The organism is Streptomyces sp. NPDC001816 (assembly GCF_042892235.1).
Taxonomy (GTDB): Bacteria; Actinomycetota; Actinomycetes; order Streptomycetales; family Streptomycetaceae; genus Streptomyces.
Genome location: NZ_JBIATY010000014.1, coordinates 221,773 through 276,546, shown reverse-complemented (window position 1 = coordinate 276,546; position 54,774 = coordinate 221,773). Strand labels below are relative to the sequence as shown.

General features: G+C 71.0%; 58 protein-coding genes, 3 pseudogenes and 1 riboswitch (2 of these 62 cut by a window edge). Of the genes and pseudogenes, 38 read left to right on the top strand and 23 right to left on the bottom strand.

The annotated features are described in order from the left end of the window. The 10 genes from ACFYZZ_RS38150 to ACFYZZ_RS38105 all read left to right on the top strand — a co-directional run. A protein-coding gene (locus ACFYZZ_RS38150; protein WP_389186422.1) for a CDP-alcohol phosphatidyltransferase family protein crosses the window boundary here: on the top strand, positions 1–220 show its end. It extends 389 nt beyond the left edge of the window; only the last 220 of its 609 coding nucleotides appear in the window; its start codon lies off the left edge, out of view; it ends in the stop codon at positions 218–220. A gap of 113 nt (positions 221–333) precedes the next feature. Next, positions 334–2,829, top strand: a complete 2,496-nt coding sequence (locus tag ACFYZZ_RS38145; protein ID WP_389186419.1) for a sugar phosphate nucleotidyltransferase — start codon at positions 334–336, stop codon at positions 2,827–2,829. Positions 2,830–2,948: 119 nt separating this feature from the next. Continuing rightward, positions 2,949–3,878, top strand: coding sequence for a DUF881 domain-containing protein (locus ACFYZZ_RS38140; RefSeq protein WP_389186416.1), 930 nt, complete (start codon positions 2,949–2,951; stop codon positions 3,876–3,878). Then, positions 3,875–4,207: a small basic family protein gene (locus ACFYZZ_RS38135; RefSeq protein ID WP_003988855.1), complete on the top strand. Its 333-nt coding sequence runs from the start codon at positions 3,875–3,877 to the stop codon at positions 4,205–4,207. Before ACFYZZ_RS38140 ends, ACFYZZ_RS38135 begins: the two co-directional genes overlap by 4 nt. 5 nt (positions 4,208–4,212) lie before the next feature. Then, entirely contained in the window at positions 4,213–5,049 is an 837-nt protein-coding gene (locus ACFYZZ_RS38130; RefSeq protein ID WP_389186413.1) for a DUF881 domain-containing protein, read from the top strand. A gap of 190 nt (positions 5,050–5,239) precedes the next feature. Beyond that, positions 5,240–6,070 (top strand): FHA domain-containing protein, encoded by an 831-nt coding sequence (locus ACFYZZ_RS38125; protein ID WP_389186410.1) that lies wholly within the window; start codon positions 5,240–5,242, stop codon positions 6,068–6,070. A gap of 38 nt (positions 6,071–6,108) precedes the next feature. Further along, a complete protein-coding gene (locus ACFYZZ_RS38120) occupies positions 6,109–6,846 on the top strand; it encodes a MerR family transcriptional regulator (RefSeq protein ID WP_389186407.1) in 738 nt (245 codons plus the stop codon). A gap of 83 nt (positions 6,847–6,929) precedes the next feature. Continuing rightward, entirely contained in the window at positions 6,930–7,403 is a 474-nt protein-coding gene (locus ACFYZZ_RS38115) for a bifunctional nuclease family protein (RefSeq protein ID WP_026253112.1), read from the top strand. A 205-nt stretch (positions 7,404–7,608) separates the two neighbouring features. Beyond that, positions 7,609–8,286, top strand: coding sequence for a MerR family transcriptional regulator (locus ACFYZZ_RS38110; RefSeq protein ID WP_389186404.1), 678 nt, complete (start codon positions 7,609–7,611; stop codon positions 8,284–8,286). Between the two features lie 52 nt (positions 8,287–8,338). After that, complete coding sequence (locus ACFYZZ_RS38105; RefSeq protein WP_389186401.1) at positions 8,339–9,796, top strand: DNA polymerase IV; 1,458 nt, start codon at positions 8,339–8,341, stop codon at positions 9,794–9,796. Here ACFYZZ_RS38105 and ACFYZZ_RS38100 read toward each other — a convergent pair. Then, complete coding sequence (locus ACFYZZ_RS38100; protein WP_389186398.1) at positions 9,718–10,089, bottom strand: PRC-barrel domain-containing protein; 372 nt, start codon at positions 10,087–10,089, stop codon at positions 9,718–9,720. The genes ACFYZZ_RS38105 and ACFYZZ_RS38100 overlap by 79 nt on opposite strands. Before the next feature lie 119 nt (positions 10,090–10,208). After that, positions 10,209–10,303: riboswitch (glycine riboswitch) on the top strand. Positions 10,304–10,475: 172 nt separating this feature from the next. On the opposite strand from ACFYZZ_RS38100, the gene gcvP reads away from it, so the two are divergent. Beyond that, on the top strand, positions 10,476–13,361 hold the full coding sequence (gcvP, locus tag ACFYZZ_RS38095) for an aminomethyl-transferring glycine dehydrogenase (RefSeq protein WP_389186396.1): 2,886 nt from the start codon (positions 10,476–10,478) through the stop codon (positions 13,359–13,361). A 51-nt stretch (positions 13,362–13,412) separates the two neighbouring features. Here the strand turns inward: gcvP and ACFYZZ_RS38090 are convergent, their stop codons facing one another. Genes ACFYZZ_RS38090 through modA form a run of 4 tightly spaced genes read right to left on the bottom strand, consistent with a single transcriptional unit; the run spans position 13,413 to position 16,692 of the window. Beyond that, positions 13,413–13,832 (bottom strand): molybdopterin-binding protein, encoded by a 420-nt coding sequence (locus ACFYZZ_RS38090; protein ID WP_389186393.1) that lies wholly within the window; start codon positions 13,830–13,832, stop codon positions 13,413–13,415. A gap of 28 nt (positions 13,833–13,860) precedes the next feature. Continuing rightward, complete coding sequence (locus ACFYZZ_RS38085; protein ID WP_389186455.1) at positions 13,861–14,949, bottom strand: ABC transporter ATP-binding protein; 1,089 nt, start codon at positions 14,947–14,949, stop codon at positions 13,861–13,863. Positions 14,950–15,001: 52 nt separating this feature from the next. After that, positions 15,002–15,868 carry a molybdate ABC transporter permease subunit gene (gene modB / locus ACFYZZ_RS38080; RefSeq protein ID WP_389186390.1) on the bottom strand — a complete coding sequence of 289 codons (867 nt, stop codon included), beginning with the start codon at positions 15,866–15,868 and terminating at the stop codon, positions 15,002–15,004. Next, positions 15,865–16,692, bottom strand: a complete 828-nt coding sequence (gene modA, locus ACFYZZ_RS38075; RefSeq protein ID WP_389186387.1) for a molybdate ABC transporter substrate-binding protein — start codon at positions 16,690–16,692, stop codon at positions 15,865–15,867. Before modA ends, modB begins: the two co-directional genes overlap by 4 nt. Before the next feature lie 205 nt (positions 16,693–16,897). Between modA and ACFYZZ_RS38070 the strand changes: the two genes are divergently transcribed. After that, positions 16,898–17,386, top strand: a complete 489-nt coding sequence (locus tag ACFYZZ_RS38070) for a molybdopterin-dependent oxidoreductase (RefSeq protein ID WP_389186384.1) — start codon at positions 16,898–16,900, stop codon at positions 17,384–17,386. Here the strand turns inward: ACFYZZ_RS38070 and ACFYZZ_RS38065 are convergent. Beyond that, positions 17,301–17,834: pseudogene (locus tag ACFYZZ_RS38065) on the bottom strand (molybdopterin cofactor-binding domain-containing protein); the annotation flags it as partial. The gene ACFYZZ_RS38070 and the pseudogene ACFYZZ_RS38065 sit on opposite strands and share 86 nt — an antisense overlap. A gap of 61 nt (positions 17,835–17,895) precedes the next feature. Here ACFYZZ_RS38065 and ACFYZZ_RS38060 point away from each other — a divergent pair. After that, positions 17,896–18,135 (top strand): hypothetical protein, encoded by a 240-nt coding sequence (locus ACFYZZ_RS38060; RefSeq protein ID WP_389186380.1) that lies wholly within the window; start codon positions 17,896–17,898, stop codon positions 18,133–18,135. Beyond that, a complete protein-coding gene (locus tag ACFYZZ_RS38055; protein ID WP_389186377.1) occupies positions 18,122–18,427 on the top strand; it encodes a PucR family transcriptional regulator in 306 nt (101 codons plus the stop codon). The genes ACFYZZ_RS38060 and ACFYZZ_RS38055 overlap by 14 nt, the downstream gene beginning before the upstream one ends. Before the next feature lie 7 nt (positions 18,428–18,434). On the opposite strand, the gene ACFYZZ_RS38050 is transcribed toward ACFYZZ_RS38055, so the two are convergent. Beyond that, positions 18,435–18,830: a molybdopterin-binding protein gene (locus ACFYZZ_RS38050; protein ID WP_389186375.1), complete on the bottom strand. Its 396-nt coding sequence runs from the start codon at positions 18,828–18,830 to the stop codon at positions 18,435–18,437. Positions 18,831–18,958: 128 nt separating this feature from the next. Between ACFYZZ_RS38050 and ACFYZZ_RS38045 the strand changes: the two genes are divergently transcribed. Further along, entirely contained in the window at positions 18,959–19,555 is a 597-nt protein-coding gene (locus ACFYZZ_RS38045; protein ID WP_389186373.1) for a DUF1707 domain-containing protein, read from the top strand. Positions 19,556–19,647: 92 nt separating this feature from the next. Here the strand turns inward: ACFYZZ_RS38045 and ACFYZZ_RS38040 are convergent, their stop codons facing one another. The 3 genes from ACFYZZ_RS38040 to ACFYZZ_RS38030 all read right to left on the bottom strand — a co-directional run bounded on the left by ACFYZZ_RS38040 (position 19,648) and on the right by ACFYZZ_RS38030 (position 23,142). Next, positions 19,648–21,597: an amino acid transporter gene (locus tag ACFYZZ_RS38040; RefSeq protein ID WP_389186371.1), complete on the bottom strand. Its 1,950-nt coding sequence runs from the start codon at positions 21,595–21,597 to the stop codon at positions 19,648–19,650. 340 nt (positions 21,598–21,937) lie between these two features. Further along, positions 21,938–22,495: a hypothetical protein gene (locus ACFYZZ_RS38035; RefSeq protein WP_389186369.1), complete on the bottom strand. Its 558-nt coding sequence runs from the start codon at positions 22,493–22,495 to the stop codon at positions 21,938–21,940. Positions 22,496–22,611: 116 nt separating this feature from the next. Continuing rightward, a complete protein-coding gene (locus ACFYZZ_RS38030; RefSeq protein ID WP_389186366.1) occupies positions 22,612–23,142 on the bottom strand; it encodes a universal stress protein in 531 nt (176 codons plus the stop codon). 368 nt (positions 23,143–23,510) lie between these two features. Between ACFYZZ_RS38030 and ACFYZZ_RS38025 the strand changes: the two are divergent. From ACFYZZ_RS38025 to ACFYZZ_RS38005, 5 genes and pseudogenes are all read left to right on the top strand, one after another. Beyond that, positions 23,511–24,023, top strand: a pseudogene (locus tag ACFYZZ_RS38025) (diaminopimelate decarboxylase family protein); the annotation flags it as partial. Positions 24,024–24,223: 200 nt separating this feature from the next. Then, a pseudogene (locus ACFYZZ_RS38020) lies at positions 24,224–25,680 on the top strand (glycoside hydrolase family 43 protein). Between the two features lie 208 nt (positions 25,681–25,888). Then, positions 25,889–27,184: an extracellular solute-binding protein gene (locus ACFYZZ_RS38015; protein WP_389186364.1), complete on the top strand. Its 1,296-nt coding sequence runs from the start codon at positions 25,889–25,891 to the stop codon at positions 27,182–27,184. A 6-nt stretch (positions 27,185–27,190) separates the two neighbouring features. Further along, positions 27,191–28,186 carry a carbohydrate ABC transporter permease gene (locus ACFYZZ_RS38010; RefSeq protein ID WP_389186361.1) on the top strand — a complete coding sequence of 332 codons (996 nt, stop codon included), beginning with the start codon at positions 27,191–27,193 and terminating at the stop codon, positions 28,184–28,186. 35 nt (positions 28,187–28,221) lie between these two features. After that, on the top strand, positions 28,222–29,010 hold the full coding sequence (locus tag ACFYZZ_RS38005) for a carbohydrate ABC transporter permease (RefSeq protein WP_389186452.1): 789 nt from the start codon (positions 28,222–28,224) through the stop codon (positions 29,008–29,010). A 250-nt stretch (positions 29,011–29,260) separates the two neighbouring features. Here the strand turns inward: ACFYZZ_RS38005 and ACFYZZ_RS38000 are convergent, their stop codons facing one another. Together ACFYZZ_RS38000 and ACFYZZ_RS37995 are read right to left on the bottom strand one after the other, a co-directional pair. Beyond that, positions 29,261–29,467, bottom strand: coding sequence for a DUF5999 family protein (locus ACFYZZ_RS38000; RefSeq protein WP_041665012.1), 207 nt, complete (start codon positions 29,465–29,467; stop codon positions 29,261–29,263). Positions 29,468–29,832: 365 nt separating this feature from the next. Continuing rightward, positions 29,833–30,417, bottom strand: a complete 585-nt coding sequence (locus ACFYZZ_RS37995; RefSeq protein ID WP_389186358.1) for a hypothetical protein — start codon at positions 30,415–30,417, stop codon at positions 29,833–29,835. A 569-nt stretch (positions 30,418–30,986) separates the two neighbouring features. Here ACFYZZ_RS37995 and ACFYZZ_RS37990 point away from each other — a divergent pair. After that, the gene (locus ACFYZZ_RS37990) at positions 30,987–32,504 is read left to right on the top strand and encodes a glutamate--cysteine ligase (RefSeq protein WP_389186356.1); all 1,518 of its coding nucleotides are present in this window, start codon (positions 30,987–30,989) and stop codon (positions 32,502–32,504) included. Between the two features lie 95 nt (positions 32,505–32,599). Beyond that, entirely contained in the window at positions 32,600–33,400 is an 801-nt protein-coding gene (locus ACFYZZ_RS37985) for a CPBP family intramembrane glutamic endopeptidase (protein WP_389186449.1), read from the top strand. On the opposite strand, the gene ACFYZZ_RS37980 is transcribed toward ACFYZZ_RS37985, so the two are convergent. Both ACFYZZ_RS37980 and ACFYZZ_RS37975 read right to left on the bottom strand, forming a co-directional pair. After that, entirely contained in the window at positions 33,397–34,212 is an 816-nt protein-coding gene (locus ACFYZZ_RS37980; RefSeq protein ID WP_389186354.1) for a PhzF family phenazine biosynthesis protein, read from the bottom strand. The genes ACFYZZ_RS37985 and ACFYZZ_RS37980 overlap by 4 nt on opposite strands. 44 nt (positions 34,213–34,256) lie before the next feature. Continuing rightward, positions 34,257–34,718, bottom strand: coding sequence for a hypothetical protein (locus ACFYZZ_RS37975; protein ID WP_389186351.1), 462 nt, complete (start codon positions 34,716–34,718; stop codon positions 34,257–34,259). A gap of 93 nt (positions 34,719–34,811) precedes the next feature. Between ACFYZZ_RS37975 and ACFYZZ_RS37970 the strand changes: the two genes are divergently transcribed. Next, positions 34,812–35,177 (top strand): MerR family transcriptional regulator, encoded by a 366-nt coding sequence (locus tag ACFYZZ_RS37970; RefSeq protein ID WP_386579681.1) that lies wholly within the window; start codon positions 34,812–34,814, stop codon positions 35,175–35,177. A gap of 134 nt (positions 35,178–35,311) precedes the next feature. Continuing rightward, complete coding sequence (locus tag ACFYZZ_RS37965) at positions 35,312–35,923, top strand: PadR family transcriptional regulator (RefSeq protein ID WP_389186446.1); 612 nt, start codon at positions 35,312–35,314, stop codon at positions 35,921–35,923. Positions 35,924–36,014: 91 nt separating this feature from the next. Here ACFYZZ_RS37965 and ACFYZZ_RS37960 read toward each other — a convergent pair whose 3' ends face one another. Beyond that, on the bottom strand, positions 36,015–36,443 hold the full coding sequence (locus ACFYZZ_RS37960) for an SRPBCC family protein (RefSeq protein WP_101417065.1): 429 nt from the start codon (positions 36,441–36,443) through the stop codon (positions 36,015–36,017). Positions 36,444–36,679: 236 nt separating this feature from the next. Here ACFYZZ_RS37960 and ACFYZZ_RS37955 point away from each other — a divergent pair, with 236 nt between their 5' ends. Further along, positions 36,680–37,234 carry a Clp protease N-terminal domain-containing protein gene (locus ACFYZZ_RS37955; RefSeq protein WP_389186348.1) on the top strand — a complete coding sequence of 185 codons (555 nt, stop codon included), beginning with the start codon at positions 36,680–36,682 and terminating at the stop codon, positions 37,232–37,234. Between the two features lie 121 nt (positions 37,235–37,355). Then, positions 37,356–38,360 (top strand): DMT family transporter, encoded by a 1,005-nt coding sequence (locus ACFYZZ_RS37950; protein ID WP_389186345.1) that lies wholly within the window; start codon positions 37,356–37,358, stop codon positions 38,358–38,360. Positions 38,361–38,491: 131 nt separating this feature from the next. Here the strand turns inward: ACFYZZ_RS37950 and ACFYZZ_RS37945 are convergent, their stop codons facing one another. Further along, positions 38,492–39,175, bottom strand: coding sequence for a pyridoxamine 5'-phosphate oxidase family protein (locus ACFYZZ_RS37945; protein ID WP_389186443.1), 684 nt, complete (start codon positions 39,173–39,175; stop codon positions 38,492–38,494). A 35-nt stretch (positions 39,176–39,210) separates the two neighbouring features. On the opposite strand from ACFYZZ_RS37945, the gene ACFYZZ_RS37940 reads away from it, so the two are divergent. Further along, positions 39,211–40,542, top strand: coding sequence for an aminotransferase class I/II-fold pyridoxal phosphate-dependent enzyme (locus tag ACFYZZ_RS37940; RefSeq protein ID WP_389186343.1), 1,332 nt, complete (start codon positions 39,211–39,213; stop codon positions 40,540–40,542). A 46-nt stretch (positions 40,543–40,588) separates the two neighbouring features. Here ACFYZZ_RS37940 and ACFYZZ_RS37935 read toward each other — a convergent pair whose 3' ends face one another. Further along, a complete protein-coding gene (locus ACFYZZ_RS37935) occupies positions 40,589–41,518 on the bottom strand; it encodes a DMT family transporter (RefSeq protein WP_389186340.1) in 930 nt (309 codons plus the stop codon). Positions 41,519–41,592: 74 nt separating this feature from the next. Between ACFYZZ_RS37935 and ACFYZZ_RS37930 the strand changes: the two genes are divergently transcribed. Continuing rightward, on the top strand, positions 41,593–42,495 hold the full coding sequence (locus ACFYZZ_RS37930) for a LysR family transcriptional regulator (protein ID WP_389186337.1): 903 nt from the start codon (positions 41,593–41,595) through the stop codon (positions 42,493–42,495). Between the two features lie 3 nt (positions 42,496–42,498). On the opposite strand, the gene ACFYZZ_RS37925 is transcribed toward ACFYZZ_RS37930, so the two are convergent. After that, the gene (locus tag ACFYZZ_RS37925) at positions 42,499–42,966 is read right to left on the bottom strand and encodes a pyridoxamine 5'-phosphate oxidase family protein (RefSeq protein WP_389186334.1); all 468 of its coding nucleotides are present in this window, start codon (positions 42,964–42,966) and stop codon (positions 42,499–42,501) included. 149 nt (positions 42,967–43,115) lie between these two features. On the opposite strand from ACFYZZ_RS37925, the gene ACFYZZ_RS37920 reads away from it, so the two are divergent. Then, the gene (locus ACFYZZ_RS37920; RefSeq protein WP_389186331.1) at positions 43,116–43,760 is read left to right on the top strand and encodes a cysteine hydrolase; all 645 of its coding nucleotides are present in this window, start codon (positions 43,116–43,118) and stop codon (positions 43,758–43,760) included. 6 nt (positions 43,761–43,766) lie between these two features. Here the strand turns inward: ACFYZZ_RS37920 and ACFYZZ_RS37915 are convergent, their stop codons facing one another. After that, complete coding sequence (locus tag ACFYZZ_RS37915; RefSeq protein WP_389186329.1) at positions 43,767–44,270, bottom strand: Rieske (2Fe-2S) protein; 504 nt, start codon at positions 44,268–44,270, stop codon at positions 43,767–43,769. Between the two features lie 174 nt (positions 44,271–44,444). On the opposite strand from ACFYZZ_RS37915, the gene ACFYZZ_RS37910 reads away from it, so the two are divergent. The 7 genes from ACFYZZ_RS37910 to ACFYZZ_RS37880 all read left to right on the top strand — a co-directional run bounded on the left by ACFYZZ_RS37910 (position 44,445) and on the right by ACFYZZ_RS37880 (position 50,555). Continuing rightward, positions 44,445–45,209, top strand: a complete 765-nt coding sequence (locus ACFYZZ_RS37910) for a HipA family kinase (protein ID WP_389186326.1) — start codon at positions 44,445–44,447, stop codon at positions 45,207–45,209. Next, a complete protein-coding gene (locus ACFYZZ_RS37905; RefSeq protein WP_389186323.1) occupies positions 45,206–45,655 on the top strand; it encodes a DUF3037 domain-containing protein in 450 nt (149 codons plus the stop codon). The genes ACFYZZ_RS37910 and ACFYZZ_RS37905 overlap by 4 nt, the downstream gene beginning before the upstream one ends. A 145-nt stretch (positions 45,656–45,800) precedes the next feature. Further along, positions 45,801–46,562, top strand: coding sequence for a 3-oxoacyl-ACP reductase FabG (fabG, locus tag ACFYZZ_RS37900; protein ID WP_386579702.1), 762 nt, complete (start codon positions 45,801–45,803; stop codon positions 46,560–46,562). Between the two features lie 28 nt (positions 46,563–46,590). Beyond that, positions 46,591–47,355 (top strand): SDR family oxidoreductase, encoded by a 765-nt coding sequence (locus ACFYZZ_RS37895; protein WP_389186320.1) that lies wholly within the window; start codon positions 46,591–46,593, stop codon positions 47,353–47,355. 201 nt (positions 47,356–47,556) lie between these two features. Beyond that, entirely contained in the window at positions 47,557–49,134 is a 1,578-nt protein-coding gene (locus ACFYZZ_RS37890) for an ABC transporter substrate-binding protein (RefSeq protein ID WP_389186317.1), read from the top strand. A gap of 82 nt (positions 49,135–49,216) precedes the next feature. Then, complete coding sequence (gene ung, locus ACFYZZ_RS37885) at positions 49,217–49,900, top strand: uracil-DNA glycosylase (RefSeq protein WP_389186315.1); 684 nt, start codon at positions 49,217–49,219, stop codon at positions 49,898–49,900. Positions 49,901–50,033: 133 nt separating this feature from the next. Then, positions 50,034–50,555: a hypothetical protein gene (locus ACFYZZ_RS37880; RefSeq protein ID WP_389186440.1), complete on the top strand. Its 522-nt coding sequence runs from the start codon at positions 50,034–50,036 to the stop codon at positions 50,553–50,555. A 27-nt stretch (positions 50,556–50,582) separates the two neighbouring features. Here the strand turns inward: ACFYZZ_RS37880 and ACFYZZ_RS37875 are convergent, their stop codons facing one another. From ACFYZZ_RS37875 to ACFYZZ_RS37865, 3 genes are all read right to left on the bottom strand, one after another. Continuing rightward, positions 50,583–51,056 carry a hypothetical protein gene (locus ACFYZZ_RS37875; RefSeq protein WP_389186312.1) on the bottom strand — a complete coding sequence of 158 codons (474 nt, stop codon included), beginning with the start codon at positions 51,054–51,056 and terminating at the stop codon, positions 50,583–50,585. Positions 51,057–51,172: 116 nt separating this feature from the next. Further along, entirely contained in the window at positions 51,173–51,685 is a 513-nt protein-coding gene (locus ACFYZZ_RS37870) for a DinB family protein (protein WP_389186309.1), read from the bottom strand. Positions 51,686–51,728: 43 nt separating this feature from the next. Continuing rightward, on the bottom strand, positions 51,729–52,319 hold the full coding sequence (locus ACFYZZ_RS37865; RefSeq protein WP_389186307.1) for a TetR/AcrR family transcriptional regulator: 591 nt from the start codon (positions 52,317–52,319) through the stop codon (positions 51,729–51,731). 74 nt (positions 52,320–52,393) lie between these two features. On the opposite strand from ACFYZZ_RS37865, the gene ACFYZZ_RS37860 reads away from it, so the two are divergent. After that, positions 52,394–53,569, top strand: coding sequence for an FAD-dependent monooxygenase (locus tag ACFYZZ_RS37860; RefSeq protein ID WP_389186304.1), 1,176 nt, complete (start codon positions 52,394–52,396; stop codon positions 53,567–53,569). Positions 53,570–53,579: 10 nt separating this feature from the next. Further along, positions 53,580–54,491, top strand: a complete 912-nt coding sequence (locus ACFYZZ_RS37855; protein ID WP_389186301.1) for a Gfo/Idh/MocA family protein — start codon at positions 53,580–53,582, stop codon at positions 54,489–54,491. On the opposite strand, the gene lnt is transcribed toward ACFYZZ_RS37855, so the two are convergent. After that, on the bottom strand, positions 54,409–54,774 hold the 3' portion of the coding sequence (gene lnt / locus ACFYZZ_RS37850; protein ID WP_389186299.1) for an apolipoprotein N-acyltransferase. 1,200 nt of this gene lie beyond the right edge of the window; only the last 366 of its 1,566 coding nucleotides appear in the window; its start codon lies off the right edge, out of view — the gene reads right to left on this strand; its stop codon occupies positions 54,409–54,411. The genes ACFYZZ_RS37855 and lnt overlap by 83 nt on opposite strands.

Sequence of the window (54,774 nt, the reverse complement as noted above, 5' to 3'; positions counted from 1 at the left end):
GCCGCCGCAGGTGAACTTCCTCGGGAAGGCAGCCACGTTCAACCTGATGTATGCCTTCCCGCTCCTGCTCCTCAGTGACGGAAACGGATGGATCGCGTCACTCGCTGCTGTTTTCGGATGGGCGTTCGCAGGATGGGGTACAACGCTCTATTGGTGGGCAGGAGTGCTCTACGTGGTACAAGTCCGCCGCCTGGTCCGCGCGGACGCCACGGCCGATTGAGCTCGTTGATTGTCCAGACATACTGGCCCGATGGCCCGCTGCGGAAAACTGCGGGACAATCTGGACGGGTGAAGTCGGCTAGACCGTCGTCTCTCTAGGAGGACGCTTCCGACATGAAGGCCGTCGTGATGGCCGGTGGCGAAGGCACTCGCCTTCGCCCTATGACCTCCAGCATGCCCAAGCCGCTCCTGCCTGTGGCGAACCGTCCGATCATGGAGCACGTGCTACGGCTGCTCAAAAGGCATGGGCTCAACGAGACCGTTGTCACCGTTCAGTTCCTGGCATCGCTCGTCAAGAACTACTTCGGCGACGGCGAGGAGCTCGGAATGGAGCTCACATATGCCAATGAGGAGAAGCCACTCGGTACCGCCGGAAGCGTCAAGAACGCCGAAGAGGCGTTGAAGGACGATGCTTTCCTCGTCATCTCCGGCGATGCTCTGACGGACTTCGATCTCACCGATCTGATCAATTTCCACAAGGAGAAGGGTGCGCTGGTCACGGTCTGTCTGACCCGGGTGCCCAATCCGCTGGAGTTCGGTATCACCATCGTCGACGAGGAAGGCAAGGTCGAGCGTTTCCTCGAGAAGCCGACCTGGGGGCAGGTCTTCTCCGACACGGTGAACACGGGCATCTACGTGATGGAGCCCGAGGTGTTCGACTACGTCGAGCCCGATGTGCCCGTCGACTGGTCCGGCGATGTCTTCCCGCAGCTGATGAAGGAAGGCAAGCCGATCTACGGCTATGTCGCCGAGGGCTACTGGGAGGACGTCGGAACGCACGAGAGCTACGTCAAGGCCCAGGCCGACGTCCTCGAGGGCAAGGTCAACGTCGACATCGACGGATTCGAGATATCGCCCGGCGTCTGGGTGGCGGAGGGCGCCGAGGTGCACCCCGATGCCGTGCTCCGCGGGCCGCTCTACATCGGCGACTACGCCAAGGTGGAGGCCGGCGCCGAAATCCGCGAGCACACCGTCGTCGGCTCCAATGTCGTCGTCAAGAGCGGTGCCTTCCTGCACCGGGCCGTGGTGCACGACAACGTGTACGTCGGTCAGCACAGCAATCTGCGTGGCTGTGTCGTCGGCAAGAACACCGACATCATGCGGGCGGCCCGGATCGAGGACGGCGCGGTCATCGGTGACGAGTGCCTGATCGGTGAGGAATCGATCGTCCAGGGCAATGTGCGGGTCTACCCGTTCAAGACCATCGAGGCGGGCGCCTTCGTCAACACCTCGGTGATCTGGGAGTCGAGGGGGCAGGCGCAACTCTTCGGTGCCCGCGGTGTGTCCGGAATCCTGAACGTGGAGATCACACCGGAGCTGGCCGTACGGCTGGCGGGTGCTTATGCGACCACGTTGAAGAAGGGTTCCACGGTCACCACGGCCCGTGACCACTCCCGAGGCGCCCGTGCCCTCAAGCGGGCGGTGATCTCCGCGCTCCAGGCCAGCGCCATCGACGTACGGGACCTGGAGAACGTGCCGCTTCCCGTGGCCCGGCAGCAGACCGCGCGGGGCAGTGCCGGCGGCATCATGATCCGGACCTCGCCGGGTGTGCCGGACTCCGTCGACATCATGTTCTTCGACGGGCAGGGCGCGGATCTGTCGCAGGGCGGGCAGCGCAAGCTCGACCGGGTGTTCGCGCGACAGGAGTACCGCCGGGCGTTCCCCGGTGAGATCGGTGACCTGTACTTCCCGTCGAGCGTCTTCGACTCCTACACCGGTTCGCTGCTGCGCAACGTGGACACAACCGGGATCGCGGAATCGGGCCTGAAGGTGGTCGTGGACGCCTCCAACGGCAGCGCCGGCCTGGTCCTGCCCAGCCTGCTCGGCAAGCTCGGTGTGGACTCGCTGACCATCAACCCGGGTCTCGACGAGTCCAGGCCCACGGAGACCGGCGACATGCGCCGGAGCGGGCTGGTGCGCCTCGGTGAGATCGTGGCGTCCTCCGGGGCCGCGTTCGGTGTCCGGTTCGACCCCGTCGGCGAGCGGCTGTCGCTCGTGGACGAGAAGGGCCGGATCATCGAGGACGACCGGGCGCTGCTCGTGATGCTGGACCTGGTGGCCGCGGAGCGGCGCAGCGGACGTGTGGCGCTGCCGGTGACCACGACCCGCATCGCCGAGCAGGTGGCCGCCTACCACGGCACGCAGGTCGAGTGGACGACCACCTCTCCCGACGACCTCACGCGCGTGGGAGGCGAAGAGGGCACGATCTTCGGCGGTGACGGCAAGGGCGGGTTCATCGTCCCCGAGTTCAGCAGCGTCTACGACGGCACGGCTGCCTTCGTACGGCTGATCGGGCTGGTGGCGCGCACGCAGCTCACGCTGAGCCAGATCGACGCGCGGATTCCGCGGGCGCACGTCCTCAAGCGGGACCTCGCGACCCCGTGGGCCGTCAAGGGTCTGGTGATGCGGCGTGTCGTCGAGGCGGCCGGTGATCGCTTTGTCGACACGACGGACGGTGTGCGGGTCGTGGAGACCGACGGACGCTGGGTGATGGTGCTGCCCGACCCCGCCGAGGCCGTCACCCATCTGTGGGCCGAGGGCCCCGACGACGCCTCGGCACAGGCCCTGCTGGACGAGTGGTCCGCCGTGGTGGACAGCGCCGGGCGGTAAACGGGCAGCTCCGGGCGGCAAAAGCCACAGCACACGCGCGTGCCGGACAAGTGTCCCCAAGGGGGCCTGTCCGGCACGCCGGTGGGGCCATTCGGAGGTACTGCGCGCGACATGCGACGATGTGCGGCATGCCGCAGCAACCCCCCGTTCGGAGCAGCCCCCCGCAGCCGCGGCGTCCGGACGCTTCCATGTCGTTGATCACCAACGTCATGGACCACAGCCTCGACGACGGGTACGCCGAGGCCGCCGCCCGGAAGAGGTCCCAGGGCATCGAAGGCGGGCTGCCGAAGACCCTCAGGGCGAAGCTGGGCCTGGCGGCCGGGCTGGTGCTCGCGGCGCTGGTCGTGACCGTCGGAGCGGCCCAGGCGCGCGTGGCGGCGCCCGTGGTGGCCAAGGAGCGCCAGGAGCTGATCGACCGCATCGACCGCGAGACCGCGGCCGCGGACAGCCTGGAAGGCGATGTCGACAAGCTGCGCGACGACGTCGGCGCGCGCCAGCGGGCGGCGCTGAAGCAGAGCGGCGGCGATTCCGGGGCGGACCTGGCGGGCATCCTGTCGGGCGCCACCGCGGTGCACGGCCCCGGGGTGAAGCTCGTGGTCGACGACGCCAAGGAGGCCAGCACCGGCGGCGACGGCACCAATCCGCGCGAGACCTCCGGATTCTCCGACACCGGGCGGCTGCGCGACCGGGACATGCAGCGGGTGGTCAACGGGCTGTGGGCCTCGGGGGCCGAAGCCGTCTCGATCAACGGACAGCGGCTGACGGCCCTGTCCGCGATCAGGGCCGCGGGTGACGCGATACTGGTCGACAACAGGCCGCTGGTGCCGCCGTACACGGTGCTGGCGGTGGGGAACGGGGAGCAGCTGAGCACCGGGTTCCAGAACGGCGCGGACGGGCTGTATCTGCATGCCCTGGAGCAGAACTTCGGCATCCGCGCCACCATCTCCACGCAGGGTGACGTCCGGTTGCCCGCAGCACCGAGTGTGATCGTACGCACAGCACAGCCAAACTCCGAGAAGACTGCGAAGACTGAGAAGGGCACATCGTGATCGCCGTACTGGGCCTCGTCGTGGGAGTCGTGGCCGGCCTGTTGGTCCGGCCTGAGGTTCCGGCGGTCGTCGAGCCTTATCTGCCGATCGCCGTCGTGGCGGCGCTGGACGCCGTGTTCGGTGGTCTGCGGGCCATGCTGGACGGCATCTTCGACGACAAGGTCTTCGTGGTGTCGTTCCTGTCGAACGTGGTCGTGGCCGCGCTGATCGTGTTCCTGGGGGACAAGTTGGGCGTGGGCGCCCAGCTGTCCACGGGTGTCGTGGTCGTTCTCGGTATCCGGATCTTCTCGAACGCCGCGGCGATCCGACGGCACGTCTTCCGGGCGTGAGACAGATGAGCAACCAGGAAGAGCAGCCGGAGAACAGGCTGCGCAAGGAACTGCCCGACGAGGTGCCGGCCCCTGCGGCCGAGCCCGAGCAGGCGCCCGCCGAGAGCGCCGAGCCGCAGCTCACCGGGCGCCAGCGGCTGGTCAAGGGGCTGTGGCCGCCGCGGGTCACCCGGGCCCAACTCATCGTCGCGCTGCTGCTGTTCGGCCTCGGTTTCGGCCTGGCGGTGCAGGTGGCGTCGAACAGCGACAGCGACAGCGCGCTGCGCGGCGCCCGTCAGGAAGATCTTGTTCGCATTCTTGATGAACTGGATGACCGTACTCAGCGTCTTGAGGACGAGAAGCAGGGACTCGAGAAGCAGCGCCAGGAGCTGCAGAGCAGTTCCGACCAGGCCACGGAGGCGCGCCGGCAGACCGCCGAGAAGGAGAGACAACTCGGCATCCTGGCGGGCACCGTGGCTGCGCAGGGTCCCGGCATCACCATGACGATCGAGGACACGAAGGGGACGGTCAAGGCGGACATGCTGCTCGATGCGATCCAGGAGTTGCGCGCGGCCGGCGCTGAGGCGATCCAGGTCAATGGAGTACGGGTGGTCGCGAGCAGCTACTTCACCGACTCCGACAAGACTGTGAGTGTCGACGGGAACAAGATCAATGCTCCCTATCGTTTCAAGGTCATCGGCAAGCCGCAGGATCTCGAGCCGGCGCTGAACATTCCTGGAGGCGTGGTGCAGACGCTGGAGAAGGAGCAGGCCACGGCGACCGTCGAGCGGTCGAACAAGATCGTCGTGGACGCCTTGCGACAGGCGAAGCAGCCTGACTACGCTCGGTCGTCCTCCCAGTGAACCGGTGGTGCATGGGGGACGTCCGGCAGGGGCATGAGGTTGCGGGGGGTCGGCGCACCGAAGAGGTGGTGCGTGGTGGAAACTGTCTGGCGGATACGGACGTTGTGAGGGTGTCCGGGTCGGCCGGTGTAGGCAATCAGGGTTCGTCCTGCCCCACGGGCGGGTCTGTTTCGGTCAAGGGGAATCGCCCGTGAAGTTGTTTGCGAAGTTGTTCGGCAAGAGCGCGCGAGCGGGTAGCGACAACGCGACCGCTCGTCATCGCGCACAGCCTGACGCAGAGGGCCAGCGCCCACTGTTCCGTGACCAGGTCGCTGGTCCGGGCGGTGACATTTCCGGAGGTCAGGGCGCGGCGTCTGTTGACCCTGCCCAGTCCGGCGGCATAGGTTTCGGGCAACCGTCAACCTCAAGTGCGGGTGGAGGGTTTGCCTCCGACCCGTATGCGTCCAACGCCCCCGCGGGGCTGCCGCGGCAGGAGGATCCGTCCATGTCGGTCCTGGTCTGTACGAGGTGCGGTAACCGCAACGCGGAGAACGCGCGCTTCTGTTCCAACTGCGGTGCGCCGCTGCGGCCCGGTGTGGCGCCGGAGCGCGCGTCCGAGACCACGTCCACGATCTCCATCTCCGGTCTCGAGGCCTACGACGCCGAGGCGACCGGTCAGACGGCCATGCCGATGCTCTCGCCCGAGGCGCAGGCCGCGGTCGACGCGCTGCCGATGGGCTCGGCGCTGCTGGTGGTGCGCCGGGGCCCGAACTCGGGCAGCCGCTTCCTGCTGGACAGCGACCTGACCACGGCCGGCCGTCACCCGCAGAGCGACATCTTCCTGGACGACGTGACGGTCTCCCGACGGCACGTGGAGTTCCGGCGCTCCCCGGACGGCTCGTTCACGGTGGCCGACGTGGGCAGTCTGAACGGCACGTACGTCAACCGCGAGCGGATCGACCAGGTCGCTCTGTCGAACGGTGACGAGGTGCAGATCGGCAAGTACCGGCTGGTCTTCTACGCGAGCCGGCAGGGCATCTGACCCCCCGGACTCCGTCCGGGGGACCCCAGGGAAGGTCCATGCTTCAAACACCGAGCGGCGGTGCCCGAAGCGGTACCGCCGCCGCGGGCAGTGGGCTGATGAGTATCGGCGCGGTGCTGAACGCGCTGCGTGACGAGTTTCCCGAGGTCACCATCTCCAAGATCCGCTTCCTGGAGGCGGAGGGCCTCGTCGAGCCGCAGCGGACCCCTTCGGGGTACCGGAAGTTCAGTGCCGCTGACGTCGAGCGCCTCGCTCATGTCCTGAGGATGCAGCGGGACCACTATCTGCCGCTCAAAGTGATCCGCGAGCACCTGGACGCCATGGAGCGCGGCGAGGCCGTCCAGTTGCCCCTGGTGGGGCGCCAGCGCACCGGTGAGGACGTACTGGAGCCGCTCGAACGGCCCACGGTCGCCCGGATCGGGCGGGCCGCGCTGCTGGCGGCCGCCGACATCGCCGAGGGCGACCTCGAGGAGTGGGAGTCGTACGGGCTCATCGCACCCCTGGAGGACGGGGCGTACGACTCCGAGGCCGTCACCGTCGCCTCGCTGGTCGCCGAGCTGGGCCGGTTCGGGATCGAGCCGCGCCACCTTCGGGTGATGAAGGCCGCCGCCGACCGCGAGGCGGGGCTCGTGGACCAGGTGGTGGCCCCTCTCAAGCGCCACCGCAACCCGCAGACCAGGGCGCATGCCGAGGCCCGGGCGAAGGAGCTGGCGGCGCTCACGGTGAAGCTGCACGCCGCGTTGGTGCAGATCGCTCTGGGCGTCCGGCTGCCCTGAGCGGCGAGGTTCCGGGGGCCGGATCGGGCACCTGTTCCCGGCCCGACTACCCAAACGTCCCGGGCACGGCCTAGGGTTGCTGTGTGAACGAGCTCGATGTCGTAGGTGTCCGGGTGGAAATGCCCTCCAACCAACCGATCGTGCTCCTGCGCGAAGTGGGGGGCGACCGTTACCTCCCCATCTGGATCGGGCCGGGGGAGGCGACGGCGATCGCCTTCGCCCAACAGGGCATGGCCCCCGCGCGACCGCTGACCCACGACCTGTTCAAGGACGTGCTGGAGGCCGTCGGCCAGGAGCTGACCGAAGTACGCATCACGGATCTGCGTGAGGGCGTCTTCTACGCGGAGCTGGTCTTCGCCAGCGGGGTCGAGGTGAGCGCCCGTCCTTCGGACGCCATAGCGCTCGCACTGCGCACCGGAACGCCGATCTACGGCAGTGACACGGTGCTGGACGACGCGGGCATCGCGATCCCGGACGAGCAGGAGGACGAGGTGGAGAAGTTCCGCGAGTTCCTCGACCAGATCTCGCCCGAGGACTTCGGCACCAGCAGCCAGTGAGGCAGGGGTGCGGTGGCAATTGCCGCCGGCCATTGAGAGCGTCCTACGGCTCCCGGCCGGAGCATTCGGCTAGCCTTTCCCCGCGGTGGGGCACGGGAAACCACTCCTAGGGTGATTATCACTCGGCGTGCCGAGTGTGGCGATCGTTGACGCACCCCTGGTGACTGCCTACCGTCGAGAAGGCAGGTCAAGGACGGAGGTCGGCGTGAGAGCCAGCGGCGACGGTACGGCTGGGGGTGCCCCCGGACGACTCGGGGAGAGCGGTCCGTACCCTCCCCCGAGTTCTCAGCTGCGTTCGGACCGGGGGTACCCCCAGCCCAGCGCGGTCGACCACGCCTCACGGCGACCGACGGTGGTGCCCGACGGCGGAGGGGCGGCGTCCATGGCGTCCGAAGAGATCGGCTATCGCGGGCCCACCGCCTGCGCGGCCGCCGGAATCACCTATCGGCAGCTCGACTACTGGGCCCGCACCGGCCTCGTCGAGCCGAGTGTGCGGGCCGCGTACGGCTCGGGTACGCAGCGTCTGTACAGCTTCCGGGACGTCGTCGTCCTGAAGATCGTCAAGCGATTCCTGGACACCGGTGTCTCGCTGCAGAACATCCGTACGGCCGTCCAGCACCTCCGGGAACGCGGTTTCCGCGATCTGGAGCGCATGACGCTCATGAGCGACGGCGCCACGGTCTACGAGTGCACCTCGCCCGACGAGGTCCACGCCCTGCTCCAGGGCGGTCAGGGCATCTTCGGCATCGCCGTCGGCGTGGTCTGGCGGGACGTGGAAAGCGCGCTCTCCCAGCTGCACGGCGAGCGCATCGACACCGGGGAGACCCTGGTCGGGCACAACCCGGCGGACGAGCTGGCGAGGCGCCGCAACCGGGCGGTCTGACAGCGGCCCCTCGGGGCCCGCGTTGTCAGTGGCGTGGTGCAGCATCGGAGATGTGAGAAACGCGCCCACGATCCTGCATCTCGACATGGATGCCTTCTTCGCCTCGGTGGAGCAGGCATCCAAGCCGAGCCTGCGCGGGAAGGCCGTCGTCGTGGGCGGACTCGGACCGCGCGGGGTGGTGGCGACCGCGTCGTACGAGGCCCGGGTCTTCGGGGTCCACTCGGCGATGCCGATGGCCCAGGCGCGCAGGCTGGCGCCGAACGCCGCGTACCTCGTGCCGCGCTTCGCCCTGTACAAGTCGGTCAGCGAGCAGGTGATGGCGTTGCTGCGGGCGCTGTCGCCGCTGGTGGAGCCGCTGAGCCTGGACGAGGCGTTCGTCGATCTGGAGGCCGCGGGAGCGGCCTGGGACGAGGCGTCGGCGCGGCTGGCGGGGGCGAAGCTGCGCGCGGACATCCGGACGGTCACGGGGCTGACCGGGTCGGTGGGGCTGGCCGCCTCCAAGATGCTCGCGAAGATCGCCTCGGAGCAGGCCAAGCCCGACGGACTCGTGCTGATCGAGCCAGGGACCGAGCGGGCGCTGCTGGGCCCCATGTCGGTGCGGACGCTGCCCGGGGTCGGGCCGGCGACCGGGGACCATCTGCGGCGGGCCGGGATCACCACCGTCGAGGAGCTGGCCGAGGCGGGGGAGGACGAACTCGTACGGCTGGTCGGCAAGGCGCACGGGCACGCGCTGTACGCCATGGCGCTGGCGCACGACGACCGGCCCGTGGTGGCCGAGCGCGAGACCAAGTCGGTGTCGGTCGAGGACACCTATGACGTGGACATCCATGACCGGCTGCGGGTCGGGATCGAGGTGCAGCGGCTCGCCGACCGGTGCGTGGGGCGGCTGCGCGGGGCCGGGCTGTCCGGGCGGACCATCGTGCTGAAGGTGCGGCGGTACGACTTCTCGACCCTGACCCGCTCCGAGACGCTCCGTGGGCCCACCGACGATCCGGCGGTGATCCGCGAGGCGGCCGCGCGGCTGCTGGAGTCCGTGGACACCACGGGCGGGGTACGGCTGCTGGGCGTGGGCGTCTCGGGGCTCGCCGACTACACCCAGGAGGATCTGTTCGCGCAAGCCGCGGCGGGCGAGCGGGACGCCGCCGCGGCCGTGGAGACGTCGGAGGAGGTCGTGCCCGACGCCGTGGAGGAGCGCCCGGAGCCCGCCGAGCGGCAGTGGCGGGCCGGGTACGACGTGCGGCACGCCGAGTACGGGCACGGCTGGGTGCAGGGCAGTGGCCTCGGGCGGGTCACGGTGCGCTTCGAGACACCGCAGTCCGAGCCGGGGCGGGTCCGTACGTTCTTTGTCGACGATCCCGCGCTGGAGTCGGCCGAGCCGTTGCCGTTGGTCGTGGAAACCGACGTGGCTCACCGGCCCGTCCCGGCCGAGGATCAGACTTCCTCCGTGCCCGCCAGCTTGCCGAAGTCGTGGTCCGGTACCGAAGGAGGTGCGGCCGCGTCGAGGCCGTAGTGGTGGTAGAGCTGGAGTTCCTGTTCGGGGGAGAGGTGGCGGCCCACGCCGAAGTCGGGGGCGTCCTTGATGAGCGCGCGGTCGAAGGGGACCCGAAGGGCGCCCTCCACCAGTTCGCTGGGCTCCAGGGGGACGAAGGCGTCCCGGGAGAACAGACCGGTGCGTATGGCCGCCCACTCCGGCACGCCCGTGGCGTCGTCGAGGTACACCTCGTCGATGGTGCCGATCTTGGCGCCATTGCGGTCGAACGCCTTGCGGCCGATCAGGTTGCGCGGATCGATGTCGGTCTGCACGGGCCCTCTCCCTCCACTTGGTCGCAACTCATCCGTAAGCACTACAAAAGAGCACATTCAAGGAGGCGGCCACTCGAGGGCCCGGGCGTTGACCTCGCTGGTACGCTGACAGCGGCTGCTGACCCCGTGCGGGAGAGTCCTCCGACCACGTCGGAGGCGCCGAAGGAGCAAATCCTCCCCGGAATCTCTCAGGCTCACGTACCGCACGGACGAGGTCACTCTGGAAAGCAGGGCGAGTGTCGACGGCTCCCGCCCTCACCGACGGTGAAAGCCGGGACCCTCGGGTGCCCGGTGAAGCTCTCAGGTTTTGATGACAGAGGGGGAGGCCGTCGGGGCAACCGCCGTGGTGCCCCTCGAAGGTCGCGTCAGACCAGGAGGCCTCCGCAATGACCGCCCATCGCACTCCGCTCTCCGAGCTCGAAGCGGGCATCCCCTTCGAGCAGCGCCACATCGGGCCCGACCAGGAGGCGCGGGCCAAGATGCTCGCGCACGTCGGTTACGGCTCGCTCGACGAGCTGACCGCCGCCGCGGTGCCGGATGTGATCAAGAACGCCGACGCGCTCGATCTGCCGGGTGCCCGTACAGAGGCCGAGGTGCTCGCCGAGCTCCGCTCGCTCGCCGACCGTAACCAGGTGCTCGGCTCGATGATCGGGCTCGGGTACTACGGGACGTTCACCCCGCCGGTCATCCTGCGCAACGTCATGGAGAACCCGGCCTGGTACACGGCCTACACGCCGTACCAGCCGGAGATCTCGCAGGGCCGCCTGGAGGCGCTGCTGAACTTCCAGACGATGGTCGCCGACCTGACCGGCCTGCCGACCTCCGGCGCCTCTCTCCTGGACGAGGGCACGGCCGCCGCCGAGGCGATGGCGCTGTCCCGGCGCATGGGCAAGAACAAGAAGGGCCTGTTCCTGGTCGATGCGGACGCGCTGCCCCAGACCATCGCCGTCATCGAGACGCGTGCCGAGCCGACCGGTGTCGAGGTCGTCGTCGCCGACCTGAGCGACGGCATCCCGGCCGATGTCGCCGCTCGCGAGATCAACGGCGTGCTGATCCAGTACCCGGGCGCCTCCGGTGCCGTACGCGACATCAAGCCGGTCATCGACCAGGCGCACGAGCTGGGCGCCCTCGTCACCGTCTCCGCCGACCTGCTGGCCCTCACCCTGCTGACCTCTCCGGGCGAGCTGGGCGCCGACATCGCCGTCGGCACCACCCAGCGCTTCGGTGTGCCGATGGGTTTCGGCGGGCCGCACGCGGGCTACATGGCGGTGCACGAGAAGTTCGCGCGCAGCCTGCCCGGCCGTCTGGTCGGCGTCTCCGTCGACGCCGACGGGAACAAGGCGTACCGCCTCGCGCTGCAGACCCGTGAGCAGCACATCCGCCGCGAGAAGGCCACGAGCAACATCTGCACCGCGCAGGTGCTTCTCGCCGTGATGGCCGGCATGTACGCCGTCTACCACGGCCCCGAGGGGCTGCGTGCCATCGCCCGCCGCACCCACCGCTACGCCACGATCCTCGCCGAGGGCCTGAAGGCCGGCGGTGTCGAGATCGTCCACGGCGCCTACTTCGACACCCTCACCGCGCGCGTGCCCGGCAAGGCCGCCGAGGTGGCCGCCGCCGCCCTGGAGAACGGGGTCAACCTGCGTCTCGTGGACGCCGACCACGTCTCCCTCGCCTGCGACGAGACCAGCAACCGGGCCCAGCTGGCCGCCGTCTGGTCCGCCTTCGGCGTCGAGGGCGACATCGAGGCGCTGGACGTGACGGCTGCGGACACCCTGCCCCAGGCCCTGCTGCGATCCGACGACTTCCTGACGCACCCGGTCTTCCACGAGCACCGCTCCGAGACCGCCATGCTGCGCTACCTGCGCAAGCTGGCCGACCGCGACTACGCGCTCGACCGCGGCATGATCCCGCTGGGCTCCTGCACCATGAAGCTCAACGCGACCACCGAGATGGAGCCGGTCACCTGGCCCGAGTTCGGCCAGCTGCACCCCTTCGCGCCCGCCGAGCAGGCCGAGGGCTACCTCACGCTCATCCGGGAGCTGGAGGAGCGTCTCGCCGAGGTCACCGGCTACGACAAGGTCTCGCTCCAGCCGAACGCCGGTTCGCAGGGCGAGCTGGCCGGTCTGCTGGCCGTGCGCGGTTACCACCGGGCCAACGGCGACGAGCAGCGCACGATCTGTCTGATCCCGTCCTCCGCGCACGGCACCAACGCCGCCAGCGCCGTGATGGCCGGCATGAAGGTCGTCGTCGTGAAGACCGCCGAGGACGGCGAGATCGACGTCGAGGACCTGCGGTCCAAGATCGAGCAGTACCGCGACGAGCTGGCGGTCCTGATGATCACCTACCCATCCACGCACGGTGTGTTCGAGGAGCATGTCGCCGACATCTGCGCCCAGGTGCACGAGGCCGGCGGCCAGGTCTACGTCGACGGCGCCAACCTCAACGCCCTGGTCGGCCTCGCCAAGCCGGGCCACTTCGGCGGCGACGTCTCGCACCTGAACCTGCACAAGACCTTCTGCATCCCGCACGGTGGCGGCGGCCCCGGCGTCGGCCCGGTCGCGGTCCGCTCGCACCTGGCACCGCACCTGCCCAACCACCCGCTGCAGCCGGCGGCCGGCCCGGAGACGGGCGTCGGCCCGATCTCTGCGGCGCCCTGGGGCAGCGCGGGCATCCTGCCGATCTCGTGGGCGTACGTCCGCCTGATGGGCGGCGAGGGCCTCAAGCGCGCCACCCAGGTGGCCGTACTCTCCGCGAACTACGTCGCCAAGCGCCTGGAGCCGCACTACCCGGTGCTCTACACCGGCCCCGGCAACCTGGTCGCGCACGAGTGCATCATCGACCTGCGCCCGCTGACCAAGGCGACCGGCGTGAGCGTGGACGACGTGGCCAAGCGCCTGATCGACTACGGCTTCCACGCGCCGACCATGTCCTTCCCGGTGGCGGGCACGCTGATGATCGAGCCGACCGAGTCCGAGGACCTGGCCGAGCTGGACCGGTTCTGCGACGCGATGATCGCCATCCGCGCGGAGATCGAGAAGGTCGGCTCCGGCGAGTGGCCCGCCGAGGACAACCCGCTGGCGAACGCCCCGCACACCGCGGCCGCGCTCGGCGGCGAGTGGACGCACGCCTACAGCCGCGAGGACGCCGTCTTCCCGGCCGGTGTCTCGGCCGCCGACAAGTACTGGCCGCCGGTGCGCCGGATCGACCAGGCCTTCGGTGACCGCAACCTGGTCTGCTCCTGCCCGCCGCTGGACGCGTACGAGGACTGAGCGATCCCCTGGTGAGAGCCCCGCCCCTGTCCGGGTGGGGCTCTGCCGTCCTCACACCGAGGCCAGCGCCACCTCGGTCGCCTTGATCAGGGCGATCACATCGGAACCGACGAAGAGGCCGAGGTCTTCGACCGCGTCCTTGGTGATCACGGCCGTGAGTTCGCCGCCGGGCACCGAGACCTTCACGGAGGCCACGGCTCCGCCGAGGGCGATCTGGACGATCGCGCCGGGGAGCTGGTTGCGGATCGACAGGCCTTCGAACCGGCCCGTGGCGAGTGAGATCTCCGTCGACTTCACCAGTGAGAGGACGCGGGAGTCCGGGGCGAGGCCGAGTTGCTTCACGGCCTCCAGCGTGATGGCCGCCATGAGCTCCTGCCCGCCGTCCAGGCGGATCTTGACCGTGGCCATGACCTCGCCGGGATGGACCTCGGTGACGGTGCCGGGGAGCTGGTTGCGGATGCTCAGTGTCATGGGCACCCACAGTAGGGCGCGCGCCCGTTCAGGCAGGGTATGCGTGCGTCTGCGTCGCTTTGACCGTCGCCCAGACAGCTGCGCCGGGATGCAGGTCCAGCTCGGCCGCGGCGACCGTGGTGAGGTCGGCGGCGAGGGGGAGTTCGCCGGTGAGGTCGGCGCGGATCTGGTCGCCGTGGGTCTCCAGACCGGCGACCTCGCAGCGCCACAGGTTGCGGGCGCTGGCGCCGGTCGGCCGGTCCCGGAAGAGGGTGACGGCGACCGGCGGGAACGCCACGAAGACCGGCCCGGACAGCACCTCCGTGGTCGTGATCGAGGGACCCGCGTCGAGCCGTACCGTGTGCCCCTCGGCCCGCCCCCGGTAGAGGTTGAGGCCGACCAGCTGCGCGATGTAGTCGGTGCGCGGATGGCGGGCGATGTCGGCCGGGGTGCCCTCCTGGACGACCCGGCCGTGCTCGACGACCACCAGCCGGTCCGCGAGCACCATGGCGTCCAGCGGATCGTGCGTGACGAGGACGGCGACCGCCTCGAACTCGGCCAGGTGACGGCGGAGCTGGGCGCGGACCTCCAGGCGGGTACGGGCGTCCAGGGCCGCCAGCGGCTCGTCCAGGAGCAGCAGCCGGGGCCGGGTGGCCAGGGCGCGGGCCAGCGCGACGCGCTGGGCCTGGCCGCCGGAGAGCCTGCGGGGCTTGGCGCCGGCGTGGTCGGCGAGGCCCATGCGGTCCAGCCATGCCGCGGCCTGGGCCCGCGCCTCGGCCTTGGAGACGCCCTGGCAGCGCGGTCCGAAGGCCACGTTGTCCAGGGCGGACAGGTGCGGGAAGAGCAGGTAGTCCTGGAAGACGACGCCGACTGGGCGGGACTCGGGCGGAGTGCCGCCCAGGGAGGTGCCGTCCAGTCGCAGATGGCCGTCGGCGAGCGGGACCAGACCGGCGAGGGCGCGCAGGGCGGTGGTCTTGCCGGCGCCGTTCGGGCCCAGCAGCGCGACGACGTCCCCGGGGGCGGCGGTCAGTGCCACGTCGAGCCGGAAGGAGCCCCGCTCGACGACGAGCCGGGCGTCGAGCCCCTGCTCGCCCACCACCTCGAGGCCGGCCTTGTCGGGGGCGTCGATGTCGGTCATGAAGAGGGCGTCCTTCGTCGGCACACGCACAGCGTCGTCTCCCATCCTCCCGTCACCTCCCGGTCCCCGTCAGCCAGCGGTCCCGCAGCCCCGCAAGGACCGCGACGGACACGGCCAGCAGCACCAGGCTGAGGGCGATGGCCGCCTCGGGGTCGTTCTGCAGGGCGAGGTAGACCGCGAGGGGCATGGTCTGGGTGCGGCCGGGGAAGTTGCCCGCGAAGGTGATCGTCGCGCCGAACTCGCCGAGCGCGCGGGCCCAGGCCAGTACCGCGCCCGCGGCGATGCCGGGGGCGATCAGCGGCAGGGTGACCCGGCGGAATGCGGTGAAGCGGGACGCGCCGAGCGTGGTGGCCGCCTCCTCGAAGCGCGGGTCGGCGGCCCGCAGGGTGCCCTCGACGCTGATGACCAGGAACGGCATCGCGACGAACGCCTCCGCGATCACGACGCCGGTGGTGGTGAACGGGAGGGTGATCCCGAACCAGGAGTCGAGCCACTTGCCGATGACGCCGTTGCGGCCCAGGGCGAGCAGCAGGGCCACACCGCCGACCACCGGCGGAAGCACCAGCGGGAGGGTCACCAGGGCGCGGACGAGACCGCGGCCCGGGAACTCCGTACGGGCCAGCAGCCAGGCCAGCGGCACCCCCAGCACCAGGCTCACGGCCGTCGCCGCCGTCGCGGTGACCAGGGACAGCTGGAGCGCCTGCCACACCTCTGCGCTGGTCAGCTGCTGCGGCAGGCTCCGCCAGGGAGCCCGTACGAGCAGCGCGATCAGCGGCAGCAGCAGGAACGCCAGGGCCACCACGCCCGGCACCAGCAGCGGCAACGGCACCCCGCGTCGGCCCCCCGTGCCGACGCGGCGGCGCCGCGGCCCACCCGTGCGGGGGTCGGCCGCGGCGCCGGGCTTGTCGAGCGAGGTCACGGCTTGAGGAACCCGGCCTGGCTCAGGACCTGCTGGCCCTCGGCGGACTGCACCAGCTCGATGAACGCCTTGGCCGCGGCGGCGTTGTCGGCGTTCTTCAGCAGGGCGATCGGGTAGTCGTTGATGGCCTTGGCGGACTCGGGGAACTCCACGCCCTCGACCTTGTCACCCGCGGCTTTCACATCCGTCTTGTACACGACGGCCGCGTCGGCCTCCTTCAGCTCGACCTTCGTCAGGGCGGCCTTGACGTCCTGCTCGTAGGAGACCGGGGTCAGCTTCAGCTTGCCGGCGTCCAGGGCCTTCTGCGCGGCGGCGCCGCACGGCACGGTCTTGTCGCACAGGACGACCTTCACACCGGACTTGGTGAGGTCCTTCAGCGAGGCCACCTTGTCGGGGTTGCCCGGCAGGGTGGCGATCTCCAGCTGGTTGCGGACGAAGGTGGCCGGGGTGCCGACCGCGTCCTGCTTGTCCGTCACGATCGCCATGGTCTTGGGGCTGGCGGCGGCGAAGACGTCCGCCGGGGCGCCACTGGTGATGCTCGCGGCGAGGGTGTCGCTGCCGCCGAAGTTGAAGCTCACGGTGGTGCCGGGGTGGGCCTTCTCGAACGCCTTGCCCAGGGCCGTGAAGCTCTCCTTGAGGGAGGCGGCCGCGAACACGGTGACCTTCCCGGAGAGCTTCGGGGAGGCGGAGGACGACGAGTCCGACGCCTTCGACTTGGCCGACGAGTCGTCGGACGAGGAGGAGCAGGCGCTCAGTGCCATCAGGGCAGCGGCTCCCGCACCGGCCAGCTGCAGCATCCGGGTCCGGCGGACGGAACGGGTCATCACGGATCTACTCCTCGGGTCCTGTGGAACAACGGTCGCGCCCTGGCACAGCCGGTCGATCGGCCATGCGGCGATGATACTGCCGCATCTGCCAGGTGTACGTCTCTTGTCGCATCGCATGAGCTGCCAAGTTGTGACTTGAGGCTGGCATGTGCGTTTGTACGGTGCTCAGCCTGGGGTACGGTCCTGCGGGAGGTGGTCGCAGATGTTGCTCGCCGAACTCGCCCTGACCGGCGATCTCGTACGACCGGCCCGGCTGACCGTGCCGGACCTGCTCGGCTGGCCGCAGCACGTGGCGGACGTCAGCTTCGAGTGCGCCACCAGCGGCATCCAGCACCACCGGTTCGCCGGTCCGCGCCTGTACGACGTGCTCGCCGACGCCGGACCCGGCTTCGACCCGGCCCGGCGCAAGGACCGGCTGCGCTTCCTCATCGCCGTCACCGGCACCGACGGCCACCACGCCCTGCTGTCCTGGGCCGAGATCGACCCCGACTTCGCCCACGCCCCCGTGCTGCTCGCCGTCACCATCGACGGCAGCCCGCTGGACGCGCCAGGCCCCCAGCTGGTGCTGCCGCAGGACCGCTGCGGGGCCCGGCACATCAGCGGGATCAGGGCGATCCGGGTGGACGGGGGCTACGGCTTCGACGGTCCGGTGCCGGCCACACCCGGTCGCGCGTCGGCGGCAGCTCCGTGAACCGCTCGCCGGTCGCGTCCCGTACGGCGTTGACCAGGGCGGGGGCGACCGGGTTGAACGGGCTCCCGCTCATCGACTGGGCGCCCAGCGGCCCGATGGCGTCGGCCGTCTCCATGAAGTGCACCTCGGTGCGCGGCACATCGGCGAACTGGGGGAGCCGGTAGCGGCGGAAGGCGGCCGTGTCCACCGCGCCCCGCTCGCCCAGCCGCACCTGCCCGAAGAGCGTGGCGCCGAGCGCCTGGGCGACCCCGCCCTCGACCTGGCCCCTGCCCTGCATCGGGCTCATCACCTTGCCGGTGTCGGCCGCGTGCACACTGCGCAGGATGCGGATCTCCCCGGCGCCGGGGTCGACCGCGACCCGGAACCAGTGCGCGTTGAAGGCGACCGAACGGGGGGTGCCGCCGAAGTGCCCGTCGGCTGCGAGGTCCAGGCCGACCGCGCGGGCGGCGGCGTGCACCTACGACCGCCGGCTCCTCTACCTGACCGACCCCGACAGCGCGCCACCGCGCATGCTGCAGGAGACCGCCGCAGCCCTGAGCCACTGTCAGGAGGCCGCAGCCCGGCGCCGGTCGGCCGAGCGCCGGTCCGCGGACGACCTGGGCACCCTGCTCGCGGCGCCGGCGCCGCAAGCCTCGGCGGTGGAGGCGGCGCTACGGCGGTGCGGGGTGCCCGAGGCGGGGCCGTACCGGGTGGTCGTCGCGGACGCGGGGGCGCGGCGGCCGGGCGCTGGCGGAGGTGGCGCTGGCTGAGGCGGCTCGGCATGTTCGGGCGGAGAGTGTGCCGGCCGAGGTGCGCGCCGCCTACAGCCATGCGGCCCTCGGTCCGCTGCTGGAGTCCGACCGCACGGCCACCGCCGTACTGCTGAGCATGCTGGAGACGTTCCTCGCCTGCGACGGGTCCTGGGCGCGTACGGCCAAGGCGCTGCATCTGCACGTCAACACCGTGCACTACCGGATCCAGCGCATCGCGCACTTCGCCGGACGGGACCTGTCCCTGCTGAGCGACCGGCTCGACGTGTGGGCGGCGCTCGTGTGCCGGTGAGGGGGTCTCAGACGCGGTCGATGTGCACGTTCGTGGACTTCACACGCGCGGTGGCCTCCATGCCGACCTCCAGGCCCAGTTCCTCCACGGCCTCCCGGGTCAGCAGGGAGACCAGGCGGTGCGGGCCCGCCTGGATCTCCACCTGGGCGGCGACGTCGCCGAGCTTGATGGCGGTGACGATGCCCGGGAAGGCGTTGCGGACCGAGGTGTAGGAGGCGTCCTCCTCACCGCCGCCCGCCCTGGCCAGCTCGACCGAGAACGCGGCGAGATCCTTGCCGTCGATGAGCCGTCGCCCGGCCTCGTCGCGATGGGTGGCCACCCGGCCGGCGTCGGCCCAGCGGCGGGCGGTGTCGGGGCTCACGCCGAGCAGCCGTGCGGCCTGGCCGATCGTGTAGGACTGCATGCCGGTCACGATAGGGCCATGACGTGGGAACCGTGGACGTGGGGTTGGCCGTTGGGTATAACGCGATATAGCGTTTGTGTGTGACAGTGGTCAGTCCCCTGTAGGGGCGTCTGAATCGGGGTGAGGGTATGTCGGCCGAGCTGGTGCCCACGGATGTGCCGTCCGGGTTGCGGGCCTCGCACGCGGACCGGGACCGTGTGGTGGACGTCCTGACGGCTGCCGCGGGGGACGGCAGGCTCACCGCCGAGGAGCACGACGAGCGGGTGGGGGCGGCCCTGTCGGCGCGCACGCTCGGGGAGTTGGCGGAGCTGACGGGCGATCTGCCGGATGCGCCCGGGGCGGCGCCGGTCAAGGACGTCGTCCGCATCGAGCAGCAGTTCTCGTCGGCCACGCGCGGCGACGGATGGTCGGTGCCGCGCCGGATGGAGATCGACTCGGAGTGGGGCGACGTGACCGTCGACTTCACCCGGGCGGAGATCACTCACGACACCCTCCGCATCGACCTGGACCTGCGCGGCGGCACCCTGCGGCTGATCACCCGGCCCGGCGTCGTCGTGGACACCGACTCCCTGGTGATCGACTACGGCACGGCCAAGGTGCGGCCGGCCGGGCAGCCCGGGACACCGGTCGTGCTGCGCGTGGAGATACACGGGCGGCTGAGCATGGGCCGGCTGGAGGCGCGGCCGCCGCGGCGGCTGTTCGGCAGGAAGACGGCGACGGCCTGAGGCGCGTGCCGTCTGCCCGGCCCGGTACGACTGCCGTCTCCCTGACCAAAGGGACCTGGACCTGAGGGACCTGACGCGACCGCGGGTGTGCCTCAGCCGGTGTGGACGCGCGGGCGTCGGGCACGGTCCGGTTCCGCCTCGCGCAGCACCTCACGGGTGACCGGAGCGACCTCGCCCTGCCCGAAGAGGAAGAAGCGCAGGAAGTTGGCGAACGGGTTGCCCTCGGTCCACTCGAAGTAGATGTGCGGGGTGCAGCCCGTCATGTCCCGGACGTGGAGGAGCATCGCGGCGAGGGCGTTGGGGATGGAGGAGGACTCCAGGGTCAGGATGCGGTAGCGGTTGTGCAGGACCTCGCCACGCACGGTCAGACCCGCCTCGAACTCGGAGGGGTCGGTGACCGTGACCTCCACGAAGACGAAGTCCTCCTGCTCGGGCATCTCGTTGTCGGCCCGGATCTGCTCGATCTTGTCGCGGTACTCGGCCTTGTCGCGCCGGTCGGGCTCGTTGGCGATGAACCGGATCTTGCGGCTGGCCATGTCCCGTACGAATCGTTCCGCCATCGGGTCCATGGACACGTGCGTCACGCGCAGCTCGAAGGCCCGGGCCAGCCGGGACAGCAGCGAGACCAGGATGATGCCGACGATGAAGCAGGCACCGATCTTCACACCGTCCGGGCGCTCGACGACGTTCGCAACGGTCACATAGAGGAGGACGGCCGAGACGATCGCGAAGCCGATGGTCCAGCCGCGCTGCGCGGCCCTGCGGGCGGCGATGGTCACCGCGATCGCCGCGGAGGACATCAGGACCAGCACGCCGGTGGCGTAGGCGCCGCCCTGTGCGTCGACGTCGGCGTCGAAGATCCAGGTCACCAGGAAGGCGACCAAGGTGAAGACGATCACCATCGGGCGCACCGCCCGGGCCCAGTGCGGGGCCATGCCGTAACGGGGCAGGTAGCGCGGCATCAGGTTCAGCAGGCCAGCCATGGCGGAGGCGCCGGCGAACCACAGGATGGCGATGGTCGAGATGTCGTAGACCGTGCCGAAGGCCCCGCCCAGGTACTCGTGCGCGAGGTAGGCCAGCGCGCGGCCGTTGGCCTGGCCGCCGGGCTTGAACTCGTCCGCCGGGATGAGCAGCGTGGTGATGAAGCTGGTGGCGATCAGGAAGACGCTCATGATCAGCGCCGCGGTGGTCAGCAGCTTCTTGGTGTCCCGGATCCGGCCGACCGGACGCTCCTCGGTGTCGTCCTCGTCGCCCTGGACGTGCGGCATGACGGCGACACCGGTCTCGAACCCGGACAGGCCGAGGGCGAGCTTCGGGAAGACCAGCAGGGACACGCCGATCATGACGAAGACGTTGCCGTGCTCCGCGGTCAGGGCGCTGGTCCAATCGGTGACCACGTGTCCGGCGGTGAGCACGTGCCACATTCCCACGACCACGACCACGGCGTTCAGGCCGAGATAGACCACCACCAGGGCGACCGCGACGCCGATCGCCTCCAGGAAGCCCTTGAGGAACACCGCGCCCAGCAGGGCAACCAGCAGCAGGGTGATCAGCATCTGCTGCCCGTGCAGCGTGCTCGTCAGGTGCGGGTTCTCGATGAGGTGCGTGGAGGCGTCCGCGGCGGACAGGGTGATGGTGATCAGGAAGTCGGTGGCCGCGAAGCCCAGCAGGGTCAGGACGAAGAGCTTGCCCTTCCAGAAGGACAGCAGTCGCTCCAGCATGGCGATGGAGCCTTCGCCGTGGGGGCTCTCCTCTGCGACCCGGCGGTACACCGGAAGTGCACCCGCCAGGGTGACTATGACGAGCACGATGGTCGCGATGGGCGACAGCAGACCGGCCGCGAGGGCCGCGATACCCGGCTGGTAGCCGAGGGTCGAGAAGTAGTCGACACCGGTCAGGCACATGACCCGGTACCAGCGCTGACCCTTGTGTGCGGGCTCCGGCTGGGCTTCGGGGCGGGCGTGCCCCTTGCCCATGTCGGACAGCCCCTCCAGCATCCAGGTGCGCAGGCGACTGGGAGGAGGGTGCTCGGTCGTGGCCATCGGCGTGCTCCTGGTGTGCGGCTCAGCTGATTCCGGCCATCACGCGGACGGCGGCACCAGCGTAAGCAGAGAGTGACGCCTGGGCCCACGGATCCGGGGCCTGGGGGCGTCAATCTTGCGTTAAGAAAGACCCGACGGGAGGAGGTGACACATCAAGAAATGGAGGCCCGCAGGCCGACGGCACGCGTTGCACCGTATGGGGGAGGGGCGGCCGTGAACTCCTGGTCGGACACCCAGCGTCATCTCGTACGACACACTCCATGCTGCCCGGCGGACAGCGGAAGCGCAGCCGCAACGAGCGGGCGTACCTGCGGTGGGCCGGCACCCCTCGACGCCTCGGCTACTCCAGACCCGACGCCCTGAACACCGTCAGTGCCGTCTCCCGGTCGATGCGTTCGGCCAGCTGGTGCAGGGCCGTCGTGCCGGAGCGGAGGGTGCCGGAGGTCTCCGAGGTGTGGGCCGCCTCGGTCAGGCGGAGCCAGAGGTCGGGATTGCGCAGGAGCACCGCGGGGTCGATCTCGACGCGGGCGCCGAGGGTGTCGCGCAGGACCAGGCGCTTCGCGACGCCGTCCAGCGGGCGTACCGCGACCAGCCGGTCGGTGCGGACCCGGCGGGTGCGCAGCAGACGGCGGGAGGCCAGCCAGCCCTCGCCGGCCGAGACGCGGGCGGGGAAGAGGACGAGGAACAGGAGCAGGGCCAGGGAGATCCACAGGGCCGAGCGCCACCAGGTGAGGGTGCCGGCCGCCAGGTCGACGAGCAGCAGCATGCCCAGCAGTACGGCCGCGCAGCGGGCCGAGCTGTACAGGTCCGAGGTCCACTGGCGGTCGTACACCACGGCACCGGTGCCGTGCGGGTGCGGGACCGTCACCTCGGAGCGGGTGTCGTCGCGGTGCTCCATGAGTTCGACGGTAGGGAGCGGAGAGCCTGGTGGGGCAGGGCCGTGCCGGATGTTGACGGGACCCTGACGGCCCGGCGGTGTGTCCTGACGCGCCCATTGACGCGTGCGCAGCGCCCTCACAGGCCCCGGGTGTCCATGCGCAGATGCCAGGCGTTGCGGCGGTGGACGGACACCAGGTCGGACTCCAGCGGCGACGGCGGTACCGCGAGGACCGGGCAGTCGGCGTGTGCGAGGCAGTGCCGGGTGACGCGGCCCGAGAAGGCGCGCTGCAGGCCGCGCCGGCCGGCGCCCACGACCAGTACGTCGTCGTCGCGGTCGGCGGTCGCCACCAGCGCCCTGCCCGGAGCGCCACGGACGATCACGGCGTGCATCGGCACCCCCGGCCCGTCCTCCCCGAAGATCTCCTCGAGCACGGAGGCCAGCCGTTGCTTGGCCAGCCGCTGCCACTCCTCGACCAGCAGACCGGCGGCGGGGGAGCGGCGCGCGGCGGGATCGCCGCCGGGCGGCTCCCAGGCCAGCACCGGCCAAAGCTCCGCACCCAGTCGCCGGGCCAGCGCCGCGGCCCGGCGCAGGGCCGTGACGCTGCCCAGGGAACCGCTCACCCCGACCACCACGCGGGCGGCCGCCGAGGCGTCGTAACCGGACATGGCTCCACCGTTCCTCACGCATGCCCGCGGGTAACCCCCGCGGGTGGGCCCGCGTACAGGGCTTCTCCTCCATCCCACTCCCGTACAGGCGATTCGACCAGCCGACGGGAGCAATTTCTGGCAGGTTCCTGACGGCTCCGGCACGTCCGGTGACCGCGTCCGTCAGCAACCCGTCAGTGTCGGCCCGTTCGCCGTCAGCGTCGCGTCATGAGGGATCGGATCACCGGCCCGGCCGGGCATAGCGTCGGGGCAGCCCCGGTCCGCCTCCCCGCGTCCGGGGCGCTCAAGGCCACCACGTTCCTCCCAGGAGGCACCCCATGCCCGAACTCGTCTGCGGCGACGACCCGGAGCCTTCCGAACGCACCCCGGCCGTCCTGGCCCGCCGGGTCCGCGCCGAACTCGCCGCGTCCTGCGCGGCGGCCGGCCTGCCGGTGCCCCGTCCGATCATCGAACCCGGCCGGGCGATCGCCGGCCCGGCGGGCATCGCCGTCCACCACGTCCTCGCCGTCAAACGCACCGGCGACCACACCTTCGTGGCGGTCGACGGCGGCATGAGCGACAACCCGCGGCCCGCCCTGTACGGCGTCCGCTACGCACCCCGGCTGATCGGGCGGCCCGCCACGGCGCCCCTGACCCCGGTGACCGTCGTGGGCCGGCGCTGCGAGGCCGGTGATGTCCCCGCCGAGGCCGAACTCCCCACCGACGTACGCCCCGGCGACCTGCTCGCCGTACCCGCGGCCGACGCCTACCAGCTGTCCATGGCCTCCGCCTACAACCTGGTCGGCCGCCCGCCCGTGGTCGCCGTACCCGCCGGCCGGGCCCGCCTGCTGGTCCGCCGCGAGTCGCTCGCCGACCTGCGCAGCCGCGACGTGGGCGTCTGAGACCACCGCGTCCGACATCTGACGCCGGCTCGTCCGACGGCACAGTGCCGCGCACCGGACTCCCGGGCGGGCCGGTCCTCCCTCCCTCGCCGGCCGGCCCGCCCGGGCCTTGCAGTTGCTCCGTCCGCCTGAGCCCCACTGTAGGGTCCCAGTAAGAATCGCCGCCAGGTCCGAAACTTTCGATCACCTGTGAGGCGTACATGCGGACGTACGACAACCCCGTCCTCCCCGGTTTCCATCCCGACCCGAGCGTGTGCCGCGTGGGGGACGACTACTACCTGGTGTGCTCCAGCTTCGAGTACTTCCCCGGTCTTCCGCTGTTCCACAGCCGGGACCTGGTGCACTGGCGTCAGATCGGCAACGTCCTCGACCGGCCCGGGCAGTTGGTGGTGCCCGACGACGTGCCGGCCTCCGGCGGTGTCTATGCGCCGACCATCCGGCACCACGACGGCCTCTTCCACGTCGTCACCACCTGCGTCGGCGCCGGCGGAACCTTCCTCGTCACCGCCGAACGCCCCGAGGGCCCCTGCTCGGACCCGGTCTGGATCGACCTGCCCGGCAACGACCCCGACCTCGCCTGGGACGAGGACGGGGAGTGCTGGTGCGCGATGGCCGGGGTCACCGTGGCTCGCATCGATCCGCAGACCGGGAAGGTGCTCGAAGGGCCGCTGCCGATGTGGTCCGGCACCGGTCTGCGGGACCCCGAGGCGAGGCGCCGCACCTGTACCGGATAGGCGACTGGTGGTACCTGCTGCTCGCCGTGGGCGGCACCGCGCTCGGCCACGGCGTCTCGGCCGCCCGCGCCCGCTCCCCGCGCGGCCCCTGGGAACGGGCGCCCGGCAATCCGCTGCTGTCCCACCGCGGCACCGGCCTGCCCGTCCAGTGCACCGGCCACGCCGACCTGGTCCAAGCGGCCGACGGCAGTTGGTGGATGGTGCTGCTTGGCACCCGGCCGCGCGGCTGCTTCCCGGAGTTCCACGTCCTGGGCCGGGAGACCTTCCTGGTGCCGGTGGAGTGGGTGGACGGCTGGCCCCGGATGGGGCCGGTGCGGGAACGGCATCCGGCACCGGCCGCCTGGGCGCCCCTTCAACCGCCGCCCGTCCGGGACGACTTGACCGAACGGACCCTCGCACCGCACTGGATCTCCCCGCGCCGCCGGCCCGACGGCTGCTGGTCCCTGACCGAGCGGCCCGGCCGGCTGACTCTGACGGCCACCGGAGACAGCCTCGACCGGCCTGGACACACCTTCGTCGGCCGCCGCCAGCGGCACCCCGACTGCCGGGCCGCCGTCCTGCTCGACCCCGGACCGGCGTCGCGCTCGGGGCTGTCCGTCCGGCTGGACGAGGCCCATCACTACGACCTCGAAGTGGGCGGAGGCGAAGTCGCCGTGGTCGTACGGATCGGGCCGGTGCGGCAGCGGATCGCCGCCCGACCGGTGCCCGCGGGCCCGGTCACCCTGGCCCTGGACATCCGCGCGACCCGGGCGCCCACACTGATGAGCGGACCCGACAGCATCGCTTTCTCGATCGAAACTTCCGAGGGGATCGTTCGACTGGCCGAACTCGACGGCCGCTATATCTCCACCGAGGTGGCCCGTGGCTTCACCGGAGGTGTCCTCGGCATGTACGTCACCGAGGGGAGCGCGGCCTTCGGCTGATTCGACTACGAGTCCGCGACCTGCTGCACGACATCTTGACGCTCTCAACGCGCCTTCCTAGAGTCGCGGTTCGGAACGTTCGGGAATCTGAGCGAATGTTTCGGCCCACCCGGGATGCGGTGAACGATCCGGCGGCATGCGGTGGGCCCCGCTTCCTCTTGTCGGGAACCTCTCCGAAGCAACTCCGAAAGTTTCGAAGGAGCGCATGATGGGCGACCCTGCACTGTCCCGCCGCGGCTTCCTGGCGGCCTCCGTCGCCGCCGGTCTCGGTGTGACCGCACTCAGCGGCTGCGGCGGCGACTCGGACGGAGGGTCGTCCTCGGGGACGACCACGATCGAGTGGTGGAACATCTCGACCACCGAGCCCACCAAGACCGTCTGGGCCGGCCTCGCCAAGAAGTTCGAGGCCCAGAACCCCAAGGTCAAGGTGAAGATCGTCCAGCTGGAGAACGACGCCTACAAGTCGAAGATGACGGCACTGACCGCCTCCGGGAAGCTGCCGGACATCTTCCACACCTGGGGCGGCGGCGTGCTGAAGCAGCAGGTCGACGCCGGCCTGGTCGAGGACCTCAGCGACCGCACCAAGCCATGGGCCGACGGACTCCTGCCGGTGGCCCGGCAGCCGTACCTCCTCGACGACAAGCTGTACGGCATCCCGTTCGACATCGGCATGATCGGCTTCTGGTACAACAAGGCGCTCTTCAAGCAGGCCGGCATCAGCGCGCCCCCGACCACCTGGAGCGGCTTCCTCGACGCCGTACGCAAGCTGAAGGCCAAGGGCATCACCCCCCTCGCCCTCGCCGGCAAGGAGAAGTGGCCCGGCATGTACTACTGGGCCTACCTGGCGATGCGCACCGCCGGCGTCGACGCCCTGCAGAAGGCCGACGACGCCAAGGATTTCACCGGGTCCGGGTTCGTCGAGGCCGGGCAGCACCTCAAGGACCTGGTCCAGCTCCAGCCGTTCCAGAAGGGGTTCCTCGGGGCGGCCTACTCCACGCCCACCGGGCAGGCCGCCGCCGTCGGCAACGGCAAGGCGGCCATGGAACTCATGGGCCAGTGGGCCCCGGTCGTTGAGGCCGACGCGGGCAAGGGCCTCGGCCCGAACCTCGGCTTCTTCCCGTTCCCCGAGGTCGAGGGCGGGAAGGGCGCCATCACCGAGGTGTTCGGCGGTGGCGGCGGGCACGCTCTGCGCAAGGGTGCCCCGCAGGCGGCCGTCGACTTCCTGAAGTTCTTCGCCTCGGCCACCACGGACACCGAACTGGTCAAGAAGACCGGCACCCTTCCGGTGGTCCCGGGCGCCGAGAGCGCCATCTCCGACCCCAACATCAAGGCCGTACAGGCGCAGTTGAAGGGCGCCACCGGCTTCCAGCTCTACGTCGACCAGGCGTACGCCCCCGCCGTCGGCCAGGAGGTCAACGACAGCGTCGCCGCGCTCATCGCCGGCTCCAAGTCCCCCGAGCAGGTCACGCAGTCGATCACCAAGACCGCGAAGGAAGAGCAGTAGCCCGCGATGACCTCCACCTTCCTCCCGGACAAGCGGTCGGGTCCCGACGTCGCCCCGCCCCCGGCCGTCGCCTCGGCCCGGGGGCGGGCACGGCGGCGCACCCTGAACTGGCTCACCGCGGTCGGCTTCCAGGTCCCCGCGCTGGTGCTGTTCATCGTGCTGGTGCTGCTGCCCATGCTGTTCGCGCTGTACGCCGCCTTCTTCCGCTGGGGCGGCTTCGGCATGCCCTCCGACTACACGGGCACGGACAACTTCACCCGGCTCTTCCAGGACCCGGTCTTCCTGGGCGACCTGTGGCGCTGCCTGGTCCTGGTCGTCCTGTCCCTCGTCCTGCAGCTGCCGTTCGCGCTCGCCATGGCCGTGGCTCTCAACCAGCGGCTGCGCGGGCGGGCCGTGTACCGGATGCTGTTCTTCGCGCCGTACGTCCTGTCCGAGGCCATCACCGGCGTGCTGTTCAGCATGGTCTTCGCCCCGGACGACGGCCTCGCCGACCATGTCCTCGGCAGCATCGGCCTGGACGGACTGGGCGGTGAGTGGTTCGCCGATCCCTCGTACGTCATGGCTACCCTGTTCCTGGTCATGACCTGGAAGTACTTCGGCTTCCACATGATGCTCTACCTGGCCGGACTCCAGGCCGTTCCGGCCGAGTTGACCGAGGCGGCACTGATCGACGGCGCGGGCCCCTGGCAGCGCTTTCGCAACGTCACCCTGCCGCTGCTCGCGCCCACCCTGCGCATCAGCGTCTTCCTGTCCGTCATCGGGTCCATCCAGCTGTTCGACCTGGTGTGGGTGGTCACCCAGGGCGGCCCCGACCACCACTCCGAGACGATGGCCGTGACCATGTTCCAGTTCGGCTTCAAGCGCTACCAGGTCGGCTACGCCAGCGCGATCAGCGTGGTCATGTTCGGCATCTGCCTCGTCTTCGCCCTCGCCTACCAGCGGTTCGTGCTCCGCCGCGACCTCGAAGGGGCCACCACGACGATGAGGGGAGACGGCTCGTGACCCGGAAGAGCGCACGCACCCTGCCGCTGCACCTGATGCTCGTGGCCGTCGGCGCGGTGATGGTCGTACCCCTGGTGTACGCCGTCCTCTCCGGCTTCAAGTCCACCGACGAGCTGTCCGGCAACCCGTTCGGACTGCCCGAGCACTGGCTGACCGGGAACTACAGCGGCATCCTCGGCTCGGGCGACTTCTGGCGGCTGGTCGGCAACAGCACGCTGATCGCGGTGGGCACGACCGTGCTCGTGGTGGCCGTGTCCGCGCTCGCGGCCTTCTCCTTCGCCCGGTTCGCCTTTCGCGGGCGGGAGGTGCTGTTCACCGTGTTCACGATGGGGCTGATGTTCCCCTTCGCGGTGGCCGCCCTGCCGCTGTTCCTGCTGCTGCGCCATCTGGACCTGCTGGACAACCCGCTGGGCGTGATCCTTCCGCAGGCCGCCTTCGGACTGCCGATGACGATCATCATCCTGCGCGGCTTCTTCCGGGACATCCCCGGCGAGTTGGAGGAGGCGGCCACCCTCGACGGCTGCAGCTCCTTCGGGTTCTTCTGGCGGGTGCTGCTGCCCATGGCGCGGCCCGCGCTCGGCACCGTCTCCGTCCTCGCCGTCGTCAGCAGCTGGAACAACTTCTTCCTGCCGCTGCTGGTGTTCACCGACTCCAAGTGGTGGACCCTGCCCATCGGCGTCCAGCAGTTCCAGGGCCAGTACTCCTCGGACTACGCCCGCGTCTTCGCCTACCTCGTGCTCGCGATGGTCCCCGCCCTCGCCTTCTACTCGGTCGCCGAGCGCCAGCTCGTCGGCGGCCTCACCGCAGGGGCCACCAAGGGCTGATCACGCCGGCCGAGCACACCCTTCGAGAGACAGGTCGCACCATGCCCAAGAACAGTACGGCTATCCCACCACCCTGGAGGACAACCTCCGCCGCTTCTCCCGCCTCGACCTAGACAGGGAGGCGCTGCGGCAGTGCTCGGCTACGGACCGTAGCCACCCCCGGACACACGTCGGGGCCGGTGCGCACCGTGAGCGTGCGGCCGGCCCCTTGGGGGCACCGGGCGGTGCGGCGGACCGCCCGGGGTGCTGCTCAGGCGGCGGTCATCACCTGTTCCGCACCGAGCGGGCGGTGCGGGGCGATGACACGGCCGTCGGGCAGCAGCTCACCGGTGTCCTCGAAGAGCAGGACGCCGTTGCACAGCAGGCTCCACCCCTGCTCCGGGTGGTGCGCCACGAGGCGGGCGGACTCCCGGTCGGCGGACTCGGCTGGCGGACACGGTGGCTGGTGCTGGCACATGGGTGGGATCTCTCGCTCGGTCTTGGTCATCTTCGTCCCCCGTGGTGATAGTCGGTCGGAACCCAGTGTTGCCCTCTGGGCGTCATTCCGCAGGGATTTCGCAGCACCGCTTCTCACAGGTTCATGACGCGTCACCCACGTGGACGGTTCATTCCAACTGCACTGTCCCTTTGGGTGGTTCGGGGTGGCCGGTTAGGACTAGTCCGGACGCAAGAGAGCCTTTTCCGGCTCGTTGGAGCAGGTATTTGCTCGTACGAGCGCATTCTATTCCCGTGGGGCGCCGCAGCCCCGGAAAAGTATTCACATCCCGGCAAAAACAGTCGTACCCCGCTTCCCTTCCGGGCGGCGGGGTACGCGGGCGTCGTTCAGGCGGGTGAGCCGAGCAGCGGGACGGGAGTCGCCCGATGGGTCAGCACCGGCAGCAGCTCGGCGACCCGGCAGGGCCGGTGCGCCGAGATGCCGGGCGGCGCCGGGGCCAGCGGTATCAGCAGGTCGGTGGCGGCCGGATGACCCTCGGCGGCCTCGGCGGCGACCTCGCCGTGCAGCCACAGGGTGAGCATGTACAGGCCGGGCACGGACAGCAGACGCGGCTGGTACGGCTGCGGCAGCGCCTCGGCCTGCTGCAGGGCTCGCTCGGTGGAGACGATGTAGGGGCCCTCGAAGAAGTGCGAGAAGGCCCAGCCGTCCGGGGTGAGCATGGTGTCGGCCGCGGCCACCGAGCGGTCGCCGCAACGTATCAGGAAGCGCCACCCAGCCAGCCGGGTCGCGGACAGCCCCTGCGCGGTGATCCGGTCCAACACGTGCACGGGAAGAGGCAGTTCGGGCGTCGCGGGACCCTGCGCGGCACGCAGGGAGGGAGTTCGGGCCTCACGGACCGCGGTGGGGGAACCGAGGGCCGTGAGGACGGAGCGCAGGGCGGGCGCGGGTGCAAGGGGGACATGCAGCGGCATGGTGGGTCGCCTCTCGTTCGACAGGCGCGGCGGCGCGAGGGAGGGTGGGGCGGACGGCGCTGTCTGCTCACAGGTGGCCTGAGAGGTGGGGGCCCGGATCGGTGAACGAGGGTGCGGCTGAGGCCTGCCGCCCGTCACTTCGGCGGCAGGAATCACGACGGGAACCGGGACCGCGGGCACCAACCTTAGGCCTTGTTCGCAAGGTTATACGACACGTGTTCAGACGATGTTTCGTCTACCGGATTCCAGTTGGCCCGGCAAGGGGTCATTCAGCCGATGGTTCGCGTAAATCATCCCGATTTCCGGTGCGGGATGGCGCTGCTGACCTCGGAATACACCGCGATCGCGGTCGGCCGAATGTCGTCGGCGTTTTTCACGAGGCGGGCTGGGAACCCGAAGATGCGTACTGCGGCATGCCCCGTGAATGTGCCGCGGGGAACATTCGACAGAGTAGCGGGCCTCGGGTCCGCACGGGACGTTATCGATCGCTTCGGCTGGGCATCATCCCACCTGACCCGGGACCCCGGCGGCCGGATCTGCGGCCCGCCCATCCGAGGAGGGACACTTCGATGGGGGAGAAGGTCGTGGCGGGGCAGTTCGACCTGTCCGATCGCCAGCGCTACCGCGAAAAGCTCCAAAAGTGTCTGGCGGGACTGGAGCGGCTGCTGGTCGAGAAGCGGTTCGACCGCCCGAAGAACCTCATGGGTGTGGAGATCGAGTTGAATCTCGCCGGCCCCGACGGCATGCCGAAAATGCTGAACGGGCAGGTGCTGGAGCGCATCGCGAGCCGCGATTTCCAAACAGAACTCGCCAGGTTCAACCTGGAGGTGAACATCGCCCCGCACCGGTTGGGCGGCCGCGTATTCGACCGGCTCGCCGAGGAACTGCGCACCTCCCTGGCGTATGCCGACCGGAAGGCCGGTGAGGTGGACGCCGGAATCGTGATGATCGGCATTCTGCCCACGCTCGAGCCCGACGACGTGGTCTCCGCCAACCTCTCCGAGGCGGATCGTTACACCCTGCTCAACGACCAGATCGTGGCCGCCCGCGGCGAGGACTTCGTCCTCGACATCGAGGGGGTGGAGCACCTGACCCGCACCTCCAAGTCCATCGCCCCCGAGGCCGCGTGCACCTCCGTGCAGCTGCACCTCCAGGTCACCCCGGCCCGCTTCGCCGACGTGTGGAACGCGGCGCAGGTGGCGTCGGCCGCGCAGATCGCCGTCGGCGCCAACTCGCCCTTCCTGTTCGGACACGAGCTGTGGCGCGAGTCCCGGGTGCCGCTGTTCCTGCAGGCCACCGACACCCGCCCGCCGGAACTCCAGGCCCAGGGGGTGCGGCCGCGCATCTGGTTCGGCGAACGCTGGATCTCCTCCGTGTACGACCTGTTCGAGGAGAACCTGCGCTTCTTTCCGCCCCTGCTGCCGATCTGCGACGCCGAGGAGCCGCTGGAGGTCCTGGACGCCGGCGGCGTACCCCGGCTCGCCGAACTCGTCCTGCACAACGGCACGATCTACCGCTGGAACCGGCCCGTCTACGACATCGCGAACGGCGTGCCGCACCTGCGCGTGGAGAACCGGGTGCTGCCGGCCGGGCCGACCGTCACCGACGTGATCGCCAACGCGGCCTTCTACTACGGCCTGGTGCGCGCCCTCGCCGAGGAGTCCCGGCCGATGTGGACCCGGATTCCCTTCGCGGTGGCCGAGGCCAACTTCGACGCGGCGTGCCGGTACGGCATCGACGCGCGCTTCGTGTGGCCGCGGCGGGGACGCTACGGCGGCACCGGCGAGGTGGACGCGGTCACCCTGGTCCGCGACGAGCTGCTGCCGCTGGCCGCGGCGGGACTGGACGCGTGGGGCCTGGAAGCAGCCGACCGGGACCTCTACCTGGGCGTCATCGAGGAGCGGTGCCGGCGCCGGGTCAACGGGGCGTCCTGGCAGGCGGCCACCTTCCACCGGGCCCTGGAACAGGGACTCGGCCGTGAGGCGGCCCTCGCCGCGACGACCCGGCGCTATGCCGACCTGATGCACGCGGGGGAGCCGGTGCACACCTGGCCCGTCGGGTTGCCCGAGCCGGTGCCGCTCGGCTGAGCGCCCTCGGTCCACCGGGGAAGCCCTGCCCGGGCACGCACTCCATAGGTCGATCCGGCATGCTGTGACCTCGCATGACCGGACCGAAGGCAGGAGTGCACGTGGAGGCTGACCCGGTGGCCGAGGCGTACCCGCGGGAGCGGTTCTCGCGGCGGATCCTCCGCGACGAGACGCTGCTCGTCCTGGGGCTCTCGCTGGGCGCGAGCGGGGTGTCCGCGCTGATCAGCTTCGTCGGGTCGGTCACCAAACCGGGCGGGCTCAGGGAGCAGGCGGCCACCCTCAACGCCTCGGCCGCGCCCGGCCGTCCCTGGCTCGACCTCGCCTGGCAGCTCTTCGGCATCGCCAGCGCGCTGGTCCCCGTGGCCCTGGTCGCCCACCTGCTGCTGCGCGAGGGCGAGAGCATGCGCACGCTGGGCTTCGACCGCACCCGCCCCTGGCCCGACCTCGGCCGGGGCGCGGGCGTCGCGGCCGTGATCGGAAGTACCGGCATCGCCTTCTACCTGGCCGCCCGCGGCCTCGGCTTCAACCTCACCGTGGTACCCGAGGCGCTGCCCGACGTGTGGTGGAAGTACCCGGTGCTGATCCTGTCCGCACTGCAGAACGCGATCCTCGAAGAGGTCATCGTCGTCGGCTATCTGCTGCGCAGACTGGGGCAGTTGGGCTGGACCCCGGGGACCGCACTGGTGGCCAGCGCGGTCCTGCGCGGCTCGTACCACCTCTACCAGGGCATCGGCGGCTTCATCGGCAACATGGTCATGGGCGTGGTCTTCGTCTGGCTCTACCGCCGCTGGGGCCGGGTCGGCCCGCTGGTCGTCGCACACTCCCTGCTCGACATCGGCGCCTTCGTCGGCTACGCCCTGCTCGCCGGCAAGGTGGGCTGGCTGCCCACGGCCTAGGACGCGAGCAGTTCGCCCTCGATGACCGTGACCGCGGCGCCGGTGAGCAGGGTGCGGTCGCCGCGCAGGCCGGTGCGGACCAGGCCGGTGCGACGGGAGGCCTGCAGACCGGTGAGGTCGCTTCGGCCCAGGCGGGCGGACCAGTGCGGGGCGAGGGCGGTGTGCGCGCTGCCGGTGACCGGGTCCTCGTCGATGCCGAGGTTCGGGAAGAAGCAGCGGGACACGTAGTCGTAGCCGAGGGACGGGTCGTCGGCGAGCGCGGTGGCGATGATGCCGCGCGAGGAGTGGGCCGCGAGGGCCCTGAAGTCGGGGGCGAGCCCGCGGACCGTACGCTCGTCGGCCAGTTCCACCAGCAGGTCGCCGACGTCGGGGCCGGTGTCGTGGGCACCGACCGGCTCGGCGCCCAGCGCCTTGCCGAGCCCGGCCGGGATCTCGGCCGGGGTGAGCGGGGCGGCCGGGAAGTCCAGGGTGATCGAGCCGTCCGCACCGGGCGTGGCGATGAGCACCCCGCTGCGGGTGGCGAACCGCACCGGTCCCTCGTGGGCACCGGTGGTGTACAGGACATGGGCGGTGGCGAGGGTGGCGTGCCCGCACATCGCGACCTCGGTGACGGGCGTGAACCAGCGCAGCGCCCAGTCCGCTGTGCCGCCCTCGGGCAGCCGGTGCGCGAACGCCGTCTCGGCGTGGTTGACCTCCACAGCGATCTTCTGGAGCCAGTCGTCGCCCGGGAAGGCGTCGTCCAGGATCAGGACTCCGGCCGGGTTGCCGGCGAAGGGGCGGTCGGTGAAGGCGTCGACGATTCGGATGCGCATGGCCCCGACGCTAGGGGCGCGGGAACCGTGGGACCAAGGCCAATTCACGAGTCCTGGACCGATTTCGCGTCGGCGGCACGGCCGGCCGTGACCCACGGGGCGAGCTGGGCGACGCCGAACGCCACCTCCACGACCAGGAACGGCCACAGCACCCGCGGACCGCCGTGCGCCAGTGCGTACGCCTGCCACAGGGCGAAGAGCGTACGCGCGACCCCGTCCAGGAGCCCGTGCAGCGGCAGCGGTCGTACGACCCGCAGGACGGACCAGACGACCACGACCGAGCCCATCAGGTTGGCGTACAGGATCTGCATCGGGTCGAGCGCCGGGAAGGCACCCAGCCCGGCCGCGTCACCCGCCTGAGCCAGCAGGCCGTGCACCAGCGTGTACGTCCACGGCGTCGCGAAGCCGGCGGTGACGAGCAGGTCGTACCAGCCGCTGGCCCGTACGAGGCGGAGATAGGCGGGGCGGTGGGGGACGGGGCGGAGTGGGACGGGGAAAAGGCTCACGAAGAACTCCTCGGGCGGGTCCGTCTCTGACGTTGCTCACGCTAAACAGCGGAGTACGCTCCAAGGTCAAGTCCGGGGAGCGGCGGGGGAGCCATGCGCATCGGAGAACTGGCCGCACAGGCGGGCCTGTCCAAGGACACCGTCCGCTTCTACGAGCGGATCGGGCTGATCGAGGGCCGCCGCCTGTCCAACGGCTACCGAGACTTCCCGCCCGAGACGGTTACCTGGCTGCACTACGTCCGCACCGCACAGACCCTCGGCTTCACGCTCGCGGAGATCGCCCGGCACGGCGCGGACCTGCGCGACGCCCCGGACAGCGCCGAGGCGCTGTCCGCACTCCTCGCCGACAAGATCCGCATCATCGACACCCGCATGTCCGAACTCGCGGCCCTGCGAGCCGATCTCACGTCCCGCGTCGGAACGGGCTGCCCGCTGCGGGCGGCCGGGGCGGACGCCTGAGACCCACCGGGACGATCCCGGAGCCATCCCCGCGAAGGGGCTTGCCACGCCCTCGGTACCGATATATCGTTGAGGCATCGCGTAAGAAACGCGATCGATACGTGACTGATCAGCGATGGAATGGAGTGATCGTGATGCGTACCCACGGTTTTGAGCGTGGACATCGTCAGGACGGCCGGGGCGGGTTCGGCGGATTCGAAGGACGCCGGGGTGCCTTCGGGCCCTTCGGTCCGGGTGGTCCCGGATTCGGGCCCGGCTTCGGACCGGGACCCTGGGGGCCGCGAGGACGGGGCGGTCCGAGGGGAAGGGCGCGGCGCGGCGACGTGCGCGCCTCGATCCTGGCCCTGCTCAAGGAACGGCCCATGCACGGCTACGAGATGATCCAGGAGATCGCCGAGCGCAGCGGCGGCGCGTGGAAGCCCAGCCCCGGCTCGGTCTACCCCACCCTCCAGCTGCTGGAGGACGAGGGTCTGATCGCCAGCGAGAGCGAGGGCGGCAAGAAGCTGTTCGCCCTGACCGAGAGCGGCCGCAGCGCCGCCGAGGAAGGCCCGGAGGCCCCCTGGGAGGAGGCCTCGCGCGGGGTCGACTTCGAGGCCCTCGGTGAGATCCGGCAGGCCGGCTTCGGTCTGATGCAGGCCTTCGGGCAGGTCTGGAACACCGGCACCAAGGAACAGCGCGAGAAGGCGCTGGCCGTCATCAACGACGCCCGCAAGAAGCTGTACCTCATCCTCGCCGACGAGGACTGAGGCCTACGGCCACGGAAGGCGCCCCGCGGAGACTCCGCGGGGCGCCTTCCCGTGCCCGTCTCTGTGTCCGTCTCCGCGTCTGTGCCCGGGCTCAGGCCACCAGTCCGCCCAGCTTGCGCAGCGACTCGTTCAGGGCGGCCGTCGCCGAGTCCTTGAGCTTGCCCGCCATCAGCGACACCGCGGCGCCGGTGAACTCGCCGTCGATGCGGACCGTCGTGGCGTCGCCGTCGGGGGTGAGCGTGTAGCGGGTGGCCACGGTGACGGCCATCGGGCCCTTGCCGCGGATGGCGAACACCCGGGCCGGCTCCAGCTCCTCGATGGTCCAGTCGACCTCCGCCGGGAAGCCCATCAGCTTCATGTTCTCCTGGAACGTCCCGCCCACCGCCAGGGTCTCGGGCCCGCCCTTGGGGAAGCTGGTGTGGGTCGCGTTCCACTCGCCGTACGCCGACCAGTCGGTGAGCTGGGTCCACACCTTCTCGGCCGGTGCCTGGATGCGTGCCTCGGCGCTGACTTCGGCCATGCGACCACCCCTTCGTTTCGGGCTTCGGTGTCGCGGAACGTAGCCTCAGGGCCTCGAACATTCAATACTGATGAACCGTCAGAAATTGTGTTCTCCGGGCCGGTCCTGCGGCCGAGAGCGGCCTGATCTCCTCCGTAAGGATGAGATTCCGACCGGTGATGTCCACTCTGTGCGGGACGCGAAAATGGTTCCCCTCGAGGATGACTCGGCCCGCTGGGGCTGATGGGGTAGAGGGTGTGCACCACCGTATAGCCCGTCAGCCCGCCCATGACCAGGGCGGCCTGCCCATGGACGACGACGCCGGGCTCAGCGCCGAGCTGGCGGCCGTGGTCGCCGGCGCCCGCCGCAGGGCCCTGCGGGACGGCGACCGGCAGATCGACACTGCCCATCTGCTCCACTCCCTTCTGGAGTCCGACCCCGAGGCCCGCGCCGCCGTCGGGGACGCCCCGCAGCTTGCCCGGCTGTTCGGCTACCTCGTGCAGCGCAGCATCGGCTACGGGCTGCGCTGGCAGAGCGGCGTGGAGGACTCCGGCGCGATCGCTGTCGTACCGGACCCCGCCCTGTACGGCGGTGAACCGAAGGAGACCGGGGGCTGGTCGCCCGTCGCGGCCGCCGCCATGGAGGCCGCCCGCCGGTGCGCCCGGCAGCGCGGCGAGACCCGCGCGGGCGGCACCGATCTGCTGGCCGCGCTGGTGGTGGACCCGGAGTCCCGCGCCGTCGCGGTCCTGGAGCGCGCCGGCATCCCCGCAAGCGACCTCCGCGCCCGGATCGAGGCCCGCGCGGGGGAGTAGGCCGGCGGGGGGTGAGTCGGCCTGCTGAACGGTCGCACCGGCGCTCCTCCCGGCCTCCGGAGGTCCATCCCCTGAGACAGGTGTCAACGGGGATGACGCTCATGTCAGCGCCTGTCATCATGTGCCGGTGCATACGTCTGAGAGCAGTCAGGGCAGCGGCGGCAAGGGTGTCGGGCTCGGTCTCGCGCTCGCATCCGCGCTCACCTTCGGCGGGGCCGGGCCGGCCGCCAAACCGCTGATCGAGGCGGGACTCGACCCGCTCCACGTGGTGTGGCTGCGGGTCGCGGGCGCGGCCCTGGTGATGCTGCCGTTCGCCGTGCGGCACCGCGCCCTGGTGCGCCACCGCCCCGCGCTGCTCGCCGGGTTCGGACTGCTCGCCGTGGCCGGTGCCCAGGCCTGCTACTTCGCCGCGCTCTCCCGCATCCCCGTCGGCGTGGCGCTGCTCATCGAGTACCTGGCCCCCGCGCTCGTGCTCGGCTGGGTGAGGTTCGTGCAGCGGCGGCCGGTGTCGCGCGCCGCCGCGCTCGGCGTGGTCCTCGCGGCGGGCGGTCTCGCCTGCGTGGTGGAGGTGTGGTCGGGGCTGAGCCTCGACGCGCTCGGCCTGCTGCTCGCGCTCGGCGCCGCCTGCTGCCAGGTCGGCTACTTCGTCCTGTCCGACCAGGGCACCGAGGCGGGCGACCAGGCGCCGAACCCGCTCGGCGTCATCGCGTACGGCCTGCTCGTGGGCGCCGCCGTACTGACCGTCCTGGCCCGCCCCTGGAGCATGGACTGGTCGGTGCTGGCCGGCTCGGCGGACATGAACGGCACCGCCGTCCCGGCCTGCGCCCTGCTCGGCTGGATCGTCCTGGTCGCCACGGTTATCGCGTACATCACCGGCGTGCTGTCCGTACGACGGCTGTCCCCGCAGGTCGCGGGCGTCGTCGCCTGCCTGGAGGCGGTCGTCGCGACGGTCCTGGCCTGGGTGCTGCTCGGCGAGCACCTGTCGGCGCCGCAGATCGTGGGCGGTGCCGTCGTCCTCCTCGGCGCGTTCATCGCCCAGTCCTCGACGCCGGCCAAGGGCTCCGGTGAGCCGGTGGCCCAGGGCGGCGCGGAACGGGAGCTGTCCACCCCGGGTACGGCTGCCTAGGGCGCTCCGCTGATCACGCCGATGAACGCACGCGTCCTGACCGGCACCTTGCTGATGCTCGGTGCGGTCGCCGGCTCGGCGTTCGCCGAGGCCCGCGACCGCCGTGCGCCGGACCCGGTGTCACCCACGCGTCAGAGCGCGGCCACATACGCCGGGACGCCGATGCCGGGCGCCAGGTCGGCGTTGTCGAGGGGCGTGCCGTAGCCCGTGTGGAGCGGGACCACCCCGGCCCAGTGCGGCAGGTCGAGGTCCTCGGGCTCGTCGTTCGCGCCGCCGGTGCGGATCTTGGCGGAGACCTCGTCGAGGTCGAGGCGGATGACCGCGGTGGCGGCCAGCTCCTTCTTGTTCGCGGGCCGGGAGTCGGCGGCCCGGCCCGGCACGACCTGGTCCACCAGCGCGTCCAGGGCCAGCCGCCGCTCCTCGGGGTCGGTGACCTCGTGCGCGATGCCGTGCACCACCACGGAGCGGTAGTTGATCGAGTGGTGGAAGGCGGAGCGGGCGAGCACCAGCCCGTCGACATGGGTGACCGTCAGGCACACCGCGAGGCCCGGGTCCGCCTCACCGGTCATGCGCAGCGGGCGCGAACCCGTGGACCCGTGCACGTAGAGCCGCTCGCCGACCCGGCCGTACAGCGTCGGCAGCACCACTGGGGCACCGTCGCGGACGAAGCCGAGATGGCAGACGTAGCCCTCGTCGAGTATCGCGTGCACCACGTCCTTGTCGTACGACGCCTTCTGTGCGGATCGCGTCGGCACGGTGCGGTCGGTCGGGGTGTACGCGACGGGCTGCGGCGGAGTCTCCTGGGTCCCCTGCACGGCGTTCTCCATTGTACTAGTGCATAATTGCTTTTGTGCTAGGAGATTATCCGATTCAGGGGCACGGCGCAGCTGAGATTGCGGCCAGTGTCGAGCGCGCGATCGGCACCGGTGAGCTGGAACCGGGCCAACCGCTGCCTCCCATGCGGGAGTTGGCGACCCGGCTCGGGGTGAACCCGAACACGGTCGCGGCCGCCTACCGCACCCTGAGGGAGCGTGGGGTGATCGAGACCGCCGGCCGCCGGGGCAGCAGGGTCCGGCCGAAGCCGGCGACGACGGGCCGCGAGCAGATCCGGGTGGCCGTACCGGAGGGCGTGCGGGACATGGCCGACGGCAACCCGGACCCCGCGCTGCTGCCCCACCTGGCGGAGGCGTTCGCGGCGGCCGCCGCACAGGGCGACCGGGAACCCGTGCTGTACGGGCACGACCCGGTGGATCCGGAGCTGGCGCGTCTCGCCCGCGCCGCCCTGGACGCCGACGCAGTGCCCGACGGCCCCATCGGTGTGGCCTCCGGATCCCTGGACGCCGTCGAGCGGGTCCTCGCCGCGCATCTCAAGCCGGGCGACCAGGTGGCGGTGGAGGACCCCGGCTGGGGCGGGGTGCTGGATCTGGTCCCGGCGCTCGGGTTGCGCACGGTGTCCGTCGGCGTCGACGACGAAGGGCCACGCCCCGAGGACGTCAGGCGCGCGCTGGAGTCCGGGGCGCGCGCCCTGATCGTCACGGACCGGGCGCAGAACCCGACCGGTGCCGCACTGACCGCCACGCGCGCGCGTGCGCTTCGGTCGGTGCTCCGGGAGTACCCCGAGACCCTGTTGATCGAGGACGACCACGGTCACGGCATCGTCGATGTGCCCCTGTGCCCGCTCGCCGGGGTCACCCGCCACTGGGTCTTCGTCCGCTCCGTCGCCAAGGCCTGGGGCCCGGATCTGCGCCTGGCCGTCTTCACCGGGGACGCGGTCACCGTCGACCGGGTACGCGGGCGGCAGCGGCTGGGCGCCGGGTGGGTGAGCCTGCTCGTCCAGCGGGCCGTCATGCGGCTGTGGAGCGACAGCGCGGTGGACACGCGCGAGGTGGCGGCCTCGTACGGCGGCCGCCGGGACGCCCTGATCGAGGCCCTGACCGAACGCGGCGTGCCGGCGCACGGCCGCAGCGGCATGAACGTCTGGGTCCCGGTCCCCGACGAGACGGGCGTGGTGGCCCGCCTGCTGCACGCGGGCTGGGCCGTTTCCCCGGGCGCCCGCTTCCGCCTGAACTCCCCACCGGGGATCCGCATCACGATCTCGGCGCTGAAGACGGAGGAGACCGGTGAGCTGGCGGATGCGGTAGCCGCGGCGGTGGGCCCGACAGCAGCCAGGACGTATGTGTAGCGAAGGCCGAACACCCGCACCGGCACCCGCGTAAGCCCCTCGCCCCTCAGGCCTTCCGCTTCACCTGAGTGAGCGCAGCCCCCGCAAGAACGATCACTGCTCCCACCGGCGTGGTCCAGCGAAGCGACTCCCCGAGAATCGCCACCCCTGCGGCCGTCGCGATGACCGGGATGAAGTACGTGACCATCTGGGCCGTGGTGGGCCCGACTTCAGCGACCAACCCGTACTGAATGAGAACCGCCAGCCCCGTCCCCAAGGCGCCCAGCGCGGCGATCGCCAGCAGCGGAACGAACGAGAAGTGGGCCGGAAGGCTGGTGAAAAGAGGTGTCACCAGGGCCAGTTGAACGGCCGCCAACAGCAACTGCGCCCCCGTCATCGCCAGATGCGAGTTCCCCGTCCCCGCCAGCGTCCGCCGCACATAGATCCACCCGATCGGATAGCTCAGCGAAGCCAGCAGGGCCATGGCGGTACCCGTGGCATCAAGCCCATGGAACCCCTGCCACGCACCGAGCACCGTCAGCACCCCCAGGAAGCCCAGGCCGAGGCCGGCGAAGCGAACCCGCGTGGGCCGGTCCTCCGAGAGCGCGACCAGGGACAGTGCCATGCCCCACAGCGGCGAGGTGGCGTTGCAGATGCCCGCCAGCGTGGAGGGGATCGTCAGCTCCGAGTAGGCGAAGAGGGAGAACGGCAGCGCGTTCAGGAAGAAGGCGGCGACCGCCATGTGCCCCCACACCCGCGCCCCCCGCGGCAGCCGCTCCCGCTTCACGGCCATCGTCGCCGCCAGCACCGCCGTACCGAAGACCAGCCGGCCCAGGGTGACCTGGAAGGGCGCGTAGCCCTCCGTGGCCACCTTGATCAACAGGAAGCTGAAGCCCCAGATCAGGGAGAGGGCGCCGAAGCGCAGCCGCCAGTCGAGGCGGGGACGGGGGCGGGCGGGAGCGGGGGAGTGGGTTCGGGGTGCGGTGACCGTGCTCATGGCATCAACGATGCTGGAGGCAACCTCGTAGCACAATCGAGATTTTCCACTCAGTATCTCTTAGGATTGCTTACATGTTGAACCTGGAGCGCCTGCGCACCCTGGACGCCCTCGCCCGGCACGGCTCGGTCAGTGCCGCCGCCGAGGCGCTGCACGTCACCACGTCCGCGGTCTCGCAGCAGCTGGGCAAGCTGGAGCGGGAGGTCGGCCAGCAGCTGCTGGCCAAGAACGGGCGGGGCGTGCGGCTCACGGATGCCGGGCGGCTGCTGTCCGAGCACGCGGCCCGCATCCTCTCGCAGGTCGAGCTGGCCCAGTCCGACCTGGAGGCGCACCGCGGCCAGGTCGTCGGCGAACTGCGGCTCTCGGCGTTCCCGACCGCCGCCCGCGGCCTGTTCCCGACCGCGCTCGGCGCCCTGCGCGCCCAGCACCCGGGGCTGCGGGTGCGCTCCAGCGAACTGGAGCCGGAGCAGGGCATCGCCGGTGTCGTGCGCGGTGACCTCGATCTCGCGGTCGTCCTCGACTGGTACAACAAGCCGATGCCCGTGCCGGACGGCCTCGTCAAGGCTCCGCTGCTGGACGACGCGGCCGACGTCGCCCTGCCCGTCGGGCACCGGCTCGCGGACCGGGACGAGGTGGACCTCGCCGAGTTCGCCGAGGACGAGTGGATCACCTGGGGCGAGGGCGAGTTCTGTCACGAGTGGCTGATGTTCACGCTGCGCTCGAAGGGCATCGAGCCGATCGTGGGCCACCGGGCCGGCGAGACCCACACCCAACTCGGTCTGGTCGCCGCCGGGTTGGGTGTGTGCATCGCACCGCTGCTGGGCCGCGACCCGGTGCCGCCGGGCATCGTCATGGTCCCGCTCAAGCAGCGCGTACGCAGGCATGTGTACGTCGTCTGGCGCGCGGACGCCGACCGCCGCCCCTCGATCCGGGCGGCGGTCGAGGCCCTGCGCACGTCGGCCCGGCAGTCCGACTGAGCGCTACGCCCCGAGCTTGCGGAAGTCCCAGGACACGATCTTCTCCGGGGTCAGCCGCACCCAGGCGTGCCGGCCGTCGTGCGGCATCTCGTCCAGGCCGAAGTTCTTGCGGGCGAACAGCGTCTCCGCCGTGTCGAGTTCGGCGCACAGCTCGCCGATGCGCGGCGCCTCGCCCACGAACTCCACCCGCCCGGACAGCTCGACCCCCCGCAGCTGGTCGTACTCCTCGCCCGAGTCGACCACGACCGCCACCCGCGGATCGCGGCACAGCTGGGTCCAGCGCCGGCTGCGCACCACCGAGTACAGCCACAGCGAGGTGCCGTCCCAGGCGAACCACAGCGCGCTGACGTGCGGCGCGCCGTCCGCCGAGACCGTGGCGACCCGGCAGGTGCGCTGGCTGGTCAGGAACGCGTCCAGCTCACCGGGCGTCATCATGATCTTCCGGCCCCGGCGCTGCTGAGTGACGGTCATACGGCCCCCTCTTCTCCCACGTCGTGCCAGAGGACTTGCGCGTGCTGCTGATCCTCTGACATCACGTCAGAAAAGGGAATGGGTCGACTTCCGCTGTTGCCTCGTTGTGGTTACTCTCACCGCCCCGCACCTCGGCGAACGGAGGCGCCATGCCGTCGTACGAAGAACTCGGCGAACTGCTCGATACCGCGAGCACGGTCCTGCTGACCGTGGAGTGCCAGCAGGGGGTGGTCGGCCCGGACAGCGCGCTGCCCGAACTCGCCCGCGAGGTCCGCTCCTCCGGCGCCCTGCGCAACGTGGCCCGGCTGGTCGCCGCCGCGCACGAGACCGGGGTGCAGGTGATCCATGCCCTCGCCGAGCGCCGCCCGGACGGTCGTGGCGCGAACCGCAATGCCCGCCTCTTCCGCGCCGCCGAACGGCTCCCCGTCCAGCAGCTGACCGGCACCACCGCGGTGCGGGTCGCGCCCCCGATCGAGGTCACCGAGGAGGACCTCGTCGTACGACGGCTGCACGGCCTGTCCCCGATCCACGGCACCGAGGTCGACGCGCTGCTGCGCAACCTCGGCTGCCGCACCCTGATCGTCACCGGCGTCTCGGCCAACGTGGCCGTGCCCAACGCCGTGTTCGACGCGGTCAACCGCGGCTACACCGCCGTCGTCCCGGCCGACGCCATCGCGGGTGTGCCCGCCGACTACACCCCGGCGATGATCCGCAACACCCTCGCCCTGGTCGCCACGATCACGTCCACGGACGAGGTGCTCGGCTGCTTCAAACGGCCGCGACGGCGGCCGTGACGCGGCTCAGGCCAGCTTGATCTCGTCGCCGGAGACGGTGATCTTCGCGGCGGCCAGTGCCTGGGTCGCGGGACCCTTCTTCACACTGCCGTCCTCGACGGAGAAGTGGCTGTTGTGGCACGGGCAGACGATCACGCCGTCGGCCACACTGCCCACCGCGCAGCCCTGGTGGGTGCACTTCGAGGAGAACGCCTTGTAGGTGCCCGCCGCGGGCTGGGTGACCACCACGCCCTGGTCCTTGAAGATCTTGCCGCCGCCCTCCGGGATGTCCGTGGTCTTGGCGAGGGCCGTGCCGCCGGCCGAACCGCCCGAGGCACCGCTGTCCTGCGAGGCCCCGGTGGAGCCGGTGGCCCCGGTCGTGCCGGACGAACCGGACCCGGTGTCGACGGTGTCCGACGAGTCGTCCGAACCGCAGGCGGTCAGCGCGGCGGCGAGCCCGGCCGCTCCGGCCGCCGCCATGACGGTACGACGGGCCGGTCCCGCTTCGGGCTTGAGCGATGCGCTGGTCATGTGGGCATTCCCTTCCGCGGAGCTTCTCGTGATCCGTCCAGGGGTACGGTCCTCGGGCACCACCTGTTCAGACGGGCACCCAGATCCTTGCCCGGCGGGCATGAGGCCGCCGTAAGCCACAGCTGTCGACAAGCTGTCGGCGGGGCGCGGCTCCCGCGCCAGTAACCTGGGGCGATGCTCAAGGAAGTCACCGTGACCCGCTACATCACGCCGCTGCGTGAGGGCGGCTCCTTGCCGGGGCTCGTCGAGGCCGACGACTTCGGGACGTACGTCATGAAGTTCACCGGCGCCGGACAGGGCCGCAAGACACTGGTCGCCGAGGTCGTCTGCGGCGAACTCGCCCGCCGGCTCGGATTCCGGATGCCCCGCCTCGTCACCCTCGAACTGGACTCCGTCCTGGGGCTCGGCGAGCCCGAGCAGCAGGTGCAGGAACTGCTCCGGTCCAGCGGCGGCACCAACCTCGGCATGGACTTCCTCTCCGGCGCCCTCGGCTACGACCCGCTGGCCTTCCCGGTGAGCCCCGAGGAGGCCGGGCGGATCGTCTGGTTCGACGCGCTGGTCAACAACGTGGACCGCTCCTGGCGCAACCCGAACCTCCTCGTGCACCGCGGCGAGCTGTGGCTCATCGACCACGGCGCCACGATGATCTGGCACCACAACTGGCCCTCCGTCGAGGCCTCGGCGGCCCGCCCCTACGACGCCTCCGACCACGCCCTCGCCCGGTTCGCCCCGGACGTGACCGCCGCCGCGGCGGAGCTGGCCCCCAAGGTCACCGAGGACCTCCTGGCCGAGGTCACCGCCGAGATCCCCGACGCCTGGCTGGCCGGCGAGCCCGGCTTCGACACCCCGGACGACCTGCGGCGGGCTTACATGCGGCCGCTGCTCGCCCGGGCGGCCGTCGTCGCCGAGCGCATCACCGGCATCGAGGAGGGCAAGTGAGCGAGACCCGTATCCACATGGCCGGCCATGTGGTCGAGCGCCACATCACCCGGGCGGGCCAGGGCGGCGACCGGGACGTGTTCGAGTACGCCCCGCTGCGGGTCGTCCCCCGCGTCGAGCGCGGCGAGTGCATCAACGCGGGCGTGGTCGTCTACTGCCGCGCCCAGGCCTACGTCGGCGTCCGCATCCACCTGGACGAGGCCCGGCTGCTCGCCCTCGACCCCGAGGCCGACGTGGCCGGGGTGCGGGCCGCGCTCGCCGCGATCGAGCGTCACTGCGCGGGCGGCGAGGCGGCCGGACAGGCGGCCGGCGACGACGCGGGACGCCGCTACCGCTGGCTGATCGCGCCCCGCTCCACCATCGTCCAGCCCGGACCCGTGCACACCGGACTGACCACCGACCCGGCGGCCGAAACCGAGCGCCTGCTGGATCTCCTGGTGAGGTAATGGATCACACCGCCCGGTGTCCCGTTGACACCGGGTGCCAGGACTTCTAGCGTCACGGGTGCTGAAGGTACTAAGCGGTCGCTCACCGCACCGCAGGCTCCCTCAAGAGCCAGACAGGTTCTCTCAAGGGCGAGGAGAAGCAGCAATGTCCACCACTGAACAGCGGGTCGCGATCGTCACCGGCGCGGCGCGCGGCATCGGCGCCGCCACCGCCGTACGACTGGCCGCAGAAGGTCGCGCGGTCGCCGTGATCGACCTCGACGAGGCCGCCTGCAAGGACACCGTGGAGAAGATCACCGCGGCCGGCGGCAAGGCCATCGCGGTCGGCGCGGACGTCTCCGACGAGGCGCAGGTCGAGGCCGCCGTCGCCCGGGTGGCGGCGGAGCTGGGCGCGCCGACGATCCTGGTCAACAACGCGGGCGTGCTGCGCGACAACCTGCTGTTCAAGATGAGCGCCTCCGACTGGGACACCGTCCTGAACGTCCACCTGCGCGGCTCGTTCCTGATGACCAAGGCCGTCCAGAAGCACATGGTCGACGCGGGCTTCGGCCGGGTCGTCAACCTGTCCTCCTCCTCGGCGCTCGGCAACCGCGGCCAGGCGAACTACTCGGCCGCCAAGGCCGGTCTGCAGGGCTTCACCAAGACCCTCGCCATCGAGCTGGGCAAGTTCGGCATCACCGCCAACGCCGTCGCCCCCGGCTTCATCGCCACCGAGATGACCAAGGCCACCGCCGACCGCGTCGGCATGGGCTTCGACGACTTCAAGAAGGCCGCCGCCACCCAGATCCCGGTGCAGCGCGTCGGCGAGCCCGAGGACATCGCCAACGCCATCGCCTTCTTCACCGGCGAGGCGGCCGGCTTCGTCTCCGGCCAGGTCCTGTACGTGGCCGGCGGACCGCTCAACTAGGGAACTCGGGACACAGGGGTACACGGACATGACTGAACTCCCGGAGCTTTCCGGCAAGGTCGCGCTGGTCACCGGCGCGAGCCGGGGCATCGGCTACGGCGTCGCCGAGGCGCTGGTCGCCCGCGGTGACCGCGTCTGCATCACCGGTCGCAATGAGGACGCCCTGAAGGAGGCCGTCGAGCAGCTCGGCGCCGAGCGGGTCATCGCCGTCGCCGGCAAGGCCCACGACCTCGCCCACCAGGCCGAGGCCGTCGAGCGCACCATGGAGGCCTTCGGCCGCGTCGACTTCCTGGTCAACAACGCCGGCACCAACCCGGTCTTCGGGCCCATCGCCGACCTCGACCTGGACGTCGCCCGCAAGGTCTTCGAGACCAACGTGATCTCGGCGCTCGGCTTCGCCCAGAAGACCTGGCACGCCTGGCAGAAGGACAACGGCGGCGCGATCGTCAACATCGCCTCGATCGCGGGCCTCGCGCCCTCGCCGTTCATCGGGGCCTACGGTGTCAGCAAGGCCGCGATGATCAACCTGACCCAGCAGCTGGCGCACGAGTTCGCGCCGAAGGTGCGGGTCAACGCGATCGCCCCGGCCGTCGTGAAGACCAAGTTCGCCCAGGCCCTGTACGAGGGCCGGGAGGCGGAGGCGGCCGCCGCCTACCCGCTCGGCCGGCTCGGTGTGCCCTCCGACATCGGCGGGGCGGCCGCGTTCCTGACCTCCGCCCAGTCCGACTGGGTCACCGGCCAGACGCTCGTCGTGGACGGCGGCATCTTCCTCAACGCCGGCGTGGGCGCCTGACCTGCTCTGTCCGGTCGTCTCGTTCGGGCGCCGTTTCCCAGCGGAACGGCGCCCGAAACGCGTCACACGGTACGCACAGCGCAATGACAACGTCGTCATAGCACAATCGATCAAGAACGACATCCACCGGGGTGGTTCAGACGCCCGGACGCTGCGGTATGGTCTGCCGACCCTTGGTATGGCAGATCGAGGAGCGTGCGCGTGTTCAACCGGAACCGATTCCTGCGGAGAGTCGCGGCGATCGCGTCCATATCCCTGGTGGCCGGCTGCAGTCTGTTGTCCGACGGCGATCCCGACAGCGAGGGCCCCATCGTCGTGGGCACCACCAGCGCCCCCAGCACGCTCGACCCGGCCGGTGCCTGGGACGGCTCCTGGGAGCTGTACCGGAACATCTTCCAGACGCTTCTCGCCTACCCGAACGGCGCCACGACGCCCCAGCCCGACGCGGCCGAGAGCTGCTCCTTCACGGACTCCAGCAGCCGGACCTACCGCTGCAAGCTGCGCGAGGGCATGAGATTCGCCGACGGAGACCCGCTGGACGCCAAGGCGGTCCAGCACTCCATCGACCGTATCCGCACCATCAACGCCCCCGCAGGCCCCGCCGGACTGCTCGGCAGCCTGGAGAGCGTGGACACGGTCGGCGACCGCGAGGTGGTCTTCCACCTCAACCAGTCCGACGCCACCTTCCCGTTCGTGCTGGCCACCCCGGCCATGTCGATCGTCGACCCCGACGACTACCCCGCGAACTCCCTGCGCAAGGACACCAAGGTCTTCGGCTCCGGGCCGTACGAGCTGCAGTCCTACGAGGAGGGCAAGCAGGCCGTCCTGGTCCGCAACGACCACTACGACGGCTTCGCCAAGCGGCAGAACGACGCGGTGACCATCCGCTACTTCCAGGACTCGGCCACCATGGTCAAGGCCCTGCACGACAAGCAGATCGACGTCACCTACCGCGGTCTGGCCGCCGACGACATCATCTCCCTGCAGCGGCACGGCAACACCGACCTCCAACTGGTCGACGGCGCCGGCATGGACATCAGCTACCTGGTGTTCAACCCCAAGGACCCGATGGCCAAGCAGCCCGCCGTCCGCAAGGCCGTCGCCCAGGTCGTCGACCGGGGCGCCATCGCGCACAAGGTCTACAAGGACACCGTGGACCCCCTGTACTCCATGGTCCCCAAGGGCCTCACCGGCCACACCACGGCCTTCTTCGACGACTTCGGCGACCCGAGCGTCTCCAAGGCCCGCAAGACCCTCCAGAACGCGGGCATCAACCAGCCCGTCCCGCTCACCCTCTGGTACACCACCGACCGCTACGGCTCCGAGACGGCCCTGATGTTCCAGGAGCTGAAGCGGCAGCTGGACGCCTCCGGCCTGTTCTCGATCACCCTCAAGAGCCGCCCCTGGAAGACCTACGTGGTCGGCTACCAGAAGGGCGAGTACCCGGTGTTCGGCCGCGGCTGGTTCCCGGACTTCCCCGACGCGGACAACTTCATCGCGCCGTTCGTCGGCGAGAAGAACGCCCTCGGTACGCCCTACGACGCCAAGCAGATCACCTCGGAGCTGTTGCCCCGCTCGCGCGCCCAGAGCGACCGCGCCAAGGTGGTCAAGGACCTCAAGGAGGCCCAGCAGATCCTGGTGAACGACGCCCGGCTGATCCCGCTGTGGCAGGGGCGGCAGTACGTGGCGGCCACCGACGACATGTCCGGCGGCGAGCGTGCCCTCGACCCGTCGACGATCATGATGATGTGGGAGCTGCACCGCAAGACCAGCTGGTGATTCCGGCTCACGGCAGCGGTTGTCAGTGGTCGCCTGTAGGTTCTTGAGCCGGCAAGTGACCGCACATCGTGAGGACGTTGACGTGACCGACATCGCCATGCTGCCCGAGTCCTGGCGCGGGGTTCTGGGCGACGAGCTGCAGCAGCCCTACTTCAAGGAGCTGATCGAGTTCGTCGAGGAGGAGCGGGCGAACGGTCCCGTCTACCCGCCGCGCGACGAGGTCTTCGCCGCGCTGGCGGCGACGCCGTACGAGAAGGTCAAGGTCCTCGTCCTCGGCCAGGACCCGTACCACGGCGAGGGCCAGGGCCACGGCCTGTGCTTCTCGGTCCGCCCGGGGGTGAAGACCCCGCCCTCCCTCCGGAACATCTACAAGGAGATGAAGGAGGAGCTGGGCCTGCCCATCCCGGACAACGGCTATCTGATGCCGTGGGCCGAGCAGGGCGTGCTGCTGCTCAACGCGGTGCTCACCGTCCGGGCCGGCGAGGCCAACTCGCACAAGGGCAAGGGCTGGGAGAAGTTCACCGACGCCGTCATCCGCGCGGTCGCCTCCCGGCCCGACCCGGCGGTCTTCGTGCTGTGGGGCAACTACGCGCAGAAGAAGCTCCCGCTGATCGACGAGACCCGGCACGTGGTGGTCAAGGGCGCGCACCCCTCGCCCCTGTCCGCGAAGAAGTTCTTCGGCTCCCGCCCGTTCACGCAGATCAACGAGGCGATCGCAGCACAGGGCCACGAGGCGATCGACTGGACCATCCCGAACCTGGGCTGACCCGTCGCCCCGCGGGCGGCCCCGTGTCGTACGGGGCCGCCTGCCCGGGATTGTCGTGCCCGCCGGTTAGCGTCGGGACGGACAGATGACCGGACAGCCGGCCAGACAGCCGACGACGGCCCCGGAGGACGTGGTGGCGGACAGACAGGAGCAGGCGGCGCCGGATGCCGTGCTGACGCGGATCGGGCAGGTCGTGATGCTGCATCACGGCGGCGACCGCGAGGAGGCCCGGCACCGCTTCCTCCAGCTGTGGGCGGAGATCGGCGAGGACGGCGCCCCGCTGCACCGTTGCACCCTGGCCCACTACCTGGCCGACACCCAGGACGACCCCGGCGACGAACTGGCCTGGGACCTCAGGGCGTTGTCGGCGGCGGAGGAGCTGGCGGACGGCCGCGGCGCCGGTGACCCGCTGAGCGTCCGCGCCTTCTTCCCCTCGCTCCACGTCAACCTGGCCGCCGACTACGTCAAGCTGGGCCGCGCCGAGGCCGCCCGCAGCCATCTGCGCCGGGCGCGCCGGGCCGCCGGCTCCCTGACCGACGACGGCTACGGCAACGGCGTACGGGCGGCGATCAGCCGCCTGGAGCTGCGCCTGGGGGAGGACGGCTCCCCGGGCGGCGACACCTGGGGCCCACCGCGACAGCGGCCCACTCCCTAGGGCCGGCTGTATGCCGGTACGGCCAGGTCAATGGCTGTACGTCTGCTCGCAGATCACCGCCTCGGGGCTGTCCCGACGCCAGCCGCCGTACTGCTTGCCGAGGGCGCACACGTCCGGGGCCTTCGAGACCGGCTGTGACACGTCCGGGACGTCGGCGCGCGGCTCGCGGGGGTGGTCCGGGCGCGGGTGCGTCCGGGGGTGCGCGGGCGGGGCCGACGGGCGGTGGGTGGCCGGCGGTGCGGTCGGCGCCCGGTGCGGGGAGGCGGTCGACCGGGCGGGGCGCCGGTGCTGGGACGGGCCGACCATCTCCAGCGCCTCCCGCGCCGGTGCCTGCACCACTCGCGGATCGGCTCTGCCGTCCGGCCGGGGCGCGGACGGCTGCGAGGGCGCGGTGTCGGGCGGGGGCGCCGGTGTCGCCGGGCGCGATACCGTCACACAGCCCGAGAGGGCCGAGACGGCCACGGTGACCAGGAGCGCTGCGGTGGTCGTCGTTCGATGCACCCGGGCAACTCTGGTGGGTCGGCCCCCGGGTTGGCACCGTGCACCGGAGGTTGAGCCCCCCGCACGGGTGATCTCGTGCCCCGTACGGAGGCTCTCGGAGTGCCGAAGGGTGACGTTCAGTCGCCGGTGACGCCGTCGATCCGCTCGCGGACGAGGTCGGCGTGGCCGTTGTGCCGGGCGTACTCCTCGATCATGTGCGTGTAGATCCACCGGAGGTTGAACGGTTCCTCGGTGAACCGGCTCCTGCCCCGGGAGAGATCGTCGAGCGCGAAGCCGGCCGCGTTGCGCCGGGCCGTCTCGATCTCCGCCTGCCAGGTGCCGTACGCCTCCTCCCAGGTGTCCGCCGCGGTGAGGTGGAACTCGCCGTCCCGGTCCTCCTCGGTGAAGTAGATCGGCCCGGGGTCGTCTCCCACCAGGACCTTGCGGAACCAGCCCCGCTCCACCTCGGCCATGTGCCGCACCAGGCCCATCAGGGACAGCTCGGACGGCGGCACGGACGCGGTCCGCAGCTGCTCGTCGGTCAGGCCCTCGCACTTCCAGGCCAGCGTCTGGCGGTGATAGTCCAACCAGCCCTCCAGCATGGCGCGTTCACCGGCGTTCTGGGCGGGCTCCTGGCGTTCCGTCGTCATGCCCGCATCCTCGCAACACCGCGCGGGGTGCCACCAGGGGGTTTCAGCTGCCCAGCATCCCGGTCAGCAGCTCCCGCAGCCCCGTGCGGACCTCCTCCAGGCTCGGCACCTCGGCGCTGAAGGAACCGGCCGCGCACGAGAACATCAGCCCGTCCGCCCAGGCGATCACCGACAGCACATGCCGCCCCGGGTCGGTCGAGCCGACGGCGGTGAGCAGCGTCGCCAGCTGCTCCTTGAAGACGGCGCCGGTCGCGTCGTAGTAGGCGCGCAGCTCGGGGCGGCGGGAGGCTTCCAGGGCCAGTTCGTAGCGGGCGATCAGCAGCTCGCGGCCCCCGGTCAGGGAGCGGTGCACCGCCAGGGCCAGGCCCTCGGCCAGCGCGTCGAGGCCGCCCCGCGGGTCCGGCATCTCCTCCAGTGCGAGCACCCGCGCCTCCCGCTCGGCGTGCCGCCGCACCGCGAGTTCCAGCAGCGCCTGCCGGGTGCGGGCCACGTTCGAGGTCGAGCCCTGCGGCAGTCCGGCCGCCTCGTCCACCGCCCGGTGCGTCAGCCCGCGCATCCCGCGCTCGGCGAGCAGGGCGAGGGCGGCGTCGGCCACGAGATCGGCGCGGGACGCGCTCGGGGTGCGTACGGACATGAGCCGACCCTACCCGCATCACTACGGCTGTAGTAAAGTCGCGCGCACTACGGCTGTAGTTCTCAGGAGGAGTCATGGCTCAGTCGGCCCGCGCGATCGTCATCGGCGGCGGAATCGGAGGCCTGACCGCGGCCGCGGCCCTGCACCGGCGGGGCTGGGAGGTCACCGTGCTGGAGCGCGCCCGCTCGCTGGAGCCGGTGGGCGCGGCCATCTCGCTCGCCCCGAACGCCCTGCGCGCCCTGGACGTCATCGGCATCGGCGACGAGATCCGTGACCTGGCCGCCTGGCAGGGAGACGGCGGCCTGCGCACCCCGGGCGGGCGGTGGCTGTCCCGCTCCAGCGCCGAGGCCGCCGCGGCCCGCTTCGGCGGCCCCCTGGTCCTGCTGCCCCGCACCACCCTCGTCGACCGCCTCGCCGCACTGCTCCCGCCCGGCACGGTCCGTACGGCGGCCGCCGCCACCCTCGCCGACCCGGGGGACAGGGCCCGCCCGGCCCGGGTGGCCGTGGCCGGCGAGGAACTGGAGGCCGACCTGGTGGTCGGCGCGGACGGCATCAACTCCCGTGTCCGGAGCGCGCTGTTCCCCGCCCACCCGGGGCCGGTGTACGCCGGGTTCACCACCTGGCGGGTGCTGATCCCGGTGCCCGGCGTCGAGTTCGCCTCGCACGAGACCTGGGGCCGGGGCCGCATCTGGGGCACCCACCCGCTCAAGGACGGCCGGGTCTACGCCTACGCGGCCGCCATGACCCCGGCCGGCGAGCGGGCCCCCGACGACGAGCAGGCCGAACTGCTGCGCCGGTTCGGGAACTGGCACGACCCGATTCCCGCCGTCATCGCCGCCGCCCGCCCCGAGGACGTCCTGCGCCACGACGTCCACCACATCGCCCGGCCCCTGCCCGCGCACCACCTGGGCCGGGTCGCCCTCCTCGGCGACGCGGCCCACGCCATGCCGCCGACCCTCGGCCAGGGCGGCAACCAGGCCGTCGAGGACGCCGTCGTCCTCGCCCACCATGCCGACGACCTCGCCGCGTACACCGCCGCCCGGCTGCCGCGTACGACCGCGATCGCCCGGCGGGCCGTCAAGGTGGCCCGCCTCAACATGGCCGAGAGCCGGGCCGTCGTCGCCGTACGCGACACCGCGATCGTCGCCCTGTCGAAGGCAGGTCCCGCCTTGTTCCTGCGGAGCTTCGACGGCATCGCCGACTGGCGGCCGCCGTATGCTTCCGAGGAGGCACACGCAGGCAAGCGGTAGGGGAGCGCACGTGAAGGTCGGCTGCATCGGTCTCGGGGACATCGCACAGAAGGCGTACCTGCCGGTGCTGGGCGCCCAGCCGGACGTCGACCTCCACCTGCAGACCCGCACGCCCGACACCCTCACCCGGGTCGCGGACTCGCTCCACCTGCCCGGGGACCGGCGGCACACGACCCTGGACTCCCTGCTGGCGGCGGGCCTCGACGCGGCCTTCGTGCACGCGCCCACCGTCGCCCACCCGGAGATCGTCACCCGGCTGCTCGAAGCGGGCGTGCCCACGTACGTGGACAAGCCCCTCGCCTACCGACTCGCGGACTCCGAACGGCTGGTGGCCCTCGCCGAAGAACGCGGCGTCTCGCTCTTCGTCGGCTTCAACCGGCGCTACGCCCCCGCGTACGCGCAGTGCCAGGACCACCCGCGCGAACTGATCCTCATGCAGAAGAACCGGATCGGGCTGCCCGAGGAACCGCGCTCGATGATCCTGGACGACTTCATCCACGTCGTCGACACCCTGCGGTTCCTGGTGCCCGGCCCGGTCGACGACGTCACCGTCCGCGCCCGCACCGAGGCCGGGCTGCTCCACCACGTCGTGCTCCAGCTCGCCGGTGACGGCTTCACCGCGCTCGGCGTGATGAACCGGCTCAGCGGCTCGGCCGAGGAGATCCTGGAGGTCTCCGGGCAGGACACCAAGCGGCAGGTGCTCAACCTCGCCGAGGTCGTCGACCACAAGGGGCAGCCGACGGTGCGCCGACGCGGCGACTGGGTGCCGGTGGCCCGCCAGCGCGGCATCGAACAGGCGGTCCTCGCCTTCCTGGAGGCGGTGCGTGCGGGCAAGCTGCTCAGCGCCCGTGACGCACTGGCGACCCATGAGCTGTGCGAGCGGGTCGTACGAGCGGTTCTCGGCCCGTCCGGCGCTGCCTGAGCGCCCGTACCCCCTCGGTGCCGCACAGCGCGGCCAGCACCAGCAGCGCGGCGTGCACCGGCCAGTCGCCGTAGCGGACGTACGGCGTGACGCCGTGCGCGAGCGGCACCTCGTACACGCGGGCGGTGCTCGCGCCGGTCCCGAGCCACGGGCCGAGGCGCTGCCCGCTCGGGCCGTAGACGGCGGAGACGCCGGTCAGGGTGGCGTGCACCATCGGGCGGCCGGTCTCGGCCGCGCGCAGCGCGGCCAGCGAGGCGTGCTGCTCCGGGGCCCAGCTGTGCTG

Coding starts and splice junctions, on each gene's coding strand:
- ACFYZZ_RS38145 (WP_389186419.1), top strand. CDS start 334: ATGAAGGCCGTCGTGATGGCCGGTGGCGAAGGCACTCGCCTTCGCCCT.
- ACFYZZ_RS38140 (WP_389186416.1), top strand. CDS start 2,949: ATGTGCGGCATGCCGCAGCAACCCCCCGTTCGGAGCAGCCCCCCGCAG.
- ACFYZZ_RS38130 (WP_389186413.1), top strand. CDS start 4,213: ATGAGCAACCAGGAAGAGCAGCCGGAGAACAGGCTGCGCAAGGAACTG.
- ACFYZZ_RS38120 (WP_389186407.1), top strand. CDS start 6,109: ATGCTTCAAACACCGAGCGGCGGTGCCCGAAGCGGTACCGCCGCCGCG.
- gcvP (WP_389186396.1), top strand. CDS start 10,476: ATGACCGCCCATCGCACTCCGCTCTCCGAGCTCGAAGCGGGCATCCCC.
- ACFYZZ_RS38090 (WP_389186393.1), bottom strand. CDS start 13,832: ATGACACTGAGCATCCGCAACCAGCTCCCCGGCACCGTCACCGAGGTC.
- ACFYZZ_RS38085 (WP_389186455.1), bottom strand. CDS start 14,949: ATGACCGACATCGACGCCCCCGACAAGGCCGGCCTCGAGGTGGTGGGC.
- modA (WP_389186387.1), bottom strand. CDS start 16,692: ATGACCCGTTCCGTCCGCCGGACCCGGATGCTGCAGCTGGCCGGTGCG.
- ACFYZZ_RS38070 (WP_389186384.1), top strand. CDS start 16,898: ATGTTGCTCGCCGAACTCGCCCTGACCGGCGATCTCGTACGACCGGCC.
- ACFYZZ_RS38060 (WP_389186380.1), top strand. CDS start 17,896: ATGCTGCAGGAGACCGCCGCAGCCCTGAGCCACTGTCAGGAGGCCGCA.
- ACFYZZ_RS38050 (WP_389186375.1), bottom strand. CDS start 18,830: ATGCAGTCCTACACGATCGGCCAGGCCGCACGGCTGCTCGGCGTGAGC.
- ACFYZZ_RS38045 (WP_389186373.1), top strand. CDS start 18,959: ATGTCGGCCGAGCTGGTGCCCACGGATGTGCCGTCCGGGTTGCGGGCC.
- ACFYZZ_RS38040 (WP_389186371.1), bottom strand. CDS start 21,597: ATGGCCACGACCGAGCACCCTCCTCCCAGTCGCCTGCGCACCTGGATG.
- ACFYZZ_RS38035 (WP_389186369.1), bottom strand. CDS start 22,495: ATGGAGCACCGCGACGACACCCGCTCCGAGGTGACGGTCCCGCACCCG.
- ACFYZZ_RS38030 (WP_389186366.1), bottom strand. CDS start 23,142: ATGTCCGGTTACGACGCCTCGGCGGCCGCCCGCGTGGTGGTCGGGGTG.
- ACFYZZ_RS38015 (WP_389186364.1), top strand. CDS start 25,889: ATGGGCGACCCTGCACTGTCCCGCCGCGGCTTCCTGGCGGCCTCCGTC.
- ACFYZZ_RS38010 (WP_389186361.1), top strand. CDS start 27,191: ATGACCTCCACCTTCCTCCCGGACAAGCGGTCGGGTCCCGACGTCGCC.
- ACFYZZ_RS38005 (WP_389186452.1), top strand. CDS start 28,222: ATGCTCGTGGCCGTCGGCGCGGTGATGGTCGTACCCCTGGTGTACGCC.
- ACFYZZ_RS38000 (WP_041665012.1), bottom strand. CDS start 29,467: ATGTGCCAGCACCAGCCACCGTGTCCGCCAGCCGAGTCCGCCGACCGG.
- ACFYZZ_RS37995 (WP_389186358.1), bottom strand. CDS start 30,417: ATGCCGCTGCATGTCCCCCTTGCACCCGCGCCCGCCCTGCGCTCCGTC.
- ACFYZZ_RS37990 (WP_389186356.1), top strand. CDS start 30,987: ATGGGGGAGAAGGTCGTGGCGGGGCAGTTCGACCTGTCCGATCGCCAG.
- ACFYZZ_RS37980 (WP_389186354.1), bottom strand. CDS start 34,212: ATGCGCATCCGAATCGTCGACGCCTTCACCGACCGCCCCTTCGCCGGC.
- ACFYZZ_RS37970 (WP_386579681.1), top strand. CDS start 34,812: ATGCGCATCGGAGAACTGGCCGCACAGGCGGGCCTGTCCAAGGACACC.
- ACFYZZ_RS37965 (WP_389186446.1), top strand. CDS start 35,312: ATGCGTACCCACGGTTTTGAGCGTGGACATCGTCAGGACGGCCGGGGC.
- ACFYZZ_RS37960 (WP_101417065.1), bottom strand. CDS start 36,443: ATGGCCGAAGTCAGCGCCGAGGCACGCATCCAGGCACCGGCCGAGAAG.
- ACFYZZ_RS37935 (WP_389186340.1), bottom strand. CDS start 41,518: ATGAGCACGGTCACCGCACCCCGAACCCACTCCCCCGCTCCCGCCCGC.
- ACFYZZ_RS37930 (WP_389186337.1), top strand. CDS start 41,593: ATGTTGAACCTGGAGCGCCTGCGCACCCTGGACGCCCTCGCCCGGCAC.
- ACFYZZ_RS37925 (WP_389186334.1), bottom strand. CDS start 42,966: ATGACCGTCACTCAGCAGCGCCGGGGCCGGAAGATCATGATGACGCCC.
- ACFYZZ_RS37920 (WP_389186331.1), top strand. CDS start 43,116: ATGCCGTCGTACGAAGAACTCGGCGAACTGCTCGATACCGCGAGCACG.
- ACFYZZ_RS37915 (WP_389186329.1), bottom strand. CDS start 44,270: ATGACCAGCGCATCGCTCAAGCCCGAAGCGGGACCGGCCCGTCGTACC.
- ACFYZZ_RS37910 (WP_389186326.1), top strand. CDS start 44,445: ATGCTCAAGGAAGTCACCGTGACCCGCTACATCACGCCGCTGCGTGAG.
- fabG (WP_386579702.1), top strand. CDS start 45,801: ATGTCCACCACTGAACAGCGGGTCGCGATCGTCACCGGCGCGGCGCGC.
- ACFYZZ_RS37895 (WP_389186320.1), top strand. CDS start 46,591: ATGACTGAACTCCCGGAGCTTTCCGGCAAGGTCGCGCTGGTCACCGGC.
- ACFYZZ_RS37870 (WP_389186309.1), bottom strand. CDS start 51,685: ATGACGACGGAACGCCAGGAGCCCGCCCAGAACGCCGGTGAACGCGCC.
- ACFYZZ_RS37865 (WP_389186307.1), bottom strand. CDS start 52,319: ATGTCCGTACGCACCCCGAGCGCGTCCCGCGCCGATCTCGTGGCCGAC.
- ACFYZZ_RS37860 (WP_389186304.1), top strand. CDS start 52,394: ATGGCTCAGTCGGCCCGCGCGATCGTCATCGGCGGCGGAATCGGAGGC.